The following is a 57,671-nucleotide window of genomic DNA, read 5'->3' on the forward strand; positions in this document are numbered from 1 at the left end:
CTTAAAAAAAATGATCGCAAGAAAAAGACCTTTGATCACGGTCGCTGGAAAAATAGATTCCAATCCGGATATGAAACATTCGTTTCCTTCCGCTCACGCCGCAAACTCGATGACGGCGGTTCTCATCCTTGTGTTCTTATTTAAATTTTCTCCGGCCTTGATTCTGATCAGTTTCATATCCGGATTGGAATCTATTTTTCCAGCGACCGTGATCAAAGGTCTTTTTCTTGCGATCATTTTTTTTAAGAATAGTACAAATCGATCGTTGGCATACGTTATCGCACCGGTAAACAAAAGAACCCAATACCACGCGATCGGGAGATCGTTTTTAAGAAAAAGAAATGGAAGGAGAATTACGAGGAAGACTTCTCCACGATTGATTTTGGAAAGAATATGACTCAGCTTGGGATTGTGTAGTTTTTCACGGATCCAAGTTGAAAGTGAAAAGTCGATCTTATCTACGATTTGTATCAAAGTTGAAAGTCTTTCTTTAGAATTTCAGAAAGCCCTTTTCTAGGCAGGCTTTTCTGTTCTCCGGAAACCAGGTCTTTTAGCTGAACGGATTCCGATTGGATTTCCGATTCTCCAAGAAACAATACGTAGCGATAACCTTTTTTTTCCGCGACTTGAATTTGTTTTCCTATTTTTGCGGAATCTAACATCGTTTCGGTGAGGATTCCATTCTCACGAAGTTCTTTGGAAAGTTTGGACGTTTCTAAGAATAAGGATTCGTCCATGATAGGAAGGAAAACCGTCGTTTGTCTTCCCAAGTCGGGAATTAAATTATGACCTTCGAGAAAATTTTTGAGAGTCACATCGCCTAAACCGAAGCCGATTCCGGAAAGTTGTTCCTTCGAAAACAAACCGATTAAGTTATCGTAACGACCGCCGCCGTAAAGCGATCTTCTGTTCTCCGGGTTTGTATCAAACACTTCGAAAATACATCCGGTATAGTAATCAAATCCTCGAATGATCGACGGATCAAAGGTAAGCTGTTTTCCGACTCCGAGTTCTTCTAATTCGCGAAATAGATTTCGGATAAAAGAAACGGATTCAGAATCGATTCCGGGAATTTCCGAAACGTTCTCCAATGTAGAGGAAAGATAGGTTTCGATCAAAGGTAATTGTTCTTGAATATTGTTTAGGAGGGGTTTGATTTCAATCTCGAATGCTTCGGCGGTGATTTTGGATTTTTTATCCAAAAGTTTGGAAACGCCGTGAATCTGATCCGCATTTAACTTCAAAGTAATCTTTAAAAAACTATCGAGAAGTTTTCGGTGAGAAACCCTGATTTGATAACTTCCGTCGGGAGCGCCGAATTTTTTTAGAATAGAATCCGCTATGAGTAGAATTTCGAGCTCGGCGCGATAAGTATCGACTCCGAAAAGATCAACGTTTAACTGCCAGTGTTCGCGAAGTCGTCCCTTACCCGGTTGTTCGTATCTCCACAAGTTTGGAATGGAAAACCAGCGAACGGGTCTTGGTAGGTTGCGGAGATTGCCCGCAACCATTCTTGCGAGAGTCGGGGTCATTTCAGGACGAATCGCAACCCTTCTTTCGCCTTTATCTACGAAGTCATATAACTGACGTTCTACGATCTCCTCTCCGCTTTTTGCTTTGTAGAGATCGAAGGATTCTAAGATAGGACCGTCGTATTCTTGATAACCGAACGAAAGAACTGTCTCGCGCATTACGGAAAACATCCAATTGCGGAGACGCATCTCTTCGGGATAAAAATCTCTGGTCCCCTTGTAAGGGGCTGTGGTTAAAAAGTTCTTCTGATTTTCCAAGGCAAATTACTGAGTCTTAATGAAGTTCATATTTTTCTTCAATAGAGTCATATTTGCCTTAGCATCATTGGAGCCAACTATTTCTGCACCGACGTGGTAGATTTCTCCGACCTGAAAAATATGTCGGATATGAAATGCGAAACGTAGAGGAGCCTGCATCTTAAAGGTAATGTCCGCCGTAAACGAAGGTTTGTGTAAAAAAGACTCGATCAATTCGGACTCGGTAACTTCTAAAAGAATTCCTCCTTCCGAAATGTTGAGTACGTTTTGTCTGACATCCAATGCTTTCGTATTGGAATCTCCCATTCTTGAATTGAAGATTTCCTCCATTTCAAGATAAAGGGGTACTACTTTTTCGGAAACTGGACCGTCGCTGGATTCGATCACGCCCATTGCAAAGATCTGTGTTTCGCCTCCGGTTCTGAAAAGAATCGGAAATATCAGAAGAGAGCGAACTTTACCGCTTTTGAAAAAGCGGATCCTATCTTCCAAAATCAGTTCGTCTTGAAGAATTTGTTTTATCGGAAGCACGTCCAAATCCTTCAGATCGTTTTCAACGTCCGAGCTCATCGTATTCGTATCGCCGATATAAATCGGTTTTTTATGTTTTTTTACGAGTTCTTCCTCGGGTGAGAGATCTTTAGAAGAACTGAATACTAAATGTGCGCTAGGATAAATTTGTTTTATTTTGCGATTGAGATCGTTTAGAATGATCTGTCCCGAAGTTCCCAATACTTTGCTTACTTCCAATTCTTTGCGTGGTATGAGAAACTTGTGAGCGACAACCTTACCGATCAAACCTTCGATCCTCGGTGACATTCTCTGAGTTTTGGCTATTCTTGCAAAAACCGGTTTACAAATGATCTGAGAATCTGTTTTTTCCGTTACGTGAAAACCGATTTCAATGTGTTTGGAGAGAGTTCTGTATAATACGAGTTCACCGTCTACGTTGGTCAATGTTGTATCGATCGGAAAAATGAATGTGCCATCCTCTTTAATCTCGATCGGTTTTAATTCCTGGTGAAACGGCGATTCTTTTACTAACAGTCCTTGAAAGTGGATGTACTCTTTCAGAATGTATTTTATTTTGTTTAAATCTTCTATGATTTCCCAGGATCGCGGCGCCTGCAAAAATTCTTGATACATTACGTTCATGAAAACTCCTTAGAGCTTTCGAAAGCTGACCCTTCTGTTTTTTGCTCTGCCTGTTTCTGTTTCATTTTCTGCATCCGGCTGCGAATACCAATAAGCTCTTGCTTTGATTCTTTTCTCAGAAATTCCTTTTGAGATGAGATATTCATAAACGTTACGAGCCCTTTTCGCGCTCAACCTCGTGTTGTATTCCTTAGAGGCCACGTTATCCGTGTGTCCCCCAATTTCAATTTTATCGGACGCATTTTTCAACAGATAGTCTACAAGAGGATCTAATAACTTTTTATTCTCCTCCGTGATTTTTGTTTTATTAAATTCGAAATAAATGCGTAGATTATAGATCGGATCTACGTCCTTCTCGGCTTTAAGGAAAATTGTCACTGTTCCATTTTTGGAAATATTTTTTTGACTAATATTAACGCTTTCGGAAATATATTTAGGCGCAACCGCAAATAATTCGAAATCGGATTCGGGCAATTTATTTACTATAAAGGATTTTTTATCGGATTCTTGAGGAAGAGATTCTCCTTTGCGATTAATCGGTGTAAAAAGTGTTACTTTTGCATCTTGGAGAATTTCTTTAGTCTTTTCATCCGCGACGACGACTCTCAAAGCGGCACTAGTCGTCTGCTGATTGTTGGTAACGGGAGGCTCTTCCACCTTCGTTGTCTCTTCCGCTTTTCCTTCTCCAGTTTTGATCGGTAGTAAGACATAAGTCCGATAAACTTTACGATTCTTACCGATATTACCTCGAAGGTCTAGGATATCCTCTTGAGGATGAAAACCCGGCGAGCTGATCTCGATCTTATAAATTTTTCCGGTCTGAAGCGTTGTATTGAAATTGGATGGTTGTTTTCCTTTTGTAAGATCTCCTCCGATTCTTTTCGAAGTGATTACGACTGCAGGTTTACTTCCATCGTAAATTTTTAGGGTTGAATCGAGTCCGATCATCGTTTTTTCGGATCCGTCTAAAACAAGACCTTTGAAATTGAGATTGTAAGAATTGCGAAGCGATTCAGGAACCTGAAACCTATAGACGTCAAACTGTCCTTCCCCACCGGTTCGGTTAGAAGAGATATAAGCCCAGATTCCGTCTCGATCAAAACTGATTCCTTCGTTATCAAAACCCTCCCACTTTTCCGAGTTAAACGGTTTTGGTAAAAGAAAAAGAGAAGACTGATCCACTTTTGGAATCATAGATTCGGCCGTTTTTACTTCGGAAGTTTCTTCGACGTCTTCTTCATCCTCAAGCATGTTGTCTAACGCGGATTTGTATTTTAAGAAGATTCTATAAAGTTTAAACTTTTTTCTTTCATCCTCGCGATTGGAACTGAAGTAAAGCTGCTCCCCATCCTGATGAATGAAGGGAAGGACTTCGCTTTCGGAAGAATTCAAGGGAGAACCTAAATTTTTCGGTTGAGACCAGGTTCCATTCTTCCTGTTTCGAACCGAAATCCAAAGATCAAAATCTCCGTAACCGCCGGGGCGATCCGACGAAAGGATCAGAAAGTTTCCATCGGGGGAAATTGCCGGCATCTTATCGTTGAAGTTGGAGTTGATTTCATTTAAGTGTTCAGGATCGCTCCATCGCCCCGTCTTTTTATCTTTGATCGTTCTGTAGATGTTAAGTCCTTCAAAGCCCGTCCTTCCAACGGAGGGATTGAGAGTGGACGTAAAATAAATTTCCGAAGGGGCGTGATTAGAATCGAACAGAATCGAAATTCCGCCCTCAAATGCGTTCGAGTTGAAAAGATTCGGTTTGCGAACGCCGGCTACGGATGCACGTTTTAATTCTTCCCGAATGTTTTGATTCATGTTCACCGGCTTTGTCCATTCCGCCGGAACTTCCTTATCCAGATATTGAACGTTCTCGGAGATCCAAATGTCCATCCCACCTTCGCCGCCGGGTCGATTCGATTGAAACACGATATACTTTCCATCCGGGCTGATCAGAGGATTGTATTCGTCGTTTTGTGTGTTGAGCGGTTGGCCGAATTGTTTTTCGGGTAAATCCGGAAGAGGTTGCGAAAAGATAGGAGCGAGAGAGCAAAAAAATAAGTATAAAAAGAATTTTGAAAAAGTACGCATGAATCGCTCCAAAAAGAAAATCAGAGAGGGCCGTTTTTAGTTTAATTTCAGGATCTCCTTTAGAGTATCGGTCTTGAACTAGAGTTTTTAAAGATGGAAACTAACAAGGAATCGAATTCTTCCCTACATTCTCCTATAATCTTCGGGGTTCTTAATATCACGGAGGATTCTTTTTCAGATGGGGGAAAGTATCTCACGTTTGCCGCGTCTCAAAAGAAAGCCGATTCTTTGGTTTCTCAGGGTGCGGACGTCGTCGACATCGGAGCTCAGTCTTCGAACGTCAAATCCGGCTCGGTCGGTCCCGAGATAGAATGGGTTCGGATGAAGGAACTCGTTCCAAAATTGATAAACGACAAGATTCGTCTCTCCGTAGATTCGTTTCAACCCGAGGTGATCCGGAAGTCGTTGGAAGCCGGAGTCGAATTTATCAATCATATCCGGGGTTTTGTGGATAAAGAATCGATCCACGAAGTTTCCAAATTCGCAGGGACAAATCGGAAGTTCATCTTGATGTATTCTCACAATCATTCCAATCGACCGGAAACATTCTCCCATCTCACAAAAGACAACGTGATCCAAGAGATTCGGAATTTTTTCAAAGAAAGAAAAAGGGAAATGTTAGAATCAGGAATTACACAGGAACAATTGATCTTTGATCCGGGAATGGGATTTTTTCTGAGTCCGGATTTTCAGATCAGTTTCGAGGTTCTGAGAAAGATCCAAGAACTTCGGGAGGAATTCTCCCCGATGATGGTTTCCGTAACTAAAAAATCTTTTTTAGGAAATGCGTTAGGTGGTCTTGACGTTTCCGAAAGGGAAATTGCGACCGTGATCACGGAACTCTATCTTTCGCTTAAAAACGTAGATTACATTCGGACCCACGAACCTAAAAATCTAAAACAGGCGCTTACGATCTGGAATTTCTTACAATCCTAATAAAACTTAACGACCCACTTTGATATCTTCTACGGTTTTTTTACCGGAAGAATTTAAAGTAGGTAAAATTTCATCTTCTCGAATTTGAAGTCCTTTGTTTTGTAATTTTCGAATGTAAGGAACGATCGGGCTTAGATCGCTGTTAGGATGGATCGACAATAAAACTCGCTTCCAGAGTTCTACAAAGGGAAGAGTTTCTCTTTCGGAGTCCGGCGTTTTACGGATCCATTCCATAGCTTCGGAGTAATTTCGTTTTTCATAATATGCTTTTGCGATGTAATAACTCAGATCCGGAATTTTATCGTCCGTAGTTTGGAGGTTCATCGCAAACATCAGAAGATCGTCCCATTTCTCCATATCATGAGCTAACAGAACCATGGACGCCCGAGCGTTTTTATGGTAAGGATTGATTTGAAGAATTTTTTCCAAATAGTAGTATGCCTTTTCGAAATCCTGCTTTTCTAAAAAGTAGACGCTTAATTCTTCCCAGGAAACGACTTCCGAACCTGGAATTTTGGATTGAACGTCGAGGAGCAAAACGGTTTCTTCCCTTCGGTTTTGGGAAGTGAGAATCTTTCTAAGTTGTTGAATCTGATCCTTTTTTGCGGCTTTCAAAAAGAGGTCGATTTCCTCTTTTGCGGAATCGTATTCGTCGATCAGAAAATGCATTCGGAGTAGATTGGAAAAGCAGATCGGATTGGTCGGAGAAATTTTTAGACATTCTTTCCAAGAAATTTCCGCGTCATCTAAAAAGGAGTTTTTAGCAAAAAGAATTCCAAGGTTATTCTTATCTTCCGCGGTCGTACCTTTGCCTCTAAACGCTCTCACGGCCCAGAGAGAATTTATTTTTTCCATTTCAGCTTGAGAGAATTCGGTAGAGTTCAAATACAAAAAGGCGGGGTCCGTTTCCAAAATCTCAGCTTCGCGAATCGGATAGATACAAGAACTAAAAAAGGAAATGACTAAGACTATATTCCAAAATATTTTAGTAGGCCATTTATGATGGCTCGTTTGAATTTCCAAATTTTGTTTGGAGTCAACGTTTACGCTTCGCTGCTTTTGGCAACCTCGCTCTCTATGGATCGCTCGCTTCCTGTGCACCGGTTTCTTCCAATTGTTTCTGAGCATACAGCATATACTTCAGAGCTCGTTCTTTATCACCATGAAACAGATACATGAGTGAAAGATCAAGTGCATCCTGAGGGTTTGGAGGTGCGAAGTCTTCCGGATTCTCCTTGCTCATTTCGAATTTTGATCGGAATTCATCCAGTTTGTTTTTGGTGAGTTTTTCCAAAGATTCAAAAAAGGCGGCTTCTTCCGGATTCTTTTTTGATTCTTCGATCGCGTCCGAAAAACGAGTAAAACCTTTTGCTTGAGAAGTCGCTTGTTTGAGAATTTCAAATGATTGTTTGAAGTTTCCAAGTCGTGTGTGAACTTCGGAAATCAAAACCTGCATCCGAGAATCTCCCGGATAGAGTTGATTTACTTTGCTCGCAATTTCGAGGCATTCCTTCCAACGTTCTTTTTCAAAATGAAAAGTCGCCAAGGCGGTAAGAGCCATTCGATTTTCGGGATCGATTCGAATTGCGTTTGTTAAGTAGAGCTCTGTCTTTTCGTCCTTTTCCAGTTGGCGATAACAATAAGCTAATAGGATATGAGATTTCAAAAAACGTTTTTCGAGTTCGAGGGACTTTTTAAGGGACCGAATCGAGGTTTCGATTTCTCCTAAACGGTAGAGCTCAACGCCGATGTTGTAGTAGAGCTCTGGTGTCTTACCGACACCGAGCGCGTTTTGATAAACCTCGATCGCCTTTTTCGAATTCCCTTGTTTTGAGTAAAGGGCTCCGAGATTCAAATAGGATTTCTGATACTTGGGTTGTGCCTGTATGATTTTTTCGTACAGCCGAATCGCCTCCGGGAATTTGCCTTCTTTTTCCAGAGCGAGCGCCTGGTTGAATATTCTGCTTATATCGGTCCCGGTCATATAAGGATTATCGGACCGAAATCTCCCTCGGACAACTGAAAAAGTAGTAATGGAATTTTTCATTTCTTCCGATTTAATAAAGGAATCACTAGGACCCGAGGGAACAATGAAACAAATAGCAATCTTAGTTGCCCTGATTATTTTTACATCTTGCGCATCCGTTGAATCGAAGCGAAGCGTAAGCGCTTCCGGAGATCCGTCCGAGATTTTCTTTGAAAAGGAAATCGCTCCAATGGACAGAGAATCCGGTTCCAATACGAATTCGCAAAAACCGGCGAGAAGATCTTTCGAAGAAGAGCTGAACGTTGAAAAATTCGCGAAGGCCCAGCCGCCGGAAAAATCGAATTCTTCCTCCGGGGATTTTGATGAAGTCGGAATGTCTTCCTGGTATGGCGCGAAATTTCATGGAAAACCGACCGCAAGCGGAGAGAAGTTTGATAAAACAAAACTTACAGCCGCGCACCCGACGCTTCCGTTAGGATCCATCGTCAAGGTTCAGAATTTAGAAAATCAAAAAGAAGTTTTAGTCCGTGTAAACGACAGGGGCCCTTTTGTGAAGGATAGGATTATCGATCTTTCCGAAAAAGCGGCCGATACTCTTGAGTTCAAAGACACGGGTGTTGCGAAGGTCGGGATCAAAGTTATCAAACGCGGCGGCGCGACGGGAGAAGAATCGGAAGATCTTGAAAATTCCGACGACGAAGAAGCTTTGTTAGGCGATGAAACCGGAAAACCGGAAAAACTGAATCCTCAAAAAACGGATTATCCGAACAAACCCGTAGCCGCCGGAAAATACATCAAAGGTTCTCCAAAAGGTTACACGGTTCAAGTTGGAGTCTTTCGCGATCAAGGGAGAGCCGAAACTTACAAATCGAATCTTGGACAAGAATACGGAGAGAAAACTTTCATGTTCACAAGAGATGGATTGTTTGTAATTCAGTTGGGTGATTTTGGAAACCGAACTGCAGCTGATTCCTTTAAGTCCAAATTGAAAACTGATGGAATCGACTGTTTTATTCCAAAAAAGTAAAATTCTTATAAACCGCGTTTTCTCGGAACCGAACCCTGTGAGAATTCTCACGGGGCTTTCCGATTTTAACGGTGAGCTCTACAACTATCCTGTTTCATTCTTCCGCGGCAGATCTCTTTGGCGACTTCAACGACTGCAATTCCGCATGTGTTAAGACTTGGATCCACACATCCCGGATAAACGAGAAGAAGAGTCGGAAAACACTGATCGAATTCTTCCATATCTTTCGAACACGCTTGCTCGTTCGAAACGAGTAGGTTACAATCCGAAATTCCGAACAAAAGAATTAAGAATATCACGGCGGAAAGAATTTTCTTTTTCATAGGAAATAAGAGAATCGGGTAAATCAAAAAATCAATTCGGAATTTTCTTTTCTAATTTCGCAGACTGCCGGATTCTTTCGACAAAGGATCATAAGGCGATTTTGAGTGCTACCCGGATTCTTAGATTCCACCGCCATGAATAAACTCATCCAGGATTTCTTCTAAATTATCTTTTCCGTGTTTCCGAAGAATTTGATTCCCGTTCATTTGATTCATGGAATGAACTTCCGTTTGAAGAGTTTCTATTCTTTCGAGAAGAATGGAAAAAACTCTCGCGACTGGGTCAGGGATTTCATTGTGGTCGAGCATGTGCTCGCCTTCTTCTCCGATCGGCATTTTAGAACGAACAATCTTCGCGGGAATTCCAACGACGGTCGTATCGTTTGGTACGTCTCTCATGACCACGGATCCGGCGCCGACACGAACATTCTTACCGATCGTGATATTCCCTAATATTTTCGCACCGGCTCCGACGACGACGTTTTCCAACAAAGACGGATGACGTTTCCCGGATTCTTTCCCCGTTCCGCCCAAAGTTACTCCTTGGTAGATGAGACATCCTTTTGCAATCGTAGCGGTTTCTCCGATTACGATTCCGTGTCCGTGGTCGATCATAATTCCGTTTGCAATCTGCGCCCCGGGGTGAATGTCTATTCCCGTGATGAATCTGGAAAAAGTATTGATCATCCTCGGGATTAGAGAGAGTCTCATCCGATAGAGAAGATGAGCCAGCTTGTGAAACCAGAGAGCGTGGAGACCCGGATAACAAAGTACGATTTCCAGATACGATTTTGCGGCTGGGTCATACTTTTTAATAAATTTAATATTTTCAAACAAGCGATTCTCTCCGGGCCCTGATTAGTAAAAGGCTAAAAATTCGCGATACCATGTAAAGAGGATTCTTTCCAAGAAGAATAAGAATAAAGATTGAAACAGTCCAAATTTTCTACGCACTTAATCCTGTTTATCCTCACTTTTTTGACTCTTACTTTTCAGGGTGAGTTTCTTGAAATTCCCTTTTTACCTTCACAATACATCAAAGAACTATTTTTTCTTAGACTTCCTTATTCGTTCTCTTTGATCACAATCTTGTTAGCGCATGAGATGGGTCACTATTTAGCGGCGCGGCATTACGGTGTTAAAGCAACATGGCCATATTTTATTCCGATTCCATTCGCTCCGATCGGAACCATGGGCGCGGTGATTCGGATTTTGGAACCGATCCGAAACAAAAAACAACTTTTCGACATCGGCATTTGGGGACCCTTGATGAGTTTGATTCTTTCGGTTCCTTGTTATATTCTGGGAATTTATTGGTCATCTTTGGTTCCAATAGAATCGTTGAAAGGAAATCCGACGGTCATTTCTTTTGGAGAATCTCTTTTCACCGTTTTGGTGAATCAATGGATCCTAGGACCATTTGACCCCTCGATACAAGACGTTTGGATCCATCCTCTAGCTCAAGCAGGTTGGGTCGGTCTACTCGTCACCGCGATCAATCTTCTTCCCTTTGGCCAATTGGACGGAGGACACGTAATTTATTCAGTTTTTGGTGAAAAATATCGGAAGTGGATTTATTATCTTTTTATAGGTTTTTTATTTTTATGTTTTTGGAATTTCTCATGGTTGCTGTGGGGTTTTCTCATTTATTTCATCATAAAGGTAGAACACCCGTTTGTCCCTGACCCGGTAGTTCCGCTGGATCGATTTCGGAAAATTGGCGGTCTTTTGATTTTATTCTCGCTGATTTTTATTTTTGTGCCGTCGCCGATCCAACTTGGAACTGATATAAATAGACCCGGTCTTGCAGAGGAGCTATGGATTTCACTCAAGTCAGTTTTTTCAGGTATTTAGTATTACTAGGATGTATCTTTTCGTTTCCGATTTTCGCGCAGGATCAGGAAATCAAACTTACGGACAACGCCTATGGATTTACGTATGACGGTACTAACTTTTGGTACATCGATTCTTCGCAACGTTCCTTGTATCGTGTCGATCCTACCGGAAGACAGGAATCGTTTCCGTTAAACATTCCTTTTCTTACGGGGATCAATTTCGATCCGAGAGAAGGAAGGATCTATATCGCTTCCAGAAAACTCATTCTTAAAGTGGAACCGAATACCGGCGGAGTAACGGAACGGATTCCGGTTTCGATCGAAAAAATCGGCGGAATCGCAAGTCAGGATTCTCTTTTATACATACTCGATCAGGAGAATGGAAAAATTTCCATCATGGATAAAGGAACCGGAAGAATCATCGGCGGTTTTCTTACGGACAGAGCGCAACCGAAAGATCTCGTATTCGCAAGAGATTCGGTTTGGATTTCGGATTCTTCCGATGGAAATATCTATCGATACAATCCGAACAACGGCGCAATCACGGGCTCTATCAAAACCCCTTCGAAAGAAATCAGAGGTATGGTTTTTTTAGGGAGTAGAATCTACGTGATCGATCGAGCGGGAAAAGAAGTGAAGCGTGTTTCCTTTGTGGAAACCGATCGTTTTATTGCATCGGGCGAAACAACACACCAAGTAAAAGTTAAACTTACCTTTTCATTGAATGAACTTTCCATAGCCGGCGGAATGCTCGGTCTTTATCAACCCCCGACGACGGAACACCAAAGGGTTCGAAATCTAAAGATGGGAGAATCCGGATTCAAACAGGATTTTATCGGAAACGGAAGGGCTTTCGTAAAAAGTCTTGGAGTGGACGATAAAAAAGGAACTCAGACTTTAGAATATTCTTTCGAAGTTCGAACTCAGAATATACGTTATTACGTTACTGACGACTTTCTTGAAAAGAAAGAGAGAATCGGAGACGATATCAAACCCTTTCTAAAAGGAGAACCGCTCGATAAACAAAAAAACTCGTATTACGTGGATAAGGTTTTCGATGCGAGGTTGTTTCGGAATTCGATTCCCTCCTTGAAAAAGAATTTAATCGATTCGGGAATTCCGGTCCGTTCCTTATACACTGCAACCAGGGCCGAAAAAAATTCGGCGGTTGCGTTTAAAGAAACTTTAGAAGTCTACATTCCCGGATTTGGATGGGCGCCGATTCAAAACGTTAAACCCGCTTCGGATGAATCTTCCCGTGTTTTTAAAAAAGGGGAGGAAAGTCTGGATTTATTTCGAGGAGAAAACTGGGAAGATATCGTTTCTCCGATTTTTTACAAAAGCAGAAATTCGGAAGAATGGAAATCGATTCCCGCAGAAATTCAGGTTAGCTTTGAATGACGTCTAACGTCAAAATTCAAAATAAGAATCTTATCCTTCCGAAGTTTGCCGGAGAATTCGTTCCCGTGTACCGCGAAAGAATTTTCCGGCTTGTAAAGAAAGGGTCAAAGCCCTTCCGAACATAAGCATCACAAGAGCTAACCAAAGGAGATCATTGTTTTTTGCGGTTTTTCCTAAATAAGCTATCGGAAAAAAGAAAAAGGTAGTACTCAAAAGCATGGAGTTTCTCAGAATTCTTCCTTGAGTTAAACCGATAAAAAATCCGTCTAGAATAAAAGCAACGGTACCGATTTCCAAAACGGGAATGAGCCAAAATTGATATTTCTTAAGAATCAAAAGGACTTCCGAACTTTTTGTAATCAATCCGAAAGTGATATTCGGAAAAATGAAAAGAAAGAATAAGAAGGCCGTTGTAAAAAGAAAACCGACAAAAAGAGCGATCGATAGAAGATCTTTCAATTCCTTCCAATTTTTTTCTCCGTAAAGATTACCGGCTAAACTTTCGGTTGCGAATGCGGCTCCGTCGACCAAATAAGCGCTCACAAGAATCAATTGAAGAAGAATCGAATTGGCCGCTAATATTTCAGTTCCCGCCTCCGAACTGAAGTTTCGAAACAGACTAAAAGTTACGATGAGGAAAAGAGTCCTTAAAAAAATGTCTCTGTTTAGATGAAGGAGCGAAGAGAAACCGGAAACGGAAAGTAATACCTTTTCCCGAATCCAAGATAATTCAAACGAAGAGGTTTGTTTCCATTCCCGCACAAATAGGATTCCGAAAACCGATAACATTCCGAACTGGCTGATCGTGGTCGCGAGGCCGGCGCCGTAAGCTTCCCATCCTAACTCCAGAATAAAGTAAGCGTCTAAGACGACGTTGATCCCGTTTGCGGCCACGGTAGCGATCAAAACATAAGAGCTCTTCTCCCTCCCTAAAAACCAACCTGTAAAAACGTAGTTGCAAAGGACGGCGATAGAACCGGGAATTCTTGCGTCGAAATAAGAAACGCCGGCTGTTTTTACGGCGGATTCTCCTTCTAAAATTCTAAACCCAAATTCTTTAATCCAAGGTGATAAAACGAGAATTCCGATTCCGAAAAAGAAGGCCAGAATGATCGATCGGATGAGAATAAAAAGCGATTCTTTTTCGTTCTTTTCTCCCGAGGCTAAAGCGGTAAGACCCGTGGTCCCCATTCTTAAAAATCCGAACATCCAGAAGATAAAATCAAAAAGAATGCCGGATAACGCGGCTCCTGCCATAAAGATATGTGTATCTAAATTTCCTAATATTGCCGTGTCCACCAAACCGGTTAAGGGAACTGTGATGTTCGCGAGAATGTTGTAAAAGGTGAGTTTATAAAATTTAGATTTCAATCAGCTTAATTTGTCCATCACACAGGAAGCGGTAATATCGCCGGTGACATTGATCGTCGTTCTGCACATATCCAAAAATCGATCCACCCCGAGGATGATTCCGATTCCTTCCGGCGGAATTCCTAAACCCGCAAGAATGGTGGCTAAGATCACGATTCCAATTCCGGGAGTACTCGGCGTTCCTATGGAAGCGCCGACGGTCGTAAAGAGTAGAAAGACGAGTTGTGTCGGGCCAAGGACGATCCCATAATACTGAGCTAAGAAGATGGACGCGACCGATTGATACAGTGCGGTTCCATCCATGTTTACGGTGGCGCCTACTGGAATGATAAATTCCGCGATGTTCTTTTTTACGCCTAAACCTTCGGTTGCTGTCTGAATGGAGACAGGCATCACGGCGGCGGAGCTCGAAGTAGAAAAAGCGAGTAATTGGAGACTTGCGATTTTTTTGAAAAAATCAATCGGGTTTCTTCTTGCGACTAAAATAAGAATGATTGAATACATTATCAGAACGGAAAGCAACCCGAGTAAAACGGTACTCATATACATTCCCAGCGTGAGAAGAAGTTCCACACCGATCGATGAGATCGCCTTTGCCATAAGACCGAACACTGCAAAAGGAGTAAGACCCATTGCCCAGTTTACGATTTTCATGCTGATTTGAAAGATAGAGTTTAGAATTTCCAAAATCGGTTTTGAGAGTTCCTTTGAAACCGAAAGAATCGCGATTCCAATCAGACAGGAAAAGACGATGACGTTTAACATTTCTCCCTGAGTAATAGAGAGGACCGGATTTTTTGGAAAAAAGGACATCAAAAGTTCGGGATATTTTTCCAAACTTGGAATTGCGACTGGATTCGGAATTTTGGAACTTTGAAGATGATCTAGATGAATCGTCGATTTTCCGGGTTCCAACCAGGTCGCTAAAAAAATCCCGATTCCGACGGCTGCAAACGTGGTCAAAACAAAATAAAATACCGTTCTAATTCCAAGTTTTTTAACATTCTCCAGATTTTCCGCAGAACAAATTCCGAGAATAATAGAAGAGAAAATTAACGGAACCATGATCATCTGCAAAAGGCTGATGAATACAAGTCCGGGAATAACAAGCCACGAAGTAGTAAGTTGAGCAACATCTCTACTTACGAGCGATAAATCGGATCCAAGCAAAGCGCCTGCGAGAATCCCAGCCGACATTCCTATGAGAATTTTCAGCCAAAGTTTTTCCCTTAAATGCCTGGAAATCTTGGTATTAAGGAAAGTTAGCTTTTCAAAAACGGCCATTAGGGAAAACTCTTTTGAATCGTTATTTTTTCTATTGATTTTTAGTTTTGGTATGAATTATTGAAACCGTTTTTGCGATATTTGATTAAACCCGTGCTTTTTCGAACAAAATATAGAATTAGAAAGACGGACTGGAGATTATGGGATTAGATTTTCTGAGATCAGATTTGATTCTCTTCAACTATTATTCTTTTGGAAGTCTATTAGTAACATTTACGACTTTTTTCCTCGCAGTCTTCTTTATTAGTTTAAGAAGAAAGACAGTTGCAACCTATCATCTTGGAATCGGATTTTTTATCCTTGGATTTTTTGAGATCGGTTACTTTCTTGCGGCGTTTTATTATCACCCGTTAGCGGCATATCACCGGTGGTTGACCGGAGGTTTGATTCTGCCGGCCATTACTCATTTTGCTCAATTCTTTATCCGTTATCCGAGCAATTATAATAAGAAATTAGGAACTTGGTTGTTATATTCCCAACATGTTTTTAGTTTCTTTGTGGCATGTGCTTTTATTTATTTAACTTATATTTCCGAAAAAATCTATCACTTCACCGCGCACCACTGGGATTTCAACGCGCTCGCTTCGAGCAGATATCTTGCTTTTAGTATCGCTTTTTACTCCGTAATCGCCTTTATAATTGTACCTATTTGGAGAATCGTTACCGACAAGGATAAGAAACGATTCGCAATTTTTCTTTTCGCAGTCGGCTTTATGATAGCCGCTTTTTATCCGAACATAGCCAACGTATTGAGTAGAGACGGCGTCATGGAACGATCGACATACATGACATCGACTCTGATTTTCTTTATCGCCGCATTTTCAGTCGTCGCAATCGTTTTTATAAATAACAGTACGGAACGCACCACTTTCATGGTTAAGATTGTGGGTATTACCCTTTTTACGATCTGTTTGATTATGCAAGCGCTCGTTTTTATCTCTAACCAGGACAAAGAATCGGAATATGACAGTCTTCACCTCGTCAATAGTGAACGGGTCTTGGAAAGCGGTCGTGCGAATGATGAAGTGCAGTATATTCTCCGCTACGATGAAAAAAGCGGAGAGTTGCTCACTAACGATTACGATTCGAAATATGCGCTGGATCTTTCTCTTGTAAAAGTCGATTTGCAGAATACGCTAATTTACGAAGAAATCGCAAACTTAAAAGAAGATAATTTTAGAGAGAATCTCAAAAGTATTTTAGATTCTTCGCCTGAATATTTTGCCGGTTATAAAGACGAGATCTATAAATTTGTAAAAGAAAATTCTTCCTTAAAATCGAAAGAGTTGAAAGCCGGACTCTTAGCGCTCGCCGAAAAACTCAATAAGAACGCGTTCGTGAACACGAACAAACTTCAAGGGATTCGTCATGAATCATTCTGCGAAGAGGGAAGATCCTACTTAGAAAAAAATAAAGAATTGGAATCCTTTAAAATTGGAATTCTGAAAAACTTAAACGGATGTTCTTGGAAGGGGAAAGAAATTTCCGGAAAGGAACTCAAAGCCGAAATTCTAAAATATTTCAGTTATTTTAAACCGGCAGAAACAAGACACTATAGAAGAAGTGTGGACGGCTTGGGTCACCACGTCGCTTTTATGAAATACATTCCCGCAAAGAAGCAGGTTGTCGAACTCGGATTCTCTTATAAAAAGTATCGAGAGTTTATGCATCCGACTTCCGTAAAACAAACAATCATTCTATTGGTGGTGATCTTTGTTGTTCTGGTATTATTTCCGCTCTTTTTTAAAAGCAGTCTCGTGAATCCGTTGAATAGTTTACTTTCCGGTGTGGAAAAAGTAAATAAAGGCGACCTGGACGTCCAGGTTCCTGTAAAGGTTCGGGATGAGATCGGATTTTTAGCCGATTCGTTCAACTCGATGGTTTCGTCCATCAAACAGGCCAGAAGAGAACTTCAAGATTACGCAGAAAATCTCGAAGAAAAAGTGAAAGAAAGAACTCAAGAAGTTCAAGAAAAGATGGAGGAAGTCCAAAGACTGAAAGTTCAGCAGGACGGGGATTATTTCCTCACATCCCTTTTGGCGAAACCGCTTTTTTACAACGCTAATAAATCGAAACTCGTAAATACGGATTTTATTCTTAAACAGAAAAAACAATTCGAATTTAGGGGAAAACATTCCGACTTAGGCGGAGATATCTGCGTTACCGGAAATCTTCGTTTAGGAACTCCCGATAGTTATAAACGTTATACGATGGCGATGAACGGAGATGCGATGGGTAAGTCCATGCAGGGCGCTGGCGGAGCTCTCGTAATGGGGGTCGTCATGAATTCTATCATGGCCCGATCCGCCGCGAACAATCGAATTTTAGAAAAAACTCCGACCGAATGGTTAAGCGAAGTTTATCAAGAAATTCATTCCGTTTTTAAATCCTTTAACGGAAGTATGGTAATCTCCGCGACCATCTTTTTAATCGAGGAAGAAACCGGTAAATGTTTCTATTTTAACGCCGAGCACCCTTTTACCGTTCTCTATAGAGACGGAAAGGCGAGCTTTTTGGAAGAAGGTCTGCAACTTAGAAAACTCGGTTTGGATTCCGAGTTCGATTTTCAAATTAGAACTTTTGAATTGAAGAAAGGGGACGTTTTGATTCTTGGATCGGACGGTCGAGACGATATCGATCTGACTCCGGAGGAGACCGTAAGAACGATCAACGAGGATGAAAATCTTTTCTTACGCAACGTGGAAAAAGGGAAAGGAAATTTAGAGGATATCGAAGTCGAAATTCGAAAATACGGTGAATTGACCGACGACCTTTCGATGCTCAAAGTCGAATTTCAACTCGAAAAGAAAAAAGACGAACTAGACGAAATGTTTACCGGTGGAGATCGGATCGAAGTCGCCCTCAATCCTGATACCATCTACGAAGACGCAAAACAATTGTATAAGAATGGTAAAGTCGATCAAGCCCTTGAACTTTTAAAAACCGGTTATACACACGATACCGCAAATCAAAAGATCAATAAACTTCTCGGCCTTTTGAGTTTTAAAGGAAAAGATTATTCGACGGCGATCGAAGTTCTTGATAACTATTTAAAAACCGATCCCGGGCTGCACGAATACTGGTTTTATCTTTCGATCGCTAACAAAAAGGTCGGGAAATACGAGCACGCCCTTCACGCAAGTTTAAAGCTGAAAGAAATTCAACCCGATAATCTTTCAAACTTGATCAATCTTTCCGATATCTATCGTTTGATGGATCAGTTCGATTTAGCCGAGGAAGTTGCGAACCAGATTATGCATCTTGATCCGGGAAATCAAAACGGGGAAAGGCTTTTAAAACTCATCGAACGAGATCGTGCGTAATTTTTTTTTTGTCACTTTAATTCTTATCTCTTTCGATCTATTTTCGGAAAAGAATTCTTGGATCAGAAGAATTCCCCTTTCTAGAGGGGAGCTGATTCTTGAGATTCGAAATTCTTCCAAAGACAAAGAATGGAACGAGTTTGCGTATCGTAAAACCGTGGATCTGTTTAAGGCTCTGGAGTCCTATTCCGGAATTTCTTTTCACGAAGCCAGCGCTTCCATATTTGAGGGTCGAAAACCTTCGGAAAAATTCAGGGTTCTTCTCTTTCTGCAAGATCAGGTTTTTTTAAACGGCACTCGAGTCGGAGGTTTTAATAATATCTCCGGGGATCTAGGACCGGCGAGAGGAATTTTTTTGGAGCCGGATCTCGCTCCACCGGGATATCCTGCGCTCCTCTTTCACGAACTCGGTCATTTCTATTTTTCCGATATCGCATGGTTGAGCGAAGGTCTTGTTTCTTTTTTACCGTTTGTTCTTTATAAGGAAAAGAAAATCAATCTTTCGAAAGAAGAACTGATCTCGATGGCCGAAGAATGGAATATGGAGGAAGGTTTGCAAGGCGGGAAGGATTTTCCCCTCGATCCTGATTTTCGTGAAAAGACGCCGTCGGCGACTCCGACTTTTTACAATAAGGCTCTGAAAGTTCAGTTTATTCTTTATAAGGAATTGGGATCCGCTGGATATCGAGAATTTGTAAAAAAACTGGTTTTCGAAAACTCCCCCAAAACAACGGGAGAAGTAATACTCATCCTCAAATCGATTCGAGATAAGAATTGGGCCAGTCTCCTTCGCGGTTGGGTTACCGCCGGGCCTTACGAAGTCTACTCTTGGAAAACCTTTCAAAAGGAATCCATTTTTCGAAATTTTCTTTCCTTTCCTTAAATCGAACGTTTGTTTCGAAAAAACGGGCGTCTCAAATAAAACCTCCTTTCCAATTCGAATTCGCTTCTATTTTATCATTGAAAAGAACTTTCCTATCGTTAGAGTAACGTCTGTTTGGAAAAAAATATAATTCCAAATTGAACGATCGATAGAGATTTTTTAAAAGAAAGGTTTATTGAAATTATGGGTGAAACCGAATCCATCTGGAACAACGTCCTCCTCAATTATTATTCATTTGGAAGTTTGCTGTCCTTTTTAACTTCCATGCTCATTTCAGGAGTTTTCCTTTTTATCGATAAAAAAGTATCGAGTACTAAACACTTGGCCTTTGGCGCATTTTTGCTTGGTATATTCCAATTCGGTTATGTATTTGCCGCCGTACTCTATCATCCTTTGGCTGCATATCATCGATGGATCACGGCAGGTCTGATATTGCCTGCGATTCTCCATATCGGTCAGTTTGTAGCAAGATATCCTGAGAACGATAATCCAAAGTTCAATCTGGTTACTACGATCGTCCTTTGGACGGTAGCCGTCGTTTCCGTCGGCTATTTCTGTTTTTCTACTTGGAAGGCTCCGGTTAAATATCACTTCACTGCGCATCACTGGGACTTCAATGCGGAGAATGTAAGTAGAACGATTGCGATTATCATTTTTACCTATGTCTTTATTAATTTTATCGCGATCCCGATTTGGAGAATGACCGTACTCAGAGGAAAGTCGCGTTGGATCATCTTCGGATTTATGTTGTCCTTTCTTGTGGGTGGGACGATTCCGGTGATTGCGAATCTATTGAGCCGAGACGGTTATATTGAAAGATCGATCTATCTTACTTCGATCGTTCTTCTTTTTATGGCGGCTTTTTTTATCATTCTTATCTTATATTTGAACTTCTCCGTAGAAAAAACTTCTTTTATGCTCAAGATCGTAGGAATCACATTCGTTACGGTTTTGATTATAATGCAAGCTCTCGTCTATATCTCCAATCAGGATAAAGAATCCGAATACGATACTCTGAGTCAGATTCATATGGAACGAGCTCTGGAAGGCGGTGCAATCGAAGATGGGATCTCTTATATGATCAAATGGAATCAGAATAAAAATTCTTTTGAAAAAACGAAATACGATTCATCTATCCATCCCGACGAGGAACAACTCAGTATCGATTTTAAAAATACGCTTTTATACGAGAGAATTTTCAATCTCCAGGAAGAAGGCTTTCGGGATTCCTTAATTAAACTCGTTGAAAATTCGCACGAGAATTTCGGAGGATATCGATATTCAATCGTAAATTTTTTGAAAGAACGTCCCGACTTAGACGGAGCCGCTCTCAAAACCGCTTTAAACAAAGAATTATCGAGACTCGGGCTTTATGTATTTGTTGCGTCGAATAAACTCGACAATATTTTTCCCGAAGATTTTTGCGCCAAGGGTAGAACCTATCTTGACGGTGCCAAAGAAGTAAAGATGTTTCGAATCTCTTTGGAGTATCGTTGGAACTTTTGTAAATGGGACGGTAAAACCGTAAGCCCCGCCAAGCTAAAGGAGGAGGTTCTCAATTACTTTCGCCCGTTTGTTCCTTCTCTTACGAGATACTATAGAAAAAAGGACGTCGGCGAGCATAGCAATCATTACATCGGTTTCATAAAGTATGACCCTCAGAGCGATCAGGTCAGCGAAGTCGGATTCTCTTACCGAGTATATCGAGAATTTATGCATCCGACCGCATTAAAACAGATCATCGTTTTGGGAGTGGTGATTGTAGTGATCATTCTACTTTTTCCACTTTTTTTTAGGGGAAGTCTTGTTTCACCTCTAAACGACTTGCTGAGCGGAGTCGAAAAGGTGAACGAAGGAAGTCTTGAAGTCCAGGTTCCGATTCGAGTAAAGGATGAAATCGGATTTTTAGCCGATTCGTTTAACAATATGGTTACTTCGATTCGAGACGCTAGAAAGGAGCTTGAAGATTATGCTGAGCACCTTGCGCTCAAAGTGCGGGAAAGGACCGAGGAGCTTTCCGAAAAGATCGATGAATTCCAAAGACTCAAAATTCAACAGGACGGAGATTACTTTTTAACTTCACTCCTTGCAAAACCTCTGAATTACAACGCCAGTAAGTCGCCGAAAATTTCGACACACTTTCTCCTGAGACAAAAGAAACAATTTGAATTTAAGGGAAAACGCGCCGATTTAGGCGGAGATATTTGTGTAACCGGAAATTTGCGTTTGGGTGTTCCCGGCGATTTCAAACGTTATATTTTCGCGATGAACGGGGACGCGATGGGTAAATCCATGCAGGGCGCCGGAGGTTCTCTTGTAATGGGCGTCGTAATCAATTCCATTCTTGCGCGTTCTGCGGCTAACAATCGAGTTTTGGATACTTCACCGGAACAGTGGCTTACCGAGACCTACGAAGAGGTCAACGCCGTCTTCAAATCGTTTAACGGAAGTATGGTGATCTCCGCTACCGTATTTTTAATCGAGGAAGAATCGGGTAAGGCTTTCTATTTTAACGCGGAACATCCTTTTAGCGTATTGTATCGCGATGAACGAGCGACGTTTCTGGACACAACTTTGAATCTGCGTAAGATTGGATTGGAATCGGAATATCCGTTCAAAGTGTTTACTACAACTCTAAGAGAAGGAGATGTTTTGATTCTCGGATCGGACGGCAAAGACGATCTGGATCTTACTCCTGACAAGGATACTCGATCGATCAATGAGGATGAGACACTTTTTTTGAAAACCGTGGAAGCCGGGAAAGGTGATATAGATCAAATAGAACATCTGATCTATAAGAATGGAGAAATCACGGACGACCTTTCCTTATTAAGAATCGAATATGGAATTAGAACGGACGGAGATACACAAGAATTTTCGAACGATTCCGATAAGCTGGGTACGACAGCCTTTGAAGACGTTACGGACTGGAGCATATCTTATTCGCACGCGCGGCAATTGTATAAGGACGGAAACACGAAGGAAGCGATAGATGAGCTCATGGATCTTTATTCGAAAACTCCCGAGGATTCAAAGGTTATCAAACTCTTGGCGCTTTTGAGCTTTAAGGACAAGGATTACGTCAAAGCCGTAGAGATCTTAGGTAAATATTTGGAGTTGGATCCTGAATTGAGCGAATACTGGTACTATCTTTCCGTAGCGAATAAAAAGCTCGGAAGATTCTCGGAAGCAATTACCGCTTCGGAAAAAGTTGCGTCCAAACAACCGGACAACGCAAATAACCTTGTCAATCTTTCGGACTTGTATCGTTTACAGCATAAATACGGCGAGGCTAAGGAATTTGCAGACAAAGCCTTGGTGCTGGATCCGCTAAATGAGAACGCAAAAAAGATTTTAAAGAAGATTGAAAATCATGTCTGAAAAACGGAAGGGCGAGAAAATCTCTCCTTTTGATCGGAGAGATTGAATTGCAAAAAGGATCTCTGAAACGGTTTCTAAAATTAAGAAACCGTATTTTTGTTCTTACTTAACTCTTGTCCAAGTAGATTCTTTACCGATCATCATAAAGCCGACTTTGTAGCCGCCTTTCAGATCTAAAGTATCGGCATTTCTCAACGTAAGTCTTCCGTCGTAAGTTTTACCACCTTTTGGATCGTAAACTCTTCCTCCGGACCATACTTGTTCCCCTTCGTAGGAGAATCCGGTGAGGAAAACAAGACCGAGAGTCGGACGGGAACGAAGACTTTCATCTTTGTTATGGATATCCAGTTTTGGAGTCCCCGGAGTTCCCTCGGTGCTTCCCGCTGGATAAAGAGGCTCTTTTAGCCAAACGATTTTTCCGCAAATTTTCGCTCCGCATTTCTGCAGGTCTACTTGAGCGTCTTTTTCTTTGTTCCACCATTTTCCAAGAATTGCATCTTCTTCACCTGCAAATACAGGCGCAGAAAGAAATGCAAAGGCTAGAAAAATTGCGATAGATCTAAATCTGGTCATTCCATTCTCCAAAAAGTGTTTTGAGGTCAAAATTCTGGAGTGATAACGGATAAAGTCAACAAAAAAGAATGGGGAATCTATTTCTCGAAATCTTTGTATAACATCGAAGGTTGGATTCCTTGATTGGCCTGATATTTACCCGATGAATATTCCGTTATTTGTCCTTCGACTGTGTGATAAAAAATCTGACAAACTTCGACGCCTGGATAAACGATCAACGGTTGGATCACAGAAATTTCAAGGGTCCAGAATCCTTTAAAACCTACGTCTCCGAATCCTGCGGTGACGTGAACTAACATTCCCAATCGGCCGATCGAGGAACGTCCCTCGAGCATCGGGACTAAGTTATGAGTCTCCGTAAATTCTAAGGTTCTTCCTAAATACAAAACTCCCGGTTTTAGAAGAAGACCGGTTTCGGGAATGACGATCTTTTCCGCCGGATTCGGTTTTTTCATATCCAGAGGAAGTTCGGTATAAACCAAAAGTTCCTCGTGAAGTCTGAGATTGTAAGAATTAGGATTGAGAAGTTTTTCAGAATAAGGAGTGATAACGATGTCTTTGCCGATTCGTTTTTGAATTTCTTGTCCTGTAAGAATCATTTATTTTCCTTTAAAAATCGGTTTTCTTTTTTCTTGAAACGCCTTGAGCGCTTCCACCCGATCCTCTGTCTTTAAGGTTTCGTTATAGTATTTACTTTCGGTTTTGAGGGCCGTTTGTATATCCTGACCATAACCTTCCGTAATTGCTTTCTTTGCAAGCTGAAGAGCGATGGGAGCAGAATGTGAAGCGATTTCCTCTGCCAACATTTTTGCAGCGGGAAGTGAAGAGTCATGCCAGATAGAATTTGCGAGTCCGTAATTCAAAGCGGTCTCTGAATCAATTGTCTTTCCCAGAAAAATCATTTCCTTTGCTCTCGCGATTCCGATTCTTCGAGGAAGTCTTTGTGTTCCTCCTCCACCTGGAATGATACCCAATCGAGTTTCGGTTAATCCGATACGAATATCAGTTTTCAATAGAATGAAGTCGCAACAAAGTGCGAGTTCGAGTCCGCCTCCGAAAGCGTCGCCATCTAGAGCGGCCACTGTCGGATAAGGAAAGTTCTCAAGTTCTAGAAAACAATTTTTTAACCCATCTAGGAATTGGGTCACTTCTTTCGGCGACATGCTGACCCTTTCTTTTAAGTCGGCTCCGGCACAAAAAGAAGGACCGATTCCACCTAAGACAAGAGAGCGAATCGATGGATTCGCCTTCGCTTTTAGAATCGAGTTATGGAGAGCCGATAAAAGCTCTTTGCTGATTGCGTTTCGTTTTTCCGGTCGATTTAGAAGCAGGACCGCAATTTCGTTTTCAATAGAGTAGAGGATTGTGGAGGATTCGCTCATTTCAGGCACCATTTTTCAGGCAGAATAATTCTTGCCGAAACCTTTTTGTTCCGATAAACTAGGTGCCCGTCGTAAAATTTTCAAGCCAAGTAAAGTTATGCTACATAAATCGACAAAAATTCTTTTAATCGTATTCTTGTTCTTTCAATGTAAGGAAAGCGGCTCGGATACCAATTTATTCGCGGATCTAGGGATTGGAAGTCCTGTGGTCACCACAATCGACCCTCCTGCGGGTTCTCCGCCTCAGTCAACTGACGTTTCCTATACCGGGACCCAAATCACGATTACCGGGAGAAATTTTACTCCAAACTCAACGGATACTATTGTGAAGTTCAACGACTTGGTTGGGACGATATTTTCTATTACTACGACGGAGATTATCACTACGGTTCCTGCCGGCGCGAAAGCGGGTTTTCTAACCGTTTCAAAAGCTGATGGTTTTTGTGATAACGTTTTTGGAACGGACGGGTATAACTGTTCGGCGCGGCGATTTTATGTGGATTGTTACAAAGCTTACGACAATCTTTATGGAGATGAAACCGCGGTAAACTATCCGGATTCTTCAACCGTTAAATTTACGGCCGATTTTGGAACAAAGGCTTTCCGCTCTAATTTGAGAGAAACGGGAAGTACACTTTTGGTACTCGAATGCGATAACCTGGTCGCTGTGAAGTATTTCTCGACCAGTTGTGTCGCAACAGATAACGGAACTCTGACAGCTCCGGTTTACAATCCAACGATCAATTTTACGGATAATTACGCAGTTCAGTACTTTATTACCTCCGCAAAAGGAAGTTGTAAAATCAGCTTTCAATAAAAAATGTTTGGTTTTTTTCGGAGATCTGTTAGAGTTCGAATAGGAGTTGTATCATGAAGGTAGTTTCCTCAGTTCAGCTTGGGCTTCCGGAAAAAGGAGTCAAAGATACAAGAAAAATCCCGAAAGAAGAAGGGATGGTTCGCGTCGAGCCTTATGAAAATAAGCAGGCTAACGTTTCAGATAAGAGGGCCTTTGCAGTTGAAGCAGGTCAAAACGGGGATTTCTACAAGGTAAAGGGTACTTTCATCGATAAGGTAGGCTGAACCAGGAGGAAATGGTTCTGATCCTTAGAGAATAAAAAAGCCTCTCAAAGAGAGGCTTTTTTGTGTACGAAGTTAGTTAGGAATAAATTAATCTTTATAACTGATTTCTAAAACATTGCCGGACGGATCTAGGAAATGCAGAAATTCTCCTGCGCTATTTGTTTCCGGGCCGCGAACGATGGAAATTTTGTTCTCTTCTAATTCCGCAATGGCTTCCGTGAAATCATCCACATCCAAAACAAAACTAAGAACCGGAATTTTACTCTCTCCGAGAGAGTTTTTAAAACCCGAAATCTTCTGAAGTTTAATATTGATCGAATCGAGTCCCATGACAACATATTCGCCCGATTTCTCATCTACCGATTCAAAATCGAATATATCAGAATAAAACTTCGCAGAGGCTTCCGGGTTCTCCGCAGGTATTAAGAAATAGTCGATTCCTTCAACGATAATCATGGATCAATTCCTGTTTAAACTTTTTCGTCATTATGGAAGGAAAACCTGGATTGTCTATTTAAAAACGAAAACCAGATCTGAATGTGATAGAAATTCAAAGGAAAGCATATTTCACCTATTTTTCAGCGATTTCAAAAAAGTGAAATAACCGTGGATTCGGTTTTCCGATCTTCCAAAGAAATGCATCGAGAATATAATGGGTAAATTGCGGTAAAAAGAGCGCCGATGCCAAAAAAGCGGTCGCAAATTCGGGAAGCTCAACGGAATAAAAGCTCGCGTTTTGAAAGATTTGAAAGTGGTCTTTCCAAATAAAACTGTCCCAAGCCCATTCTTCTATAAAAGAGAATAAGAATAAAACTCCTAAAAAACAAATTAGAATCCAGAGCCAGGATTTGGATCTAAAAACTTCCACTTTCATTTCATTCGGATTTTGGATCACATAGTAAAAGAGTAAGAAGATATAAGGGACGCCGTGATTGACGACGTTTGTGATCGTGAATGAAAAATCCGAATTAAAGTATACGATTCCAAAAAACCAAACCAACCAAGTGTTGATTACGAGAAGAATCTTTCCCAACGGAAGGGAGCGGTATTTGAAAAAATAAAAGACGTGAGTTAATAAATACAAACACAGCCAAATCTGCTGTAACCAGAGTAGGGCCGTCGCTAAATTTGGGATCGGATATGTCCAAAAGTCGCCGTCCATAAACCAAGAAAATTCCCTTTTTTGGTCCGTTAAGTGCCAATAAAGAATCGGAATTCCTCCCATCAAATAGATCGTAACTTTATCAAGAAAAAACGGAATTTGAATCGAATCGCTCTTCTTTCGATAAAGAGCTAAAAATCCGAATTGTTGACGAATAAAATGGAACACCGCGACGTAAGCCATGATTCTCCAAAACCATATCGAACCGAAAGAATAGAGAAATACGGACAGCAGAAAACAAACGATAGGAACCGTTATTAAAAGTGTTTTTTTCTCCCGCCATTCTTCCTCGTTAAAATAAGATCGAAAGAGAGTCGAATAAACGTGGGCCACGTCGATCAAAAGAACCGTACAAAACCAAGTCCAAGGATTAATTTCAGAAGGAAGAATATTCCATTCTCTTAATATAAATAATAAAAATACGGAAAAAATTCCGGGCAAAATGATAAACGACAAGTCCAGAGTCGGATTGAAGATCCAGCCTTTTGATTTCATATTTTTTGTTCACCGAGAATTTTCATCGCGGCGATGTTACCGCGGATCAATGCCTCTTCAAAAATGGAGATTCCACTCAAATCGGAATGTGCGAAATGAAGGTGCGGATAAGAGATAGCAAGGCGTTCCCGTTTTCCTCCCCAGATCAAACCGGGAGTGGGTCGAATCATCGCGTGCGCGTTCGTCATGATATCGATGTTCTGAATTTTCCTTTCAATATCCGGATGTGCTTTTTTTAAATCGGCTAAAATCGCATCCTTCCAATCCGACCAGGAGGTTCTCATCATTTTCTTGCGAATTGCAACCGTGTCCTTATCGCCGAATGCCTGATAGTAGGTAAGAACGGATTCTTCCCGACCGGCACGGAGATCCTGATGTGTGGAAACGATATAACCCAAAGACGGGCTTTGGTAGATGACGTTATCCCAACAGGGAGGAATTCCTCTTCCAGTTGGAACTTGATCGACCGAAAGATTCGCAACCAACCAAGGGGAATAAGTAAGTCCTTCCGCGACTCCGGATTTTTCTCCGAGAATATATTTGCGCGTGAAAGAGGGAAGGGCGTAGACGATCGAATCGCAGTGGATCGTTTTTTGTTCTTTGGTTTCGATCGAATACGTCTGAACCGCAAAACGGGAACTTTTGGAATTAGAAGGAACTACTTTTTCAACGAGTGTTTCTTTCTGAATTTTGGAAAGAATGGGAGTTTTGAGTTTATCGATTAAAAATCCGTTTCCTTGGGGCCAGGTAAGAAGGGTTAAATCTTCTCCGTTTTTGTCTACTGGCCGGGAACAAAAATAATGGAGTCCGATCCATGCTGACACGGTATCCATCGAACCGCCGAAATCGTCTCTTACGGAGTAATCCAAAAACCAAAAAAGTTCTTTGGTTTGAAATCCTTGTTCTTTGACATATTCAAAAAAGTTAATTTTATCTAATTTGAGAATTTCCGGATCTTTAGAAGATAGGTCGATCGGAATCGTGAACGCCTTTTTACCGTCGCGTCCTATTTTGATTCTCCATTTTTGAATCCATTTTTTGAACTTTTCTTCTTCTAAACCGGCGGGCGAGTGAGTGTTTCCTCCCGGAAATAAACCTTCGTTCCATCGTCCTTGGTAATAAATTCTTTCTTCCGGATCAAAACAAAGAAATCTCTCATCGAAAACCGGATTTCCTCGATTGTCCTTTCCGATGATGATACGATTTTCTTCCAAAAATTTTCGAACGAGGACGGCTTCTTCTCCGGGCTGAGGAAGGTAGTGCGCTCCCCAGGGATAGGAACCGATCGTATTTTTACCGGATCTAGAATTTCCTCCGGCATCGTTTTCTAATTCTAAAATTCTAAAATCGGAAAAACCGGATTTATGAAGATAATAACCCGAACTCAAGCCGGAAACGCCGCTGCCAAGAATCAGTACTTTCACTTTTTCGGAAACGTTCCGATTTATATTCGAAGCCGGTTTTGATTCAGAATTCTCCCGAATTCTATGTCCGATCTCTCGATTTGGGCCCACGATTTTGCCCGTGATTCTATGTCTGAATTTTAAAAAAGAAAGTCCGCCTATCACCGCGGAAATACAAAGTCCTAAAATGGAGAGAAAGGATCTTCGTGAAATGAAATCTTGTTTTTCAGTCATGTTCGATTGGAAGATTAATGGGAATCTAAAATCGCGCAAGGAAAAATGAAGGAAAAGAATTGCCTTTGACATCGGGAAGAATCTTTTGCATGGAATGGCTCTTTTTTTAGATTTTGATAATACTCTTTTGGATTCGGCCTCGATCTACGAATTTTCTATACAAGAACTTTCCAAAAAAGCCAAAGAATACGGTCTGACTTCCACGAAAGAATTTTTACAACTTTACGACGAGGCTCGTAAAGAGGCGAAGTTGGAACTTCAGGATTCTCCATCCAATCGACTTCGTTTGATCTATTTTAAAAAAATGTGTCTTGAGAAATGGGAAACTCTGAATCCAAAGTGGATTCTAAAATTGGAAAAAGATTATTTCTATTTTTTCCAAACCGGAATTCAAACTTTCAAAAAAAAATATGAGAAAGAATACAAAGAAACATTTTCTCTTTTGGACCAAATCTCTCAAAAACAAAAAATTCTTTTTTGCACAAACGAGAACTTAAGGACTCAGTTGATCAAGATCGACTTTTTGTTTCCTAAAAAATTAAAGTATTCGATTCTGAGTTCGGAAGAGATCGGTAAGGAGAAACCTTCCGAAAAATTTTTCGCAAAGGCGAGGGAACTTGTGAAGGGCGAAAATCCGGTTTCTATGATCGGAGATTCTCTAAAAGACGATGTGGAAGGCGCGCTCCGGCATGGAATTCCGGCGATTCATCTGAAATCGATCTTCTCAAAAAAACAAAACGATTTAGAGGAACGAAGGATCGTCCTTGCGGATGTTCCCAAAAAGAACGAGTATTCTTATTTGGAAACTAACGATCTTCGCGCGGCTCTGAAATTATTTCTTTAAAATAGCGAATAACGTATTGTTGAGATTCAAAGTTTTAAAGCTGAGAAGCCAAACGATCTTTGTCGCAAAATAATAAGTCTTTTTAAAAAGAGTGCCGAGATTTCCGCCTTTGCTTCCGGAAACGGAAGCAATCGGTTTTAGGATCGTAAATTTACAATCTTTGAATCCGGTTTGTGTGGAGAGCATCTTCATCGTTTTTTCCGTGTAATCGTTGATATGATCCTTTGCTTCCAAATAATGACCGTCCGGTTTCATTCCTTTTAGAAAGACTTTCAGGCGAGCCTTAAATAGCTGAACCGGAAAGTTTGGTGTTTGTAAAAAAAGAATTCCGCCGGGTTTTAAAAGTGAATGCAAATATTCTAATAAACTATGAGGCTTTGGGATGTGTTCGATAACGTCCCATAGAGTGATGATATCCAAGGATTCTTTTGCGATTCCGGAGTTTTGAACGATTCCAGGAAAAATATTTTTGAGTCCGTTTTTTTCTTTTGCGAATTGAACCGCTTTTTCGGAGATCTCGTAACCGATCGCTTCCCATCCCGGTTTTTGCGCGCCGATTCGTTTTACAAAAAATCCAAGTCCACAACCTACGTCTAAAATTTTACCGGAAGGGGCGTTTAAGAATTCATCGATAAAGTCCTGATAGATTTCTCTGTGCGCGTTGTCCCACCAACCGAGATCGTAAGAAGAATCGTCGTCCCAGTAGCCTTCGTAGTGTTCCTCTTGTTCGTAAGTGGAGAATACGTGTCCGCAGTTCGAGCAACGGACGATATCGATTCCGTTTTCGACGAATACGGTAGAATTTTGAGCGCTCGAGCAAAGATAACAGGTTTGATTCAAAGAAGCCCCCAGGCGAATGGCCGGATTTTCAATGTCTCCGTTCGAAGCCGGAAAAGCCAGAAAAAAGTAACCGGCTTTTTCTTGTTTTTGAATTTCCCCGGAAAGAGTCTAAAAAAAAGATAGAATTCAGTTTATCACCAGGAGTTTCCGTGGCCGCGCTTAAATTCACAAAAATGGAAGGAATCGGTAACGATTACGTTTATATCGATGCAACTCAGACGGATGTTCGCTTAACACCGGAACAAATTCAGAAACTCTCCGATCGCAATTTTGGAATCGGAAGCGACGGAGTCATCTTTATTCGAAATTCCAAACAAGGTGATTTTATGATGGATATGTACAACTCGGACGGAAGTTCTTCCGAGATGTGCGGCAATGGAATTCGTTGTGTGGCGAAATATATCTACGATCACGGTTTAACCAATTCTAAAAATCCTAAAATTGAAACCGGAGCCGGAGTCCTGGAAGTCGATCTAAAAATCGGATCCGGGAATAAAGTGGATTTGGTAAGTGTGGATATGGGAAAGCCGATTCTGATTCCTTCTAAAATTCCAGTTTTATGGAAGAATGAAGAAACCATCGTTGATCAAATTCTGGAAATCGCAGGACAAAATTTGAAATTCACCGCGGTCAGTATGGGGAATCCGCATTGTGTCATCTTTGTCGAGGATTCCGATCAATTTCCGGTTCGCGAAATCGGGCCTCTGATCGAAAACCATTCTATCTTTCCAAAAAGAGTAAACGTAGAATTTGTAACCGTCCGCGGAAAGGATCATCTGTATCAAAGAACATGGGAACGCGGCGCGGGTGAAACCTTAGCCTGCGGAACGGGCGCTTGTTCCGTAATGGTCGCGGGAAACCTGACCGGCAGATCGGGAAAAGATGTAAGAATCGATCTAAGAGGGGGAACCCTTCGGATTCAATGGCAGGAATCTGGTCACGTTTTGATGACTGGTCCTGCTCGTGAAATTTTTTCGGGAGAAATAGAAGTTTAGAATATTCTAAACTTATTGAAAATTTGATTAAGCGACGTCCGTTTTTTGAAGAGCTTCCATTCTCAGGCGGACTTCGGTTGAAAGTTTTTTGAGATTATCCTCCAACTTTCCTTCCAAATACGGTCTGTGGTCGATTTTAGGTCCGTAAAGAACTTTGACTTTTTTGTAAATCGATCTTCTTTTAATATCGCAGACTTCCTTCGGCATTCCCATAAAAGAACGAACAAGAGACGGAATCGGAATGTCGGAATAACTTTCTTCGATGGGTACGATCACGGATGGAAGAATATCGACTTTGTTTCGAATCGAAAAGGCTGCGAAACCGTCGTGAAATTTCACCATAGGTCCGGAAAAGTCATTCTTTACCATGTAGTCGTGACCTTCCGGAAAAATTCCGAGAACTCCGTTTCTTTTGAAAACTTGCTGGACCATTTTGATGCTCGCCATCGAAATTTTTCCGTCGATCGCCATCGGGATTCCACCGGCAAGTTTTGCTAAATCTTTGAAAATAGGAATTCGAAACGTATAATCGGCGGCGATCCAAGAAATATAACGTGGGAAAGTATAGGAAAGAATGAACGGATCCATATCCGATCGATGATTGCTTACAAGGATTATTTTTCCTTCTTGGACTATATTCTCAGTTCCGTAAGCGTTGATGTTAACGGCAAAACCTAAGAATGGAGCCACAAACTGCTTTAGTCTTAAATATGTCTGCGCTTCCTTTTCCATGATCTTCTCCCTCGTTTATACAATGAGGGAAGCCATTTTATTCCCCCGTAAAAATAGACCACCATTTCTTTTTTTCCTCCGGAGAATTTGCATTTCTCGGATCGGAAGAAGATTCTTGCCCATACGATCGGTCGCCGCCGTACTCGTTGGAGCGAATCGGATCGCGTCTCTTTCTGGCATTTTGAGGCACGGAACGTCTCAATTCTTCCAGCTCTTTTTGAGCGGACGCGTTGGACTTGATATAATTTCTTATATCGGCCCATTCGGGATCGTGTTCGTTCCCATAGACTGCAAAATTCATAAGATCAATCGAATCAAACTCAGGCATAAGAGCTTCTTTCCAGGCGTTATTTTTATATTATAATGGAGCGGGAAATTTCCCGCAATCTCATATAGTCTCCTTAGGGGAAGGAATGTGGCAACAGTTTTCATAAAGAAACTTCTAAAAAATGTAAAGAAGTTGTAGAAAGCTCTTAAATTCTCTTTTTTTCGGTCTTTAAAAATTCCGATCGGAAAACCCGGAGCCGCCATCGAATGAACCGTCAAAAAATGGAGAGGAATTCCGTATCTTCGATTTGTTTTTTCACAGGAGTTTCTGAAGATCGGCATCTCTAAAACCGAAAGTAATATCAATGGGGAAGATAGAGAGCGATTTGGGTAAACGACATAATCAAAAAATAGGGGAAGTCGTACAGAACGAGAGATGGAAAGAAACTCAGAAGGGAAAAATTATCCAATTCCCGAAAACTAGACTTTGGAATGCGGAAAAAATAAGAAAACTCTGTGAAAAATTATTTTTCTGACGAGCGGAACTGAAACTTTGATTCGCGTTTGCTTTTTTTTTAAAAGAAAGAAATGCCTTCCGACTTTTTGCAAAGTTAGGATATTATCTTTTGGAAAGGATCAAGTTCCTTTAGGCAAGTAAATACAAATGGAAATTTCAAAAGAAGATTATTCCGTAGAGACGGAAAAAAATCGTGGAAAAATCAAAATCTCAGGAACGTTACGTTTACTCAATGTGGAGGAATATGAACCCATCATCACTCTCATCGAAACGATTCTTGAGGGAGCAGGCCGGGGTAAGGCTATCATCGATATAAAAAATTTGGATTTTTTAAACAGCGCAGGAATTGCGAGTATTTCAAGATTTGTAGCGGGCTATGACAAAAAGAATATCAACAACGTTGAAATCAGAGGAAACAAAGATCGTTACTGGCAGATTAAATTTTTAGAAAATTTGAAAAAGCTGCGTTCCGAAATAAAAACGAGTTTGGAATGAAGATTAAGAATGTAGCGCTTTTCGTTTTGTCCTTTCCACTTCATTTAGATCTAAATAGGCTCTTACCGTAATTTCGTAGGTTCCAAAGGAAGCTTCGTTGATTAAAAATCCCAATCTAACGGGAAAATCTTTGGACAAAAGCAATAGTCCGATTCCTGAATTCAGTTCGTTTGCGGAAGATTCTTTCAATTTGCTAAAATAGATTTCGTCCGAGTTTCGATTGATGAGGGCCGAGATGGAATTCTCCAGTTTATTCTTTGAAATTTCATCCATTGAATTCTTAATTTCAATTTTTAGAATTTCGGAATAGTATTTCAGTTCTAAAAAAATTTCCCCCTTTCGATCTTTGGAAAATTTTGCGGCGTTTTCTATGAGTTCGTTTAACACAATGGAGATCGTATTGGAAGAATCCGGATCTAGTTTTTCGGGAAAGGAGCAAAAGTTGGAAACGTAGTCGGCCGTTAAGGAACAACGTTTCCATTGCACTCTGAGATCCATCGGCCGCAGTTTGAGAGAGAACTCGCTTTCCGACGGCAAAGAATCCGGTATTAGATTGTAATGTCCGTATTTTACTGGATAACTCATAACGTTTGTTTGGACGTTGAAAACCGCAAGATTTCAGTTTTCAAAAGTGAAACCTTGATTCCGAGATAGAAAAGTAAAAAAATCGATTTTAAATAAAAAACAAAACTTTCAAAAAAGGGATCTCAATTTCTCCAAATATTTTTCCGTTTCGGATTCGTTTTCGGCGGGGGCCCAAGAAGCAAAATCCTTATCCGTATTCGGGTTGTACGGACCGGATTTTCCTTCAAAACAAATCGCGTTATCCGAAAGACAAACAAGGCTATGATACACTCCTGGAGCGACATCGATGCCGTATGTCGGACCGTCCGCGCTGAGAAGGTGGGTTTCCATTACGGAGCCGTCGTCGTTAAAAAGAATAAAACCGAGACTTCCTTTTAGGACGAGGAAGGTTTCCGATTTGGGCGGAGATTTATGTCTATGGGCTTGAACATAGGTGCTTTTTGTAAGGACGTTGAGAAATCTCTGGTAAACTTCGGAAAGTTCGTGAAAATTGTGATTTGCTCTTCCGCGAAGAGAGGCGCCGGCTTTTTCCAACACCTCTTGAAAAAGAGAATCTGTGATTAATTGTTTAGGCGGTTTGGAGGAGGTCGAGTCTGGATTCACAGTACTCAATAAGATAGGATTTACAAGCAGTGCAAGTATTTCCTGCATTTACTCTTTCTGCAATTTCTCGATAATCGATACCCTCTGTTCTTGCGGTTTCGACGATCGTTTCGAAAGCTACTTGAGCGCAGTGACATTTTTCCATCTGGTTCCAACTCTCTATTTAGGATTCTTATACAATGTAAATGAGACTCAGTCTTAGTGTCAATTCGAACGCTCCCGTTTTTGTCTTTTTTCGACCAAAAAAAAATCGATTTCGGTTTTGAAACGGGAATCTATGGGAGAATCGTTCCGATTCGAGCTATAGCTTTAAAATCCCGGTTCACACCCTTCAGAAAGGGCGGAATCAGGATGAAAATTGAATTTAGCTTCTCCAATTCTTTTAGAATGGGCCAAAAACTTGCCGCTTTTGCCGTGCTAAAAATTCTTCAAAGAAGAATTTCTGGAATTCACACTCCTGAAGTTCGGGCGGAATCATGAGACGGCGTCTTTCTAATTCTCCGGTGAATTCGATTCTAAGAAATCTGAACTTTCGGTGAATCCGATTCCCAAAATTTAAGTAAACTTCAGCGCTAAGATTTCCATGAAATTTTGATCGTTCGATCGAGGGCCGGAAGAATCGATTCCAGGAAAATTCTTTGTCCACAAACAAGATTTTTCTTTGTGACTTCGTTTTAAACCGAATGATCTTAAGATACTCCGAGGAGCGTGTTTTCGAATTGGTATTTAAAGAATCCTTTTTTCGCGGATTCGAATGTTAGGAAGCCCGGAACGTTATTTTTTATTCTTTGGAATCATTTTCTGTATTCAATTTTTATAAAATACCTTCGCTCATAAAACGTTCTTTCTTTTTTTAAAAGAGAAAGTCCGCTAAAATGATTCCGTAACGTATTTACTTTTGTAGAAACGAATATCGGTGAGTATTATCCTCTTTTTCGAAAAGGATCCTGTTTTGCGGCGGCTTTTAGTCGTGATCGGACTCTTATCGGGTGGAATCTCTTTCATTTTAGACTTTTTTCAAACTTACTGTCTGCAATGCTTCTGTTTTAGAATATTCTAAAATAGAGAATTATCAAATGGCTAAAAAGCCGATTTGGCAATTCTAATCCTCAGGAGATTCTTTTAGAAAAATGACAAATAAATCTTTAGTTTGTATACTTACGGTATGCCTCTTTACGATCCATTGCTCGTCCGCTTCGGATGTCGTATTAAAAATGCCCGGTGTTCAACCGGCGCAGGCAACTTTGAATTCTCAACCGCTCAATGAGAAGATAGGGAAAAAAATGGTTTTTGACGCTAAAAGCAAAGACGGAGCTCCGGGAGTTTACAATGAAAGTGATGCGGAATCATTCAATCGTTCTCTCCAAAAGACAATTGTCGAAAATCAGTTGTTTTTGCTTCCGGTAAAAGATGAAAAAGGAAACGTTCAACCGGGAGTTTATCATACCCTCGATCTTATCGTCCTAAATCATCTTTTGGCGTATGACGACGATACGTGTGCCGGTGTTACGGAAATCACATATTCGCTTAGTGATCCTAATCAGAAGAACTTGTTCACGGATCGTTTCAGTGTTTACACAAATGGTTCTAACTTGGGGAAAGTAAAAAGCAGCCTTCATAAGGGGATCATCTATAGAGTCTTAAAGGATTCTATCGCTACTCTGAATAAGACTGCGCTTTCGAAAGAAACTAATTTTGAAGAAGCGGTTTATTTTCCCGACGTGCATGAATCGATCAAGAGGATGCCCGTAACCGTAAATAAAACCGAGTGCGCACAGTGGACTCAGACGCAGAACGGAATGGTATGCGTTCGGAATAATAATTTTACGGAAACCAATATCGATTGGAAAAAATTCGTGGTTACTACTTTCCCGAACTTACCTGCCTGGGCTAATAAAAAGAAAAAATGATTTTCTAAATCACCTTTCTACTCTATTCTTCAAAGTACGGAGAATAGAGTTTTTTTATTTTTCACAATACTTGTTCAAATCATTCCGAGAAACGGAAACAAAGGAGTGGGAATTTTTTTTATTCTGATTTCCGAAAGATAAAATTTAGAGATTCGATTTAAGATTTTTCATCGATCCTATGACCGCGAAATTTTCGACTGAAGTGAAGTGGGGAAAAAGTGGTGCGCCCAGAAGGAGTCGAACCTCCGACCTTCTGATCCGTAGTCAGACGCTCTATCCAGCTGAGCTATGGGCGCATATCGGTTAATGGATATAAGATTCCAGCAGAGAAAGGTGTTCTTCAGGAATCCTGAGTGCAATCTTTTTTCCGCTTGTGTAATTGTATAGCAGTAATCCGGAGATTCCTAGATAAATCAAAATCCCGGAAAGATGCACCAGATGTCCAAGCCAAGGTCCGACAACGGGAATCCAAGACAAGGGAACACTGATCAAAAGGAAGAAAAGAAAATAGAGAAAATTGATAAAGGATAGACCTGCATACTTTCGAACCGTTTGATTTTCCCAGTAGAAAGTAAAACCTACCAACCAGGTTCCGAAAAAAGGCAAGGAGACAAAATATACGAGAAACCTTTCGGATCTGAGAAAACGATTGGTTGTTTCCGGAAGATTACGGAGAACCGGTTCGTATTTTTTTAAATAATCTTTGAATTTCATTCTCTAACTCCGGGAAAAAAGGCAGGACGTATTTTTCTTCCTGATACGCTTTGAAGGCGCCGAGTGCGCTATAACCTAAAAAAACGATCCAGGAAACATAACTGATAAAATCGGTAACGATCGGATTCACTCGGATCAAAGACAAAAACCAGCTGATTACCGGAAATTCCCTTAAAAACCAAACGAAAGAATAAACTGCAATAAAGGCGATGTTCAACTTCATAGCTTGAACGAGATGAAAAGATGCAAAATCTTGTGCCTTCCGAAAAAACCAGACGAAAAGCCACCCGAAGAATGGAACGTAAGAAAGTCCGGCGATTGGACCGGGGAATTCTTCGCTTTTTAAAATTCTCAGAGATTCCTGAATAAATTCCTGGGTTTTGAACCGCTCAGAGGACATAGAGGCGAGGATTCCGGTTAATGGGTAGAATGAAAACAAAAATACCGGAGACGCAGGGATTCGAACCCTGGGTACAGTTACCCGTACGACAGTTTAGCAAACTGCTCCTTTCGGCCACTCAGGCACGTCTCCAAAGGTGTCGCGGAGAAGGTAGGATTCGAACCCACGGTGGGATTACCACGACGGTTTTCAAGACCGCTGCTTTAGACCACTCAGCCACTTCTCCTGACGAGAATTACTTTACCGTGAGAAAACCCCCCTGTGTCAAGGTGAATTGTTCTTTGCGCTCTTCGTTCTTTGTTTTTCCTGGAGGCAGGTGTTAGAGCGTGATAAAAACCGAATCTGAGGGACATAAAAGCAGTCCCAAAAAATTCTTACTCGAACCCAGAACCTGGGTAAATCTCGGTTACTCCATTGCTAATTCAAAAGAAGGAACTTTTTTTTTAAAAAACGCAATTCCCGGCGAAATCGTGTCCGCTCTTTCTCTCAAAAAGACGGGTTCTCTTATTTGGGGGGTTGGATCGGAAATCATAAAAAAATCTCCCGAGAGAATTGTTTCGGATTGCCCCGCTTTTCCAAAATGCGGCGGCTGTTCCTATCGACATATATCCTATGAAAAAGAACTGGAAGTAAAAAAGTTTCTTCTTCTGGAAACGTTGGAACGATCTCTTTCCAAAAATCATATTCAAATTCCTGAAATCGAGATCTTATGCGGGGATCCGATCGGTTATAGAAACACAGCCCAGATTTCTTTGGGTTTTTCAGGTTCTAAAAGAATCGCAGGTTTTTACGAAGAATTCTCACATTCGATCGTGCCCCTTCCCGACGAAGGTTGTAAAAACCTTCCGGAAGAAATGAATCTTGCGTTTTCGGAATTCTTACGAAAGGAAAAAGACGGTTCCGCGCCGATTTCAAAATCCAAGACGCTTTCCTATCGTCTGGATGGACAAAAAGTCGTACCTTATAAAAAAGAATCCGTGGTTTTTCGCGAGAGGATAAGAATTCCGGAATCGAAGGAGTTCGTGTGGGAAATTCCTCCCGGCGGTTTTTCTCAAATCAATCGTTTTCTCATTCCTCTTTGGTTGGAAAAAATTCACCAACTTGTTCCTGACGAGCAGGATTCTATATTAGAATTGTATTGTGGATCCGGTTTGATTTCGATCGCACTTCATAATAAAAGCAAAAATTGGATCGGATACGAACTTTCTAAGGATTCCGTAAAACAGGCAAAGAAGAATCTTTTGAAAAACAACCTTTCTCCCCGCGATTTCAAATCCCTAAACTTAGAAACGGAAACGATTCCGATCGAAGACCTACATTCTTCTTTTTGGATTGCGAATCCTCCGAGAGCCGGCCTGTCAAAAAAAGTTGTTCAGACCTTCCAAACTAAAGAACCAAACGGACTTTTATATTCGAGTTGTAACCACACAACATTGGCGAGGGATTTAACGGAGTTATGCCGCGATTCTTACCGTCTTACAAACGTTCTTCTCGTTGATTTTTTTCCCCGCACCAAACATTTCGAAGTCATTGTGAAGATGGAGAAAAGATAGGGCGTCTTCCTTTTCGATAAATTAACTTTGAAAGCTTTGAAAATTTATTGATAAAGCTAAGTGTAAGGTAAAGTATCTCTTTGAATTTATAAAATCAAATGTTCTTAGGAGATACTATGCTGATGAATCTGATTTTTCGCCGTGTTTTGGCGATTGCGGTCGCTCTAACTCTGGGTTTTTTCGTAATTGGCCCCGCTTCCGCAGACAGCGCTTGCCAAGGTCTATCTGCTTCTTCTTGTAAATCAAACGATGATTGTACTTGGGTAAGCGGTTACACGAGACAAGACGGAGTTTCCGTCGATGATTATTGTAGAGCGAAACCTGGAAAAGGCAGCGACGACGGAGATCGTAAGCCGGTTAAAAAAAACAAAGATAAGGACGACGACGATTCTTCCGCAAAAGAAAAGAAATCTAAAAAGAAAAAAGATACGAATGATGACGGAGACGACGAGGAGAAGAAGTCGAAACGCAAAAAGGATAAGGATGAAGACGAATCTGAGAAAGACGGCGATTCTAAAAAATCCAAAAAGACAAAGAAAGATAAAGAAGACGATGGTGGTGAAGTAAAGAAAGAGAAAAAGTCCAAGAAAAAAGATAAGGATGACGATTCTTCTGCAAAAGAAAAGAAATCTAAGAAGAAAAAGGACAAAGACGACAAGTCGGATAAAAAATCAAAAAAGAAGAAAAAAGATAAGGACTGATCGTTTCTTCGTTTATCATTTTTCCAATGTCAAAAGCCGGAGGAAGCTCCGGCTTTTTTATTTAAACCATTCTTTAGGAGTTTTTCCGGTTCTTTTTTTAAACTCCCGGATGAAATGAGCCTGATCGTAATAACCGGAAGCGTAAGCGAGGTCGGTTAAGTTCTTGCTGAAATGTCTGTTGGATAAGGATTTTCTAAAACGGATGAGATCGGAATACTCTTTAGGCGATAGGCCGATATAAGTCTTAAAATCTCTTTCCATTCTGCTCTGGCTGATTCCAGATTCCTTGCATAGGAATGAGATCGAAATTTTTCCATCGGCGTTTTTTATCTTAGAGAGAATGTGTTTTATGTAAGGATCGGATTCTTTTCTTTTTTTTAGGCTCCTATAAAAGCGATTCCAGGCCCATCCCGAAGGAAGATTTCTTTCTCTTTCTTCGATACATTCCGCTTTGAATTCGGAAATCAACTGCGGTGAAAATAAATCTTCCAGACAAATACTTTGCCCTGTAATTTCTTTCAAAGGCTCTTTGAGGAAAGTCGCCAACTCGTGAGGAGGGATTTGTATCAGAAAAGAATCAACACCTTCTTCAGAAAAGAAAGTTCTCGAGTTCGTAAGGACGCCCGTTATCCCAGCAGAAGTTAATTGTTTCCTCTTTTCATTTTGAACCAAATATATGTTTCCTCGAGTTTGGATGCCGATAACGCAATTTTCGCCAGGCATAACTTCATATTCAGAGGAAATGATCTTACGATTCCAATAAAATAGAATGGAACTTTCTTTTTGATCTATGGGCGTCACGAATTTATCTATACTCTATACAGTTTGAATTTCAAGTTCAATTTGATTTTGAGTTTAGGATCGATCCAGTCATCGATTCAAAACCGATCCGTTCTCGAGGCGGTAGAGTTGGGGCGATGTATTTTCTCCAGAGAACCAAATCCGATGCGTTCAATGAAATAATGATTTGCTTTTGTTGTTCTTCCAATTCCGAGTCGGAAAAGGATTCCCAGATTTTTTCCTGAGTGATTTTCTCTTCGTGCTCCATATGATTCGAGTAAGCAAGCTGAAATGAAATGAGCTTATCGTAAAACTCCGAAAGTTTAGGAACGAGCGCTTCGGGTTGTTCCAAAAGTTCGGAGATCGCTGCGGTAATCTGCCTGAGTTCTCCGATTTTCGTTTCTAATTTTTTGTGTTCTTCTTTATCCTCTGCGGCAAAGGAAGGATCGATCAAAGCCAATCGTCTGAGTGAGACCGATTCTTCATCCTCTGCGTGAACTTCTAAGATTCTAAACACTTCTTGGGAAATCGAAATAAATTTCAGTACGTCTTTCGGGTCGTAGGGATCCGTTTTTCCGGTCTCGAATAGCCAAATGAAGAACGCGTTGCGGATTCCTCTGTGCGGCAGGTCGTAGACTTTTCTTCTAGATTGTTTTTGCATGTTGCCTCCAAAATTTATTGAGGAGATTAACATTTTTGAAACGATAAGAATTGTATAAATTCGTCAAAAAATGAACTTTTCAGATACGGATCGAATAACCTATGCTTCTTTCATTCTCCCAAAAATTTCACTGCGTTCAAAAGAATAAGACCCCTTTTTTAAGCTTTTAGAGTACTTTAGATCCTCCGTCTTTGTAACTTCATTTGATATCAAACTTAATAATTTCCATTTTTAGCAGATTACAACTCGAAATATTTTATATCGAACGTTATGGCAAATCGCAAAAAAAAATTCTGCGTTAGTCATTCTACCTTAATTCAAGTTGACTGACTGTTCGTTACAGTCTTAGGATTGTCTTGGGTTAAAACCCGGGCCGGCAGAAGAACGAGAGGTGGGATTCCTTAGAGGATAGTCGTTCTCCAGGGCCATAAATGAAAATGGAGAATAGTGAAAGATGAAAAAAGCTAATTGGATTGCGACTCTTCTGTTCGTGCTCGGATTCGGCGTAGGATCTTTATCCGCGCAGACTCAGGCTCAACTTTTTGCAAAGCCTGGGGTAATTGGGGACTCTCTGAGTCATGGTTTCTTCGGAGCGACAGTAGAGAAAAAAACTCAGGATTGGGCTTATCCGGTTCTGGTAAGCAAACAAGCCGGATCTTCCGTTTCGTATAACGTCCTGAAAGGACCTTTTATCAATTTGGAAGACGTTCTAAAAGGGGATTGTGGTGTTTTTTGCATCGCTGGTTCTATCATCGGTGGTAACGGTTCAACGGTGAGCCTTCCTACTCATGCGGGAATTACAGGTGCAGAGTATACTTCCGTTTTGAGAACTTCCGGAAAATGCGAAGACGTTACTGCAACTAAGTGGGATAAAGAATGGTACTGGGCAAAGTGGTACTGGTATACTTACCGCTGGGTACAAGTTCAAGATTGTAAAGAACCTGATAAGTTTCACCAATTTGGTCTTCGGAGTTCCGGAACCCAAATTGAGATTATGGAAAAAGTCAGACCTTCTTTCCTTTTTGGAACGGTAGCGGCGAATCACGTTCTTTGTACTGCTCTTTCTACAACGACAGCTTGTTTGGACGAGGCTCGATATAAAAGAGATATTCGTGAAGTTATGAGAAGACTGGCAGCGATGGGAAGTTTGAAGGGAGGTGTTCTCTTTACAATTCCTAACGTTACTGCGATCGCCTTTTTGGAACCTTATAAGGATCCTCAAGGAAGAGCAAATTATACCGGTCTGAAAGCGTTCTTCAGAAACTCCGTGTCAGATCCGAATCAAGTTTTAGACGCGAGTGAAGTCGCGACTATCACCAACTTTTTGGCTATGTTGAATAACGAAGTCAAAGCGCAAGGTGCGGCGATGGGATTTGCAGTGGCTGACCTAAAAGTTGTCTTTGATGATATCAAAGAAAACGGACGTATCGTAAAAAGCCCGTCCGGTTGGAGTCCAGGTTACGCTCGCGCAAACTGGCCTTTACCGAACCAGCCGGGAGTTTTTGGTTTAGACGGAGTACACCCGAATATGTTCGGACACTCGGTGTTCGCAAACGAGCTGATCAAAGTCATCAACGCACGTTATGGCTTAAATCTGGCTCAAGTAAGCGAATATACCGCTTGGTACTACGACACTCTAAACAGAAATCCGATCGACTTGAAGAAATTCCTGACCGATACAATTTTCGGACAGTTCATTTCTTGGGTAATCGGAATTTTCGTTTAACAAAAATTCTTCCTCGATTTTTGAGGAAGAGGATAGTAAATTTGGAACGTCGCCTTTTTAAGGCGGCGTTTTTTATTTAAAGCGAGTTTTATGGAAATTAGAAAGAAGTATATTTTAGTCGCAATTGTATTTGCATTAATTCTAATATTATTTATTATTTTTTGGCCGGAAGATCGAAAGAAGAATTCAATTTCCATTGCGGAAGAGAGCGAAGCCGTGTTAAAAACGAAATACTATTCGGAGATGGACCCTTACTTTCCGGATGCGCCACATCCTTTTAACGAGGATCCGGAGTTGGAAGGCCAGGCAAAAAGGCTTTGGCCCGAAGCGTTTCGTCCCAAAAAAACTCCCGAAGAAAAGGAACAGATTCGAAAAGAATGGACCGATTTCGTAGCAAGATATCCTAAGAATATTTACATTCCTTCCGAGTTTAAACCCGCTTTATCGGAAGCCGAAGAAAAGGAAGCAAGAGATCGATTGGATAGTATCGGAAGTGTGGAAGCGATGAACGCGGTTTCCAGATCCTTGAGCAAATATGCAGAGCCCGGCAAAGAACCAAAAGCCCCTTCGGAGGCGAGCGTTAATCCCAAGGAACAACTTGCTTATGTGAACTATAAGATCGAAGAACTCGAATCTAGAATTCAATTGATTGAATATACGATTCAACAAGGGAAGCTGGATCCTTCTCAGGTTGGGACCGCGAACCAAGACCTTGCATTGTGGAAAAAGGAACTTGCGGATTTGAAGCAGGTTCAAAGTCTAATCCCTCGTTCTTAGTTCGCTATCAATCCTTTTCAAGAATAGTCTTTTAAAACAAAGGAGAAAACATGCAGTTATTTTTGATCGTTTTTACGTTTATGCTGAGTTGCGGCGGACCGCCGAGGCCGGATTTACTCCCGATCGCGGAGGAACGAAAGGAGATTCCCTTAGAACAAATTTTAATCGAACTGAAGTCCGAAAATCCGCAGTTGAGAGCTCAGGCTATTTTAGAACTTTCTAATAGGAATCACAAGGCCTCCTTGAATCAAATTCGTGAATTGCTCAAAAAAGACTCCAATCCTGCGGTGAAGGGGACTGCGGCGATCGCACTGGGCACCTGGAAGGATAATTCTTCGCTTTCAGAAGTGATCCAGCTTTTTAGACCCGAATCCGGAGTTACACCGGATATCGTTATGGAAGCGCTCTCCCGAATGGAAAATCCTTCTTCCGCGTCGGCTGTGCTTCCCTTTTTACAATCGGAAGATTCGACACTCCGTTTAATAGCGGTCGATACTTTGGTAAGAATCGGCGCCCGGTCTTCCGGAGAAACGATTTTAGGTTTGGCGAAAAAAAACAAGGATCCGGAATTTTCAAAAACCTATGCTATGGCATTAGGAAAATTGAAAGTAAGGACTGCGGAAACCTATCTTATTGAACTTGCAAAGACCACGGAACCTTCTCCCACTTTGGCGGCCGCATATTTGGCATTAGGAAGAATTTCGAGTAAGAATGCGATTCCGATTTTGGTGCATGGATTGGCGAGCGACTTTGATAAGGGGAGTGAGAATTCCATGCTTGCTTTGATCGACATAAAGGATCCTTCCGCGATCAGATCGGTCGTTCCGATTTTAAAGAATAAAAATCGTGAAATTCGTTTTCGCGCGGTCAGTGTTCTTTCCGAAATTCCTTCTTCGGAAACGGGCATGTTGACGCTGAAAATACTCGAAGAAAACGAGCCAGAATCCTCCGCTCCGGCGTCGCTTGTTTTGGGGAGAATTCATTTTATTTCCGCGAGAACGTTGATAGAACAGAGGTTGTTGGATTCTAAACTCCCCGATAGAGAAGTGATCGGACAAGCCCTTGGATATATGGGCGACAAAAAGAGTATTCCAGTTTTATTGAATGTTCTGAAAGAATCGCAAGGAGACGGTCGTTACGGCGCCGCTTGGTCTTTAGGAATTCTACAAGCAGCGGAGGCCCTTGAAGATTTAATCAAGGCATCCAATTCTAATGATCCGAAACTTTCAGCGTTGGCCGTCGAATCCTTGGGATTACTTCGTTCTCCAAAAGCGCTTCCAACTTTAACAAGTTTGGCAGAGAATAAACCGAACTCGGCTTCGATCGTAATTCCCGCGATCGCGTCGATTCCCGGAGAAGAATCCCGTAAACTTCTTGAAATCTTTGCTAAAAAAGAGAATGTCGCTCTTCAACAAGTAGCTATCTCCGAGTTGGGAAAAAGAAAGGATCCTGCAAGTATTCCGGTATTGATTCAAATTTTAGAGGAGAATCAGGCCTCGAGTTCAAAACTTTTAATGGCTTCTTTGTCTTCGATCACAGGAAAGAACTTTTACTCTCGGAACGAATGGTTGAACTGGTATAAACTCAACTCAAAGTAACCAGGTTTATGTTTCATAATATAATGATCCCGATACTTCTATCGGGATTGCTCGTCTTTACTTCATTCTGCAAAGCCGCCCCTCCAAGAGATCCATGGGAAGTGCCTCCGTTAGGCGAGAAAGAGAAATTCTTCCTCGCTCCTTTAATCACTGACGATTTCGATTCTAAGGATCTCGGAGGAAGACACTATCCGGCTTCCAATGAGTTGAGGATCGATCTTTTTAAACCGTATATCGAAAACTTGGAAGGCGGTTATTTAGGAGCAGGGACCGATCAAAACTTTACCTTTATCGTTTGGGCGAAAAGTAAATACGCTTGGCTTATGGATTTCGATTATACGATCTGCATCATCAATCGAATTCATTTACTATTTTTTACGTTGGCGCCAGATCCGGAATCTTACCGAGAACTTTGGTCGAGAAAGAATAAAAATTCTTCCTTTGAATTGTTAAAAAAAGAATGGGGAAACGATCCTGAATGGAATCTCATTCGAGATGCCTGGGAAGTGGCGCACCGAGGAAAATCGGACATTCCCCAGAGATGGAATGAACTGGATCGAACTTCTCTGAGATTCGGACTTAAGACGTTCATCCATTCTAAAGAAGAATACAACTATATTCGAAACATGGTTCTTCAAGGAAGAATTCAGATTCTGAAAGGCGATATCAACGCGGAGAAGAGTATTCGGTCAGTTTCTGAAAGAGCGGCTCGTCTGAATGTTCAAATTAGAGTCGTCTATCTTTCCAATATCGAAGATTACTTTTCTTACACTCCGGGTTTTCGAGATAACCTTTTGAGTTTACCCACGGACGATAAAGGAATCGTTTTAAGGACGATGCAAAACGGAACCAAAGAAGAATACGGATCTCCGGACGGAGAAAAAATTCCGGTGGATTATCCATTACATTACAACGTTCAGTCTTTAAAAAATCTCAAACAATGGATGCTTTTGCCGGGACATCTCCATAAGGGAATTATAATGCAATTTAGATCGCCGATACAAAAAGGTTTTTCGGAAATCAAAAGCAGCCCTTCCGAAATTCTCAAATGAAAAAAATATGGATCGGCTGTTTCTTTTTTTGTTGTGCGGTTTTTTGCGGTGGAACCGGAGATCGAATTTCGGATTTTTCGTCTCGAACTGTTGTAAAAAACTGTAAATCGAATTACGGCCTTTATGTTTTCTCCTATGGACGAGGTTCTTATCCGAATCAATATCTAAACGTCGAAGAGGAAGACGGAAGTCGCGAGATCGTTTATCTATTCTATCTGATAAGAATTCCAGGAAAGAATATTCTTATTGATTCGGGATTCGTGAACGATACTTACAAAAAAAAATTCGGTTTTAGTTCCTTTGAAAGACCCGATATCCTTTTAAAAAAATGCGGTATGGATCCGAAAGAAATTTCGGATATTGTTCTCACACATTTTCATTTTGATCACGCAGGCGGTTTATTTCTCTTTCCATCTGCGACGATTCACATTCAAAATCACGATTTGGATCTTTTGAAAAAACAGTCTTATTTTCCAAAACAGTCGTCTTACCTGAACGACTTAAAAAACCGAAATCGACTTCATTCTTTCAATGGAACTCATTCGCTTGTTCCCGGTATACAAATCCTTTTTACCGGGGGTCATACTCCGGGTTCTCAAGCCATGGAATGGGTTGTAACTTCGGATAAACAATTCTTAATTACCGGAGACGAATGTTATCTGATTCAGGAATGTAAGAATGGAATTGGTCTTCCAAAAACGGCTGCGTTTTCGCTCAAAAGGAACGGCGATTTTTTAGAATACGTTCAGATTCTTTACGGAAAAGGTACGAAGATTCTCACTTTGCATGATCCTTCGATTTTAGAGGAAGGAGAAGAAATCTTTCCGGGAGCTCGAGTTCTTTTTTTATTTTAAGGAAATTCTGTTCTGTGAGTCGCAACAAAGTTTTACTTTTAAAAAAATTCGAATCCGGCAAAAGTCCGACTCAGGCCGAATCGAAACTCACCAGTCTTTATCAGATTGTAAGATCCTTTTGGATGAATTTTAGAATCAAATTTTCCTTTTTTTGTTCGATCTAGATTCTTTCATCCGATTATCCGAATATAAAAAAAACCCGAAGTTAAAACTAACTTCGGGTTTTTAAATACGAAAGAGAATTTTAGAATCAGTCTTTATCGTAGACTTTCTTGATTTCTTTGCTGTATTTTTCGGTGATCACGTGACGTTTCATTTTGAGAAGGTTGGTCAATTCGTCCCCTATTTCAAAAGGTTTCTTGGTGAGAATCACGTGTTGAACCTGCTCAAAAGATTTGAATCCGGTTTTGGTGCTGTTATAGCTACGAACTTCTTTTTTGTAGAAATCGATAACCTTAGGATGTTTGATCAATTCTTCCACTTGGGAAACATCGATTCCGTTTTCCTTACACCATTCCGTCAACTGGTCCACGTCAGGCACGATGATCGCACCGAGAACTTTTTGATCTTGCCCGATTACCATCGATTGTTTGATAAAAGGGGATTCGTCCATTTTGTTCTCGATTGGAACCGGTTCTACGTTTTCTCCACCTAAAAGAACTACGGTGTCTTTTGCTCTTCCTGTCAGAGTCAGGGTCTTTTTGTAGTTGATAAACCCGATATCACCGGTGTTCATCCAGCCGTCTACAATCGTTTTTTTGGTAACTTCAGGATTCTTAAAATAACCCTTCATGACCTGAGGCCCTTTTACGAAGACGACTCCTTTTTGTCCTAACTTACCTGCAAGGACTTCATACTTGTCGTTGATGTGAGTCAGAACGTTACCGCTATCGTCTTTGATCATCAATTCCGATTTTGGAACCAAGAATCCGACGGATCCAATGATCGGCTTTACGAAAGGACGAACTGAAATTACGGGGCTTGTCTCCGTCATTCCATAACCTTCGAGAACGAGCATTCCGATATCGTTGAAGAAGTTATCCACGTGCGATTGGAGAGCTCCCCCACCCGACATAGAACCTTTAAGTCTTCCGCCGGTAGCGGCCCGGATTTTAGAGAGTACGATCGCATCCAAAGTTTTTGCGTTAAAGATCAAACCGAGACCTGCAATCGTAAAAAGGAGCGCATTTGGAAGGTGAATTCCATACGCGGGAAGCGCCAAATACGCCAAAATTGCCATTGCACTTACGGTAAACGGACCCATAAGGAGCACAAGAATTAAGGATTTGATTCCAATCGCCAAGGATTTGAAAATATTTCTGTTTTCATAGTCCACTTCCAACCCTTTTAAGAATCTAAGAGAAGCGTTGTAATGTTTTGAAAAGAAATACGCCAATTTAAATAAGGCTCTTCTTACGGGAGGAGTTTGTTTTGGATCGTTTACTTTGTTGTAAATTCCAGTATAAACACTTTCCCAAACTCGAGGCGCGGATGCCATAAAAGACGGTTTTGCTTTCGCGAGGTCGTTTTTCAGATCCGAAACTTTCGTATAATAAGTCTGAATACCGCTCGAAATCGCACCGTACTCGTTTACTCTTTCGAATATATGCCAAATCGGTAATATAGAAAGCATACTATCCGAAGGTTTGATATCCGTCAAAAGCATCGGAACAACATAAATCATTTGGTGAATCATGTTTGAATGCATGAGCATAACACCTTTCGGCATACCGGTGGTTCCGGAAGTATAGATAAGAGTAAAAAGATCGTCGGGTTTGATTTCCTCGATTCTTTTTTCCGCTTTTCTTCCACCCTTCGCTCGAAGTTCCTTTCCTTCTTCGATCAAATCATAAATCCTATGGATATGCTTTCCTTTTGCAGTGGAAGCTTTGTCCATAATGATGATCGATTCAATTTTAGAAATTTTCGACTTAACCTTGTTAAACTTTTCGAGCATCTTATCGTTTTCGATAAAGACGATTTTTGCTTCCGAATGGTTTAAAATATATTCCAATTCAGATTCAGTAACATCAGTTCCTCTCGGTACGTTTGCTGCACCGGAAAACTGAACGGCATAATCCGCGACCATCCATTCGAGTCGGTTGTCCGCTAATACGGCAACGTGCTCTCTTGCTTTCAATCCTAAGTGGATTAAAGCTTCAGCGAGCGCAATTCCCATATCATAAAGCTGTTTATATGAGGTAGGGTGGAATTCTTTATCCTCTCCCTTGCTCCAGAATACGGGTCGATCTCCAAATTTCTCGGTGGATTGTATTAACATATCCGCGAGGTTTTTATACATTTCCAATTCCTCTTTAGTGAGTTTTACCGGAATGATTTCCAGTAGGGTAAAAGCTGAATTAAGCTAAGAGGAAAAAGGAATGAGTCAACCAAATTTTCAAATGAGAGGATAGAGGGTGCGGTGCAAAAATTAGGAAAAGGAAGGACCGTCTACCTCGGAAGAGATAGACGGGAAGCAGTTATTATTGCTCTTCTCCGGCAGGAGTAGAAGAGGATTCAGTTGTTGGAGCCGATTCTTCTTTTTTACTTTCTGCTTTTTCCATCTTGGATTTTTTCTTAGATTTCTTTGCCTTTTTAGCCTTTTTGGATTTCTTAGCTTTTTTTCCTTTCTTTTCAGACTTTGTCTCTTTCGGAGTTTCAGTCTGAGTAGTCGGAGCGTCAGCGGCCGGTTCTTCCGCTACAAGTCCTGCAAATCCAGTCAGCGCCATTGCTGCTATCAAAAGTTGGGCAAGAATTTTCTTAAAAAGGGTCATTTTAAAGTTTCCTATTAAATAGAGTGATTGATTCTGAGAAGTGCAACATCCTTCCGAAAAAAGTAAATACGTTTTTTTCTAAAGAATGGAATGAGGAGGAGACCATTTTTTTCCGGAAGCCACGGCCAATTCTAGTCTTCTAAGATATTCTTTTTTTGGAATTTGATACGCACCGAGCCCCAGAGTAACGATGTTTAGCTGCTGGGTATCGAAAAGATGGAACTGATCTTTTTTGAGCGCCTCAAATAAATGATACAATCCGATTTTACCGAAATCAGGAACAAAGGAGAACATCGACTCACCCGCAAAAAAATTGCCGATAGCAACCCCATAGACCCCGCCTCCGAGTTTTCCGTTTTCATCCCAAACTTCGATTGAATGCGCATAACCGAGTTTGTGGAACTCGATATAACCTTTGATAAAAAGATCGGTAATCCACGTTTCTTCGCCCGGCCGATAGGCACAACAGCGCATAACTTGTTCGAATGCGCGGTTGAAAGTAATCGTATATTTCTTCTGATTGATTTTCCGTTTCACACGTTTCGAAATATGCAACTTGTTGAGATCGAAAATTCCGCGCGGATCCAGACAATACCAAAGAATCGGCTGATCCGACCAAGGAAAGATCCCATTCTTATAAGCATAAAGAAGTCTTTCCGGAGAAAGGTCTCCGCCGACCGCGACTATCTCCCGGTCCCAAACGTGCGGATTTCTAAAAAAGTCGGAAAAGTCTTTCAAAGTATTTTCCCATAATTCTTGTAAGACGGAAAAAGTGAAAAGGATTCTTCGATCGTATAAGTCGGTCCGTCCGAAGAGGATTTAGAAGAGTAGATATGAAATTCCAAAACCGGAAACCGGGAAGAAGAAAAGCCTGAGAATTCTTCCAAATAAAGAGATATCCGATCCAAGTTCGTATTTTTAAATCTCCCCATTGTTACGTGAGGATGATAGTCTTGGCGTTCCGGATTAAACCCGCGTTTTCGAAGACCGGAATCCAAAGTTTTCTGCAATTGAAGTAACGTTAGATTTTTCTCCACGTTAGCAAAAAGAATCGAAGGTGATTTTTGTTTTCCGAAAAAACCCACAGACCGAAGTTCCAGGTCGAAGTCGGGAAGTGAAATTTCGGAACAGAATTCGGAGATTCTTTCTACATCCTCGGAATTTTGTTCTCCTAGAAAAACTAAGGTGATATGAAAATTTTCATCGCTTACCCATTTGATATCGGGTAATCCGAAACAGATCGAGGTTAGCTGTTCTTTCACTCCGTCCGGAATGGAAATTCCCAGAAAAGTTCTCATCCTCGAAAGCTTAGAACTTCCGCGGATTTTCGCAACTAGATTCTAAACTCGAATTTTTTGCAGAATCTTCGATCTTTTGAACTCGCAAAATTCCCCGAAGCGAATTACAAAGAAAAACGGAATCGGAGGACTTTAGGTCCTCCAAAGAAAGAGAACGTTCATAAAAACCCTTTCGTTTTAAAAGTCGATTGCGATAGATCCCCGGAAGAATTCCGGAAGAAACAAGCGGAGTAAAGTAAGAATCTCCGATTTTCAGAAAGACGTTTGTGATACTTCCTTCCGAAATCTCATTTCTTTCGTTTAAAAATAAAACGTCCAAATAAGAAGAATTTCTGGATCGAGTTCCTTCTCGGTCGTAGACGTCTCTGAGATTTGTTTTGTGTTTTCTGAATTCTGAAGAGGAATCCATCCGGGTCGAGCTGATTTGTAAGTTTCCATCTTTTTGAAAGGAGGAAAGAATCGAATGTTCGAAGTAAAAGTTTCCGGTCGTATTCAAGCAAATTTTGATACGATAAGAATTCTTCTCCTTACATGCGGAACGAACTTCCTGCAGACAAGAATCCCATCCGTTTTCGGAGAAAGGAAGTTTCAGAATTTCAGCCGAAGTTTTCATTCTGATTCGATGCTCCTTTTGAAAATAGAAAATTCCATTTTTGTAAAGTATCGTTTCAAATAAGGAAAAGTTTTGAGGCGCTTCGGAAAAAAATTTCGCCTTTTCTAAAATTTCTAGCCATTCTTTTTCAGGATCCGAATCCCATGTGATTCCAGATCCAATTCCGATTTTTCCTTTCCCATGAGAAATTTCTAATGTACGAATCGCTATCGAAAAAACGGCGTCCGAATTTGGACGAAAAATTCCGATTGCACCGGTATAAAGCCCTCTCGGTTTTTCCAATTCTTGAATCAATTCCATCGCTCTGAGTTTTGGAGCGCCGGTAATCGAACCTCCGGGAAATAATTCTCGGAAAATGCCGGTGGTTGTGATTTCGTCCGAAAGTTCGGATCGAATCGTACTGGTCATTTGTAGAATCGTTTTGTATTTTTCCACGGAGAATAATTCCTGAACTTGGACGCTTCCTTTACGACTGATTTTTCCGAGATCATTTCTCATCAAATCGGTGATCATCAGATTCTCCGCTTTTTCTTTTTCGGAGTTTTTTAAAAACTCGGAGTTTTTTTCATCTTCGGATTCGGTTTTTCCTCTCGGGTATGTTCCTTTCATGGGTTTCGTGATTATACTTCGTCCTCGTTTTTCAAAAAAAAGCTCCGGTGAAAACGAAAGAACGTCCAAATCCGGAATTCGTATCCAAGATCCGTATGAAACGGGTTGCCGATTTGAAAGTATATTATAGAATGATAAGATGTTGCCTTCAAAATCGAAAAGGATCCGATCCGTATAATTGATTTGATAGATTTCCCCGAGAAAAAGTTTTTCACGAATCGATTTTAGATTTTGAAAATATTGATTCTGGTCCGGTAAGGATGAAATGTGAAATCCAAAATTTTGAGAAACGATTTCTTCAATCTTCGGAAGAATTTCCGGTTCTTGAAAAACGCCGAAATACAAAAACGGAAAATCCGTTTGAAAATTTTTTCGATTTATTCCTGAAAAAATTTCTCCGGCTTCGTAAGAAATAAATCCTGCGACGTGGAATCCATTTTGAATGTTGAGTTCGATTTCGTTAAGCGACGATTCGATTTCTTTTGAAGTAAATGCCTTGATTGTGGTGATTGGGTTACGAAAGAGAATCTTTCCGGAAGGATGGAATCCTTCATCGAAAATCATAAAAGGCTGGTCAGAGAATAGGAGTTCTTCGATTCTCATTTTAGAGCAAACTTAATTAGGATTGATGATTTTGTCTCTTCGTTTCAAAGCAATCATAAGAATCTCAGGAATCATTTTATTCTCCGGGATTATATATTATATTCTCGCCCAAATCGGAAGAAATACGGCGATTTATCCCGGATACGCATCCGCGATTTGGCCCGCATCCGGAGCGGCGCTTGGTTTAACTCTTATTTTTGGAAACTATACGATCGTCGGCGTTTTGATCGCGTCTTTCCTTTCCAATTCGGGCACGGATCTATTATCAGGAATTTGGATTGATCCGAATAAAAATTTATATCTCAGCGTTTCGATAGGTTTTTTCTCAGCGCTTCAGAGTTACGTCGGCAAAGTCGTGCTAACGAAACAAATTCCCGGCTGTAAAGTCTCCGAACGCACTTATTTCGTCCTTCTGTTTATCTTTCTTGAGGCGCTTGTCTGCAGTATCAGCGCGACCGGTTCCGTTACGACGATGTACTTGTTAAACGAAATCGAGTTATCGGGTTTGCGCCAAAGTTGGCTGACTTGGTGGGCGGGAGACACGCTCGGAGTTTATATCGGAGCCCCCTTTATTCTTTTTTGGTTTAGAGGAGAATACAAGATACCGAAAGTTTTTGATTTTTTAGAATCCATGACGTTACTTCTATTGATCGTATTTTTTTCTCTCGTATCATTCGATTTGGTTACTCCGATCCTCTCTTTGAGTTATCCTCTGGGATATATTTTAATTCCTTTGATTTTATGGTCCGCGTTTCGTTTGGGAGAAAGGGCGAGTAGTCTGGCAGTAGTCCTTTCCTCCGTGATCGCAATCCTCGGAACCATTTCCGGTTCTCCGCAATTTTATGCCGAAACGATGAATGCTTCCTATATATTGCTTCAATTTTTTATCGCTGTTCTTTCGATTACTAGTTTACTCGTCGTTAGTATCGTGAATGAAAGAAACGAGGCTGAAAACCAACTGAGAATCTCTCACCAAAGTCTAGAAGCCAAAGTTAAGGAAAGGACCCGAGAACTCCTTGAGGCGAACGAAATTCTCAGGGAAGAAATACTCGATAAAAACGAGGCAAGGGCCGCGTTGGAAAAAAGTCAGACCCGATACATGGGGTTGTTCGAACACCTTCCCGTCGCAATTATCGAAGCCGATTATTCCGAACTAAAACGTGTGTTAGACGGACTTCCGATCGATTTAAATGGAGATTCTTTCACGGATTATCTGGAGGAGAATCCGGATTTTGTACAACTTTGTTTTGATTCGATTCGGGTCATCGGAGTCAATCAAGAGACGGTGAATCTGCTTCGAGTGGATTCTTACGAAACCGTATTTAAGAACTGGAAACGTTTTTTTAGTCAGGATAATTTCAAAGTGTTTAGAAGGGTTCTTCGTAAAATTCGGGAAGAATCCTATTTTTACGAAGTAGAAGTCGGTTTTAGAGTCCAGGACAATACAAGGCTGGATATTAAAATTCGCTGGTCCGTCCCGCCCGGTTTTGAAACCTCTCTTTCCAGCGTGATCGTAACGCTGTTAGATTTCACCGAGATCAAATCCACGGAACGAAAGCTGCAACTTTCTTTGGAAGAGAAAGAAGTGATGCTCAAGGAAATTCATCATAGAGTAAAAAATAATCTTCAGGTGATTTCATCGCTTTTGTCGATGCAATCCGATTACGTTCATGATAAAGAAAGTCTTTCCGTTTTTAAGGAAAGTCAAAATCGACTTCGAACGATGTCGATGATCCACGAAGAATTGTATCAATCCGAGAACTTAGGAAAAATTCAGTATTCGATCTACATTGAAAAATTATTGAATCAGCTTTTTCAAGTTTATGGAAAAGCTGAATCGATTCGATTGATTACCCAGCTTGAATCTTTGGATATCAGCGTTAACAGAGCCATTCCAATCGGATTGATATTGAACGAATTAGTTTCCAATTCTCTAAAGTATGCGTTCCCACAAAATCTTTCCGCCACGGGTTTACCCGAGTTGAAAATATTTCTCTCTAAAAAGAATGAAAACTTAGAACTCAAAATCGAGGATAATGGAATCGGAATGCCTCTCGGGTTTGATCTTGACGATTCCACTTCACTCGGTTTGAAACTCGTAAATATTCTCGTGAGACAACTCAAAGGAAAAATCGATTTTTCCTCCGATTCTAAAAAGGGAACTCAGTTTACGATCTTAGTTCCTTTGAGCGTGGATCTCATCTGAGAATCTTCTGGTTTACAAAAAAAACTCCGACCCAAAACATTCTCACCGAAGTATGAAAAAAGAAGAAAAAATTCAGGCTCGAAGAGAGGAGATTTTGGACGCGGCCTTGGATATCTTTTCTAAGAAAGGATATCACGCCGCGGGAATTGCGGACATCGCCGGAAAATTGGACATCGGTCACGGAACCTGTTATCGTTATTTTAAGAATAAATTGGATATTCTTCATGCGCTTTTGGATCAAGTTCAGGCCGGACTTTCCGAAGTGATCTCAAGACAAAGTCCGGATAAATCCAATTCCTTGGAAGAATACAGATTTCAGATCGGAGAGATCGGTGCCGGTTTATTCGAACTTTTTGGAAAGGACGTTCGAATCGGTCAGGTTTTCTTTTTTGAAACTCAGGGAATCGACGATTCTATTTCGATCAAGATCAAAAAAACTTATGATCTTTCGGCGAAGGTTACGGAGCTCTATTTGCTTAACGGAGTAAAAAAGGGATTTTTAAGAAAGAATCTGGATACGGACGTCGCTTCGAAAGCGGTCAATTCCATGATGTTTGAGGGAATTCGTCAGTCCATTTCCCACAAATCAAACGAAGAATACGCGATTCGTTGGATGAAAGCGGTTCCGGACCTGATGTTGGATGGAATGAGGGCTTGATTTGTAATATCTTTTCTACTTTTGAAAAGAAGGAGTTCCTACTTTTTTTTTACTTGAAAAAAACTGAATGATGTGTCATTCTTTATTCAAATTTAAGAAATAGGAGAATTGAAAATGGTTCAAGTGGATGTTTTCTGGGCCTACGGATTAGGCGCAGGTTTTGCAATGGCGGCTTCTCGTCAGATTAAAAAAATTCAAAACTCGTCGGATTCTTCCCCGTTTGCGGCTTTGAAAGAGGTTGGTGAAAAGAAGGAAAAGATTCCATTTTGGAAAACTACATATTTTTTAATCAACGTGCTTTTCCTTTCCCTTGTCTTCGGACCATCGGGACTCTACTTGGTCTGGCAATTTACAAGTTGGGAAACGATGCAGGTCCTGGATAAATCGATGCCGGGTTGGTTGGTCACTCTTTTCGGTTTTACAAATGTTTCCCAGGGAATTCTCGCTTTCTGGATCGTTTGGAAACTTCTCGAAAAGTCGAAAGCATTTTTCGGTTTTTTACAAGTGATGCTGGGATATTTCGGAATGTTTTTTATTCTCGTTCACGGTTGGGACGGAGAAGGTTATAAAAGATTTTTTTCGGCGACTCGCGAAGAATACCTCAACAACTGGTCTTGGAATACTGCGCTTTCTTGGTTAACTTCCGATGTCGCGATCACGTTGTATGTCATGGGACTGATTATGATCCCGATCATGATCGTTATTATGTCCAGATGGTTAGAAGAAGGTCTTGAGATTCAAGGCGTTTCCCTCGAACAGGAAACGAAAGAAGGAAAGGGAAGCCCGGTTCAAAGAATCGTTTTCTTTTTTGGCTCGGTTTTTATCGGAGCACTTGGGCTAGCGATTCTTTCGAGTTTGATCATCCACACGCTTGGGTGGGTTTTGGGAAGTATCGTCGCGGCAGGAGTTCTTTATATATTAGGGATTTCTAAATTCGGAATTCTTTTCGCTTTTTACAAAGGAATTTTTCATCTCAAAGGAAACCCGACTTCACAAAGCGGAATTCCTGCGGAAGCAAGAGCTTAGACTTCGAGAGCCTTTTTGTATTCCTGAATCAATAGATCCGGGTCTTCGATTCCGACGGAGATCCGGATGAGATTTGGGTCCAATCCGTTTTCTTTTAAGAATTCGAGTCCTTCTTTTTTGGTCACTAATTCGTAGTGAGCCAAATAAACATAAAGCATGTTTAATGTGAA

52 protein-coding genes, 3 tRNA genes and 2 pseudogenes (1 of these 57 running past the window's edge) are annotated in these 57,671 nt (G+C 41.0%); 23 read left to right on the forward strand and 34 right to left on the reverse strand.

The features are described 5' to 3' along the window. Nucleotides 1–171: 171 nt before the first annotated feature. From JWG44_RS03080 to JWG44_RS03095, 4 genes and pseudogenes are all read right to left on the reverse strand, one after another. Nucleotides 172–474 (reverse strand): annotated as a pseudogene (locus JWG44_RS03080) (phosphatase PAP2 family protein); the annotation flags it as partial. Then, the gene (gene hisS / locus JWG44_RS03085; protein ID WP_205273502.1) at nt 471–1,790 is read right to left on the reverse strand and encodes a histidine--tRNA ligase; all 1,320 of its coding nucleotides are present in this window, start codon (nt 1,788–1,790) and stop codon (nt 471–473) included. The pseudogene JWG44_RS03080 and the gene hisS, both read right to left, overlap by 4 nt. A gap of 6 nt (nt 1,791–1,796) precedes the next feature. Next, nucleotides 1,797–2,945 (reverse strand): DUF1577 domain-containing protein, encoded by a 1,149-nt coding sequence (locus tag JWG44_RS03090; protein ID WP_205273503.1) that lies wholly within the window; start codon nt 2,943–2,945, stop codon nt 1,797–1,799. Nucleotides 2,946–2,954: 9 nt separating this feature from the next. After that, entirely contained in the window at nt 2,955–5,030 is a 2,076-nt protein-coding gene (locus JWG44_RS03095) for an OmpA family protein (RefSeq protein WP_205273504.1), read from the reverse strand. Between the two features lie 93 nt (nt 5,031–5,123). Between JWG44_RS03095 and folP the strand changes: the two genes are divergently transcribed. Beyond that, complete coding sequence (gene folP, locus JWG44_RS03100) at nt 5,124–5,966, forward strand: dihydropteroate synthase (protein WP_205273505.1); 843 nt, start codon at nt 5,124–5,126, stop codon at nt 5,964–5,966. Nucleotides 5,967–5,972: 6 nt separating this feature from the next. Here the strand turns inward: folP and JWG44_RS03105 are convergent, their stop codons facing one another. Next, nucleotides 5,973–6,950 carry a tetratricopeptide repeat protein gene (locus tag JWG44_RS03105; protein ID WP_408611866.1) on the reverse strand — a complete coding sequence of 326 codons (978 nt, stop codon included), beginning with the start codon at nt 6,948–6,950 and terminating at the stop codon, nt 5,973–5,975. A gap of 91 nt (nt 6,951–7,041) precedes the next feature. Then, on the reverse strand, nt 7,042–7,950 hold the full coding sequence (locus JWG44_RS03110) for a tetratricopeptide repeat protein (RefSeq protein WP_205273630.1): 909 nt from the start codon (nt 7,948–7,950) through the stop codon (nt 7,042–7,044). A 106-nt stretch (nt 7,951–8,056) separates the two neighbouring features. Here JWG44_RS03110 and mpl36 point away from each other — a divergent pair, with 106 nt between their 5' ends. Next, the gene (gene mpl36 / locus JWG44_RS03115; RefSeq protein ID WP_205273507.1) at nt 8,057–8,980 is read left to right on the forward strand and encodes an RlpA family plasminogen-binding lipoprotein MPL36; all 924 of its coding nucleotides are present in this window, start codon (nt 8,057–8,059) and stop codon (nt 8,978–8,980) included. A gap of 65 nt (nt 8,981–9,045) precedes the next feature. Here the strand turns inward: mpl36 and JWG44_RS03120 are convergent, their stop codons facing one another. Together JWG44_RS03120 and cysE are read right to left on the reverse strand one after the other, a co-directional pair. After that, nucleotides 9,046–9,303: a hypothetical protein gene (locus tag JWG44_RS03120; protein WP_205273508.1), complete on the reverse strand. Its 258-nt coding sequence runs from the start codon at nt 9,301–9,303 to the stop codon at nt 9,046–9,048. A 120-nt stretch (nt 9,304–9,423) separates the two neighbouring features. Beyond that, nucleotides 9,424–10,140 (reverse strand): serine O-acetyltransferase, encoded by a 717-nt coding sequence (gene cysE, locus JWG44_RS03125; RefSeq protein ID WP_205273509.1) that lies wholly within the window; start codon nt 10,138–10,140, stop codon nt 9,424–9,426. Nucleotides 10,141–10,263: 123 nt separating this feature from the next. On the opposite strand from cysE, the gene JWG44_RS03130 reads away from it, so the two are divergent. Together JWG44_RS03130 and JWG44_RS03135 are read left to right on the forward strand one after the other, a co-directional pair. Then, nucleotides 10,264–11,157 carry a site-2 protease family protein gene (locus JWG44_RS03130; protein ID WP_205273631.1) on the forward strand — a complete coding sequence of 298 codons (894 nt, stop codon included), beginning with the start codon at nt 10,264–10,266 and terminating at the stop codon, nt 11,155–11,157. Next, nucleotides 11,121–12,539 (forward strand): Vgb family protein, encoded by a 1,419-nt coding sequence (locus tag JWG44_RS03135; RefSeq protein ID WP_205273510.1) that lies wholly within the window; start codon nt 11,121–11,123, stop codon nt 12,537–12,539. The genes JWG44_RS03130 and JWG44_RS03135 overlap by 37 nt, the downstream gene beginning before the upstream one ends. 30 nt (nt 12,540–12,569) lie before the next feature. On the opposite strand, the gene JWG44_RS03140 is transcribed toward JWG44_RS03135, so the two are convergent. Both JWG44_RS03140 and JWG44_RS03145 read right to left on the reverse strand, forming a co-directional pair. Continuing rightward, on the reverse strand, nt 12,570–13,910 hold the full coding sequence (locus JWG44_RS03140; RefSeq protein WP_205273511.1) for an MATE family efflux transporter: 1,341 nt from the start codon (nt 13,908–13,910) through the stop codon (nt 12,570–12,572). Continuing rightward, complete coding sequence (locus JWG44_RS03145) at nt 13,911–15,194, reverse strand: dicarboxylate/amino acid:cation symporter (RefSeq protein ID WP_205273512.1); 1,284 nt, start codon at nt 15,192–15,194, stop codon at nt 13,911–13,913. 140 nt (nt 15,195–15,334) lie between these two features. Between JWG44_RS03145 and JWG44_RS03150 the strand changes: the two genes are divergently transcribed. The 3 genes from JWG44_RS03150 (at nt 15,335) to JWG44_RS03160 (ending at nt 22,781) form a co-directional block, all read left to right on the forward strand. Next, nucleotides 15,335–18,517: a SpoIIE family protein phosphatase gene (locus tag JWG44_RS03150; protein WP_205273513.1), complete on the forward strand. Its 3,183-nt coding sequence runs from the start codon at nt 15,335–15,337 to the stop codon at nt 18,515–18,517. Beyond that, nucleotides 18,510–19,400, forward strand: a complete 891-nt coding sequence (locus JWG44_RS03155) for a gluzincin family metallopeptidase (RefSeq protein ID WP_205273514.1) — start codon at nt 18,510–18,512, stop codon at nt 19,398–19,400. The genes JWG44_RS03150 and JWG44_RS03155 overlap by 8 nt, the downstream gene beginning before the upstream one ends. A 183-nt stretch (nt 19,401–19,583) precedes the next feature. Then, nucleotides 19,584–22,781, forward strand: a complete 3,198-nt coding sequence (locus JWG44_RS03160) for a SpoIIE family protein phosphatase (protein ID WP_205273515.1) — start codon at nt 19,584–19,586, stop codon at nt 22,779–22,781. Nucleotides 22,782–22,883: 102 nt separating this feature from the next. Here the strand turns inward: JWG44_RS03160 and JWG44_RS03165 are convergent, their stop codons facing one another. The 3 genes from JWG44_RS03165 to JWG44_RS03175 form a co-directional block, all read right to left on the reverse strand. Further along, the gene (locus JWG44_RS03165) at nt 22,884–23,354 is read right to left on the reverse strand and encodes a DUF2147 domain-containing protein (protein WP_205273516.1); all 471 of its coding nucleotides are present in this window, start codon (nt 23,352–23,354) and stop codon (nt 22,884–22,886) included. A 77-nt stretch (nt 23,355–23,431) separates the two neighbouring features. Beyond that, nucleotides 23,432–23,953 carry a dCTP deaminase gene (gene dcd, locus JWG44_RS03170; protein WP_205273517.1) on the reverse strand — a complete coding sequence of 174 codons (522 nt, stop codon included), beginning with the start codon at nt 23,951–23,953 and terminating at the stop codon, nt 23,432–23,434. Beyond that, nucleotides 23,954–24,736: an enoyl-CoA hydratase/isomerase family protein gene (locus tag JWG44_RS03175; protein ID WP_205273518.1), complete on the reverse strand. Its 783-nt coding sequence runs from the start codon at nt 24,734–24,736 to the stop codon at nt 23,954–23,956. A gap of 97 nt (nt 24,737–24,833) precedes the next feature. Here JWG44_RS03175 and JWG44_RS03180 point away from each other — a divergent pair, with 97 nt between their 5' ends. Both JWG44_RS03180 and JWG44_RS03185 read left to right on the forward strand, forming a co-directional pair. Next, nucleotides 24,834–25,553: an LIC10067 family putative lipoprotein gene (locus JWG44_RS03180; protein ID WP_205273519.1), complete on the forward strand. Its 720-nt coding sequence runs from the start codon at nt 24,834–24,836 to the stop codon at nt 25,551–25,553. 53 nt (nt 25,554–25,606) lie between these two features. Continuing rightward, a complete protein-coding gene (locus JWG44_RS03185; RefSeq protein WP_003004233.1) occupies nt 25,607–25,816 on the forward strand; it encodes a hypothetical protein in 210 nt (69 codons plus the stop codon). Between the two features lie 87 nt (nt 25,817–25,903). Here JWG44_RS03185 and JWG44_RS03190 read toward each other — a convergent pair whose 3' ends face one another. From JWG44_RS03190 to JWG44_RS03200, 3 genes are all read right to left on the reverse strand, one after another. Then, nucleotides 25,904–26,272 carry a VOC family protein gene (locus JWG44_RS03190; protein WP_100788238.1) on the reverse strand — a complete coding sequence of 123 codons (369 nt, stop codon included), beginning with the start codon at nt 26,270–26,272 and terminating at the stop codon, nt 25,904–25,906. A 115-nt stretch (nt 26,273–26,387) separates the two neighbouring features. Continuing rightward, entirely contained in the window at nt 26,388–27,473 is a 1,086-nt protein-coding gene (locus tag JWG44_RS03195; RefSeq protein ID WP_205273520.1) for a hypothetical protein, read from the reverse strand. Continuing rightward, the gene (locus JWG44_RS03200) at nt 27,470–29,110 is read right to left on the reverse strand and encodes an NAD(P)-binding protein (protein ID WP_205273521.1); all 1,641 of its coding nucleotides are present in this window, start codon (nt 29,108–29,110) and stop codon (nt 27,470–27,472) included. Before JWG44_RS03200 ends, JWG44_RS03195 begins: the two co-directional genes overlap by 4 nt. Nucleotides 29,111–29,204: 94 nt before the next feature. Here JWG44_RS03200 and JWG44_RS03205 point away from each other — a divergent pair, with 94 nt between their 5' ends. Continuing rightward, nucleotides 29,205–29,954, forward strand: coding sequence for an HAD family hydrolase (locus JWG44_RS03205; protein ID WP_205273522.1), 750 nt, complete (start codon nt 29,205–29,207; stop codon nt 29,952–29,954). On the opposite strand, the gene JWG44_RS03210 is transcribed toward JWG44_RS03205, so the two are convergent. Further along, nucleotides 29,943–30,794: a class I SAM-dependent methyltransferase gene (locus JWG44_RS03210; RefSeq protein ID WP_205273523.1), complete on the reverse strand. Its 852-nt coding sequence runs from the start codon at nt 30,792–30,794 to the stop codon at nt 29,943–29,945. The two genes, JWG44_RS03205 and JWG44_RS03210, sit on opposite strands and share 12 nt — an antisense overlap. A 149-nt stretch (nt 30,795–30,943) precedes the next feature. Here JWG44_RS03210 and dapF point away from each other — a divergent pair, with 149 nt between their 5' ends. Further along, on the forward strand, nt 30,944–31,789 hold the full coding sequence (gene dapF / locus JWG44_RS03215) for a diaminopimelate epimerase (protein ID WP_205273524.1): 846 nt from the start codon (nt 30,944–30,946) through the stop codon (nt 31,787–31,789). Nucleotides 31,790–31,816: 27 nt separating this feature from the next. On the opposite strand, the gene JWG44_RS03220 is transcribed toward dapF, so the two are convergent. Together JWG44_RS03220 and JWG44_RS03225 are read right to left on the reverse strand one after the other, a co-directional pair. Next, nucleotides 31,817–32,521, reverse strand: coding sequence for a lysophospholipid acyltransferase family protein (locus tag JWG44_RS03220; RefSeq protein ID WP_205273525.1), 705 nt, complete (start codon nt 32,519–32,521; stop codon nt 31,817–31,819). 37 nt (nt 32,522–32,558) lie between these two features. Further along, nucleotides 32,559–32,849: a hypothetical protein gene (locus tag JWG44_RS03225; RefSeq protein ID WP_205273526.1), complete on the reverse strand. Its 291-nt coding sequence runs from the start codon at nt 32,847–32,849 to the stop codon at nt 32,559–32,561. Nucleotides 32,850–33,452: 603 nt separating this feature from the next. On the opposite strand from JWG44_RS03225, the gene JWG44_RS03230 reads away from it, so the two are divergent. Further along, nucleotides 33,453–33,800, forward strand: coding sequence for a slr1659 superfamily regulator (locus JWG44_RS03230; protein ID WP_205273527.1), 348 nt, complete (start codon nt 33,453–33,455; stop codon nt 33,798–33,800). 3 nt (nt 33,801–33,803) lie between these two features. Here JWG44_RS03230 and JWG44_RS03235 read toward each other — a convergent pair whose 3' ends face one another. Next, the gene (locus JWG44_RS03235; protein ID WP_205273528.1) at nt 33,804–34,385 is read right to left on the reverse strand and encodes a slr1658 superfamily regulator; all 582 of its coding nucleotides are present in this window, start codon (nt 34,383–34,385) and stop codon (nt 33,804–33,806) included. A gap of 108 nt (nt 34,386–34,493) precedes the next feature. Beyond that, on the reverse strand, nt 34,494–35,036 hold the full coding sequence (locus tag JWG44_RS03240) for a WbuC family cupin fold metalloprotein (RefSeq protein ID WP_205273529.1): 543 nt from the start codon (nt 35,034–35,036) through the stop codon (nt 34,494–34,496). Nucleotides 35,037–36,118: 1,082 nt separating this feature from the next. Here JWG44_RS03240 and JWG44_RS03245 point away from each other — a divergent pair. Continuing rightward, nucleotides 36,119–36,898: a hypothetical protein gene (locus JWG44_RS03245; RefSeq protein ID WP_205273530.1), complete on the forward strand. Its 780-nt coding sequence runs from the start codon at nt 36,119–36,121 to the stop codon at nt 36,896–36,898. Nucleotides 36,899–37,117: 219 nt separating this feature from the next. On the opposite strand, the gene JWG44_RS03250 is transcribed toward JWG44_RS03245, so the two are convergent. From JWG44_RS03250 to JWG44_RS03270, 5 genes are all read right to left on the reverse strand, one after another. Beyond that, nucleotides 37,118–37,194, reverse strand: a tRNA-Arg gene (locus tag JWG44_RS03250). Nucleotides 37,195–37,201: 7 nt separating this feature from the next. Beyond that, complete coding sequence (locus JWG44_RS03255; protein ID WP_205273531.1) at nt 37,202–37,612, reverse strand: hypothetical protein; 411 nt, start codon at nt 37,610–37,612, stop codon at nt 37,202–37,204. Then, nucleotides 37,566–38,012, reverse strand: a complete 447-nt coding sequence (locus tag JWG44_RS03260) for a hypothetical protein (RefSeq protein WP_205273532.1) — start codon at nt 38,010–38,012, stop codon at nt 37,566–37,568. Before JWG44_RS03260 ends, JWG44_RS03255 begins: the two co-directional genes overlap by 47 nt. Nucleotides 38,013–38,057: 45 nt before the next feature. After that, nucleotides 38,058–38,144: transfer RNA gene (locus JWG44_RS03265), tRNA-Ser, on the reverse strand. A gap of 10 nt (nt 38,145–38,154) precedes the next feature. Then, nucleotides 38,155–38,238 (reverse strand) — tRNA-Ser (locus tag JWG44_RS03270). Nucleotides 38,239–38,341: 103 nt separating this feature from the next. Here JWG44_RS03270 and JWG44_RS03275 point away from each other — a divergent pair. Continuing rightward, a complete protein-coding gene (locus JWG44_RS03275; protein WP_205273632.1) occupies nt 38,342–39,565 on the forward strand; it encodes a class I SAM-dependent RNA methyltransferase in 1,224 nt (407 codons plus the stop codon). Between the two features lie 122 nt (nt 39,566–39,687). Continuing rightward, nucleotides 39,688–40,266: a hypothetical protein gene (locus tag JWG44_RS03280; RefSeq protein ID WP_205273533.1), complete on the forward strand. Its 579-nt coding sequence runs from the start codon at nt 39,688–39,690 to the stop codon at nt 40,264–40,266. 57 nt (nt 40,267–40,323) lie between these two features. On the opposite strand, the gene JWG44_RS03285 is transcribed toward JWG44_RS03280, so the two are convergent. Then, the gene (locus JWG44_RS03285; protein WP_205273534.1) at nt 40,324–40,788 is read right to left on the reverse strand and encodes a helix-turn-helix domain-containing protein; all 465 of its coding nucleotides are present in this window, start codon (nt 40,786–40,788) and stop codon (nt 40,324–40,326) included. 316 nt (nt 40,789–41,104) lie between these two features. Then, complete coding sequence (locus JWG44_RS03290) at nt 41,105–41,707, reverse strand: hemerythrin domain-containing protein (RefSeq protein WP_205273535.1); 603 nt, start codon at nt 41,705–41,707, stop codon at nt 41,105–41,107. 454 nt (nt 41,708–42,161) lie between these two features. Between JWG44_RS03290 and JWG44_RS03295 the strand changes: the two genes are divergently transcribed. The 5 genes and pseudogenes from JWG44_RS03295 to JWG44_RS03315 form a co-directional block, all read left to right on the forward strand. Continuing rightward, nucleotides 42,162–43,433, forward strand: a complete 1,272-nt coding sequence (locus tag JWG44_RS03295; protein WP_205273536.1) for a hypothetical protein — start codon at nt 42,162–42,164, stop codon at nt 43,431–43,433. A 90-nt stretch (nt 43,434–43,523) separates the two neighbouring features. Beyond that, entirely contained in the window at nt 43,524–44,210 is a 687-nt protein-coding gene (locus tag JWG44_RS03300) for a hypothetical protein (RefSeq protein WP_205273537.1), read from the forward strand. Nucleotides 44,211–44,290: 80 nt separating this feature from the next. Further along, entirely contained in the window at nt 44,291–45,808 is a 1,518-nt protein-coding gene (locus tag JWG44_RS03305; protein WP_232371464.1) for a HEAT repeat domain-containing protein, read from the forward strand. Between the two features lie 8 nt (nt 45,809–45,816). Further along, nucleotides 45,817–46,860 (forward strand): LIC_10091 family lipoprotein, encoded by a 1,044-nt coding sequence (locus JWG44_RS03310; protein WP_205273539.1) that lies wholly within the window; start codon nt 45,817–45,819, stop codon nt 46,858–46,860. A gap of 98 nt (nt 46,861–46,958) precedes the next feature. Further along, nucleotides 46,959–47,714, forward strand: a pseudogene (locus JWG44_RS03315) (N-acyl homoserine lactonase family protein); the annotation flags it as partial. Between the two features lie 250 nt (nt 47,715–47,964). Here JWG44_RS03315 and JWG44_RS03320 read toward each other — a convergent pair. From JWG44_RS03320 to pabB, 5 genes are all read right to left on the reverse strand, one after another. Beyond that, nucleotides 47,965–50,016 (reverse strand): AMP-dependent synthetase/ligase, encoded by a 2,052-nt coding sequence (locus JWG44_RS03320; protein ID WP_205273541.1) that lies wholly within the window; start codon nt 50,014–50,016, stop codon nt 47,965–47,967. A gap of 181 nt (nt 50,017–50,197) precedes the next feature. Continuing rightward, on the reverse strand, nt 50,198–50,488 hold the full coding sequence (locus tag JWG44_RS03325; protein WP_205273542.1) for a hypothetical protein: 291 nt from the start codon (nt 50,486–50,488) through the stop codon (nt 50,198–50,200). A 78-nt stretch (nt 50,489–50,566) separates the two neighbouring features. Next, nucleotides 50,567–51,226: a leucyl/phenylalanyl-tRNA--protein transferase gene (gene aat, locus JWG44_RS03330; protein WP_205273543.1), complete on the reverse strand. Its 660-nt coding sequence runs from the start codon at nt 51,224–51,226 to the stop codon at nt 50,567–50,569. After that, on the reverse strand, nt 51,223–51,786 hold the full coding sequence (thpR, locus tag JWG44_RS03335; RefSeq protein ID WP_205273544.1) for an RNA 2',3'-cyclic phosphodiesterase: 564 nt from the start codon (nt 51,784–51,786) through the stop codon (nt 51,223–51,225). Before thpR ends, aat begins: the two co-directional genes overlap by 4 nt. A gap of 10 nt (nt 51,787–51,796) precedes the next feature. Continuing rightward, nucleotides 51,797–53,611, reverse strand: coding sequence for an aminodeoxychorismate synthase component I (gene pabB, locus JWG44_RS03340; protein ID WP_205273545.1), 1,815 nt, complete (start codon nt 53,609–53,611; stop codon nt 51,797–51,799). A gap of 31 nt (nt 53,612–53,642) precedes the next feature. Between pabB and JWG44_RS03345 the strand changes: the two genes are divergently transcribed. From JWG44_RS03345 to JWG44_RS03355, 3 genes are all read left to right on the forward strand, one after another. Then, complete coding sequence (locus JWG44_RS03345; protein WP_205273546.1) at nt 53,643–55,817, forward strand: MASE1 domain-containing protein; 2,175 nt, start codon at nt 53,643–53,645, stop codon at nt 55,815–55,817. A gap of 52 nt (nt 55,818–55,869) precedes the next feature. Next, nucleotides 55,870–56,475, forward strand: a complete 606-nt coding sequence (locus JWG44_RS03350; RefSeq protein WP_205273547.1) for a TetR/AcrR family transcriptional regulator — start codon at nt 55,870–55,872, stop codon at nt 56,473–56,475. Nucleotides 56,476–56,589: 114 nt separating this feature from the next. After that, nucleotides 56,590–57,501: a hypothetical protein gene (locus JWG44_RS03355; protein WP_205273548.1), complete on the forward strand. Its 912-nt coding sequence runs from the start codon at nt 56,590–56,592 to the stop codon at nt 57,499–57,501. Here the strand turns inward: JWG44_RS03355 and JWG44_RS03360 are convergent. Beyond that, nucleotides 57,498–57,671, reverse strand: the end of a protein-coding gene (locus JWG44_RS03360) for a PLP-dependent transferase (RefSeq protein ID WP_205273549.1). Its footprint extends 1,329 nt past the window's final position; the window shows 174 of its 1,503 coding nt (coding positions 1,330–1,503); the start codon falls outside the window, past its right edge; the stop codon is at nt 57,498–57,500. The genes JWG44_RS03355 and JWG44_RS03360 overlap by 4 nt on opposite strands.

Origin of the sequence: Leptospira ainazelensis (assembly GCF_016918785.1) — a bacterium.
In the GTDB taxonomy this organism is placed as follows: Bacteria; Spirochaetota; Leptospiria; order Leptospirales; family Leptospiraceae; genus Leptospira; species Leptospira ainazelensis.

Coding starts and splice junctions, on each gene's coding strand:
- JWG44_RS03295 (WP_205273536.1), top strand. CDS start 42,162: ATGAAAAAAGCTAATTGGATTGCGACTCTTCTGTTCGTGCTCGGATTC.
- JWG44_RS03180 (WP_205273519.1), top strand. CDS start 24,834: ATGCTACATAAATCGACAAAAATTCTTTTAATCGTATTCTTGTTCTTT.
- JWG44_RS03205 (WP_205273522.1), top strand. CDS start 29,205: ATGGCTCTTTTTTTAGATTTTGATAATACTCTTTTGGATTCGGCCTCG.
- JWG44_RS03255 (WP_205273531.1), bottom strand. CDS start 37,612: ATGAAATTCAAAGATTATTTAAAAAAATACGAACCGGTTCTCCGTAAT.
- JWG44_RS03290 (WP_205273535.1), bottom strand. CDS start 41,707: ATGCAAAAACAATCTAGAAGAAAAGTCTACGACCTGCCGCACAGAGGA.
- JWG44_RS03120 (WP_205273508.1), bottom strand. CDS start 9,303: ATGAAAAAGAAAATTCTTTCCGCCGTGATATTCTTAATTCTTTTGTTC.
- JWG44_RS03230 (WP_205273527.1), top strand. CDS start 33,453: ATGGAAATTTCAAAAGAAGATTATTCCGTAGAGACGGAAAAAAATCGT.
- JWG44_RS03245 (WP_205273530.1), top strand. CDS start 36,119: ATGACAAATAAATCTTTAGTTTGTATACTTACGGTATGCCTCTTTACG.
- folP (WP_205273505.1), top strand. CDS start 5,124: ATGGAAACTAACAAGGAATCGAATTCTTCCCTACATTCTCCTATAATC.
- JWG44_RS03185 (WP_003004233.1), top strand. CDS start 25,607: ATGAAGGTAGTTTCCTCAGTTCAGCTTGGGCTTCCGGAAAAAGGAGTC.
- JWG44_RS03280 (WP_205273533.1), top strand. CDS start 39,688: ATGAATCTGATTTTTCGCCGTGTTTTGGCGATTGCGGTCGCTCTAACT.
- JWG44_RS03160 (WP_205273515.1), top strand. CDS start 19,584: ATGGGTGAAACCGAATCCATCTGGAACAACGTCCTCCTCAATTATTAT.
- JWG44_RS03135 (WP_205273510.1), top strand. CDS start 11,121: ATGGATTTCACTCAAGTCAGTTTTTTCAGGTATTTAGTATTACTAGGA.
- dcd (WP_205273517.1), bottom strand. CDS start 23,953: ATGATTCTTACAGGACAAGAAATTCAAAAACGAATCGGCAAAGACATC.
- JWG44_RS03095 (WP_205273504.1), bottom strand. CDS start 5,030: ATGCGTACTTTTTCAAAATTCTTTTTATACTTATTTTTTTGCTCTCTC.
- JWG44_RS03320 (WP_205273541.1), bottom strand. CDS start 50,016: ATGTATAAAAACCTCGCGGATATGTTAATACAATCCACCGAGAAATTT.
- JWG44_RS03350 (WP_205273547.1), top strand. CDS start 55,870: ATGAAAAAAGAAGAAAAAATTCAGGCTCGAAGAGAGGAGATTTTGGAC.
- JWG44_RS03220 (WP_205273525.1), bottom strand. CDS start 32,521: ATGGAAAAGGAAGCGCAGACATATTTAAGACTAAAGCAGTTTGTGGCT.
- JWG44_RS03175 (WP_205273518.1), bottom strand. CDS start 24,736: ATGAGCGAATCCTCCACAATCCTCTACTCTATTGAAAACGAAATTGCG.
- JWG44_RS03200 (WP_205273521.1), bottom strand. CDS start 29,110: ATGACTGAAAAACAAGATTTCATTTCACGAAGATCCTTTCTCTCCATT.
- JWG44_RS03225 (WP_205273526.1), bottom strand. CDS start 32,849: ATGCCTGAGTTTGATTCGATTGATCTTATGAATTTTGCAGTCTATGGG.
- JWG44_RS03240 (WP_205273529.1), bottom strand. CDS start 35,036: ATGCAGGAAATACTTGCACTGCTTGTAAATCCTATCTTATTGAGTACT.
- JWG44_RS03150 (WP_205273513.1), top strand. CDS start 15,335: ATGGGATTAGATTTTCTGAGATCAGATTTGATTCTCTTCAACTATTAT.
- pabB (WP_205273545.1), bottom strand. CDS start 53,611: ATGAGAATCGAAGAACTCCTATTCTCTGACCAGCCTTTTATGATTTTC.
- JWG44_RS03110 (WP_205273630.1), bottom strand. CDS start 7,950: ATGACCGGGACCGATATAAGCAGAATATTCAACCAGGCGCTCGCTCTG.
- mpl36 (WP_205273507.1), top strand. CDS start 8,057: ATGAAACAAATAGCAATCTTAGTTGCCCTGATTATTTTTACATCTTGC.
- JWG44_RS03190 (WP_100788238.1), bottom strand. CDS start 26,272: ATGATTATCGTTGAAGGAATCGACTATTTCTTAATACCTGCGGAGAAC.
- JWG44_RS03195 (WP_205273520.1), bottom strand. CDS start 27,473: ATGAAATCAAAAGGCTGGATCTTCAATCCGACTCTGGACTTGTCGTTT.
- JWG44_RS03165 (WP_205273516.1), bottom strand. CDS start 23,354: ATGACCAGATTTAGATCTATCGCAATTTTTCTAGCCTTTGCATTTCTT.
- JWG44_RS03235 (WP_205273528.1), bottom strand. CDS start 34,385: ATGAGTTATCCAGTAAAATACGGACATTACAATCTAATACCGGATTCT.
- JWG44_RS03355 (WP_205273548.1), top strand. CDS start 56,590: ATGGTTCAAGTGGATGTTTTCTGGGCCTACGGATTAGGCGCAGGTTTT.
- JWG44_RS03090 (WP_205273503.1), bottom strand. CDS start 2,945: ATGAACGTAATGTATCAAGAATTTTTGCAGGCGCCGCGATCCTGGGAA.
- JWG44_RS03305 (WP_232371464.1), top strand. CDS start 44,291: ATGCTGAGTTGCGGCGGACCGCCGAGGCCGGATTTACTCCCGATCGCG.
- thpR (WP_205273544.1), bottom strand. CDS start 51,786: ATGAGAACTTTTCTGGGAATTTCCATTCCGGACGGAGTGAAAGAACAG.
- JWG44_RS03310 (WP_205273539.1), top strand. CDS start 45,817: ATGTTTCATAATATAATGATCCCGATACTTCTATCGGGATTGCTCGTC.
- JWG44_RS03325 (WP_205273542.1), bottom strand. CDS start 50,488: ATGACCCTTTTTAAGAAAATTCTTGCCCAACTTTTGATAGCAGCAATG.
- JWG44_RS03145 (WP_205273512.1), bottom strand. CDS start 15,194: ATGGCCGTTTTTGAAAAGCTAACTTTCCTTAATACCAAGATTTCCAGG.
- JWG44_RS03260 (WP_205273532.1), bottom strand. CDS start 38,012: ATGTCCTCTGAGCGGTTCAAAACCCAGGAATTTATTCAGGAATCTCTG.
- JWG44_RS03300 (WP_205273537.1), top strand. CDS start 43,524: ATGGAAATTAGAAAGAAGTATATTTTAGTCGCAATTGTATTTGCATTA.